The 45,086-nt window shown below is 42.2% G+C and carries 42 protein-coding genes and 1 pseudogene; 19 read left to right on the top strand and 24 right to left on the bottom strand.

All coding sequences use genetic code 11. The features are described from left to right. Nucleotides 1-111, top strand: a 111-nt coding sequence (locus O9324_RS09195; protein ID WP_288139362.1) for a transposase, incomplete at its 5' end; no start/stop codon positions are given. 21 nt (nt 112-132) lie between these two features. Further along, a pseudogene (locus tag O9324_RS09190) lies at nt 133-1,707 on the top strand (CHAT domain-containing protein); the annotation flags it as partial. A 12-nt stretch (nt 1,708-1,719) separates the two neighbouring features. On the opposite strand, the gene O9324_RS09185 reads toward O9324_RS09190, so the two are convergent. The 6 genes from O9324_RS09185 to bchL all read right to left on the bottom strand — a co-directional run bounded on the left by O9324_RS09185 (nt 1,720) and on the right by bchL (nt 6,609). Beyond that, entirely contained in the window at nt 1,720-2,010 is a 291-nt protein-coding gene (locus O9324_RS09185) for an addiction module antidote protein (protein ID WP_287627299.1), read from the bottom strand. A gap of 12 nt (nt 2,011-2,022) precedes the next feature. Next, a complete protein-coding gene (locus tag O9324_RS09180; protein WP_288140014.1) occupies nt 2,023-2,433 on the bottom strand; it encodes a hypothetical protein in 411 nt (136 codons plus the stop codon). 397 nt (nt 2,434-2,830) lie between these two features. Then, nucleotides 2,831-3,634 carry a nucleoside phosphorylase gene (locus O9324_RS09175; RefSeq protein ID WP_288140013.1) on the bottom strand — a complete coding sequence of 268 codons (804 nt, stop codon included), beginning with the start codon at nt 3,632-3,634 and terminating at the stop codon, nt 2,831-2,833. Nucleotides 3,635-3,711: 77 nt separating this feature from the next. After that, nucleotides 3,712-5,112, bottom strand: coding sequence for a ferredoxin:protochlorophyllide reductase (ATP-dependent) subunit N (locus tag O9324_RS09170; RefSeq protein WP_002790983.1), 1,401 nt, complete (start codon nt 5,110-5,112; stop codon nt 3,712-3,714). Between the two features lie 15 nt (nt 5,113-5,127). Beyond that, entirely contained in the window at nt 5,128-5,511 is a 384-nt protein-coding gene (locus O9324_RS09165; protein WP_002766369.1) for a DUF5331 domain-containing protein, read from the bottom strand. A 228-nt stretch (nt 5,512-5,739) separates the two neighbouring features. Further along, on the bottom strand, nt 5,740-6,609 hold the full coding sequence (gene bchL, locus O9324_RS09160) for a ferredoxin:protochlorophyllide reductase (ATP-dependent) iron-sulfur ATP-binding protein (RefSeq protein WP_002735653.1): 870 nt from the start codon (nt 6,607-6,609) through the stop codon (nt 5,740-5,742). Between the two features lie 460 nt (nt 6,610-7,069). On the opposite strand from bchL, the gene O9324_RS09155 reads away from it, so the two are divergent. After that, a complete protein-coding gene (locus tag O9324_RS09155) occupies nt 7,070-7,915 on the top strand; it encodes a hypothetical protein (RefSeq protein WP_288140012.1) in 846 nt (281 codons plus the stop codon). Nucleotides 7,916-7,919: 4 nt separating this feature from the next. Beyond that, the gene (locus O9324_RS09150; protein WP_287627305.1) at nt 7,920-8,105 is read left to right on the top strand and encodes a hypothetical protein; all 186 of its coding nucleotides are present in this window, start codon (nt 7,920-7,922) and stop codon (nt 8,103-8,105) included. A gap of 175 nt (nt 8,106-8,280) precedes the next feature. On the opposite strand, the gene O9324_RS09145 is transcribed toward O9324_RS09150, so the two are convergent. Both O9324_RS09145 and O9324_RS09140 read right to left on the bottom strand, forming a co-directional pair. Beyond that, a complete protein-coding gene (locus O9324_RS09145) occupies nt 8,281-9,489 on the bottom strand; it encodes a 4-hydroxy-3-methylbut-2-enyl diphosphate reductase (protein WP_288140011.1) in 1,209 nt (402 codons plus the stop codon). A 94-nt stretch (nt 9,490-9,583) separates the two neighbouring features. Then, a complete protein-coding gene (locus O9324_RS09140; protein WP_288140010.1) occupies nt 9,584-10,057 on the bottom strand; it encodes a CRR6 family NdhI maturation factor in 474 nt (157 codons plus the stop codon). A 277-nt stretch (nt 10,058-10,334) separates the two neighbouring features. On the opposite strand from O9324_RS09140, the gene O9324_RS09135 reads away from it, so the two are divergent. Both O9324_RS09135 and O9324_RS09130 read left to right on the top strand, forming a co-directional pair. After that, nucleotides 10,335-11,204 (top strand): bile acid:sodium symporter family protein, encoded by an 870-nt coding sequence (locus tag O9324_RS09135; protein WP_288140009.1) that lies wholly within the window; start codon nt 10,335-10,337, stop codon nt 11,202-11,204. 44 nt (nt 11,205-11,248) lie between these two features. Next, complete coding sequence (locus O9324_RS09130; RefSeq protein WP_287627310.1) at nt 11,249-11,845, top strand: hypothetical protein; 597 nt, start codon at nt 11,249-11,251, stop codon at nt 11,843-11,845. A gap of 23 nt (nt 11,846-11,868) precedes the next feature. Here the strand turns inward: O9324_RS09130 and recA are convergent, their stop codons facing one another. From recA to O9324_RS09115, 3 genes are all read right to left on the bottom strand, one after another. Next, on the bottom strand, nt 11,869-12,936 hold the full coding sequence (recA, locus tag O9324_RS09125; protein WP_287627312.1) for a recombinase RecA: 1,068 nt from the start codon (nt 12,934-12,936) through the stop codon (nt 11,869-11,871). Between the two features lie 127 nt (nt 12,937-13,063). Next, nucleotides 13,064-14,017 carry an aldo/keto reductase gene (locus O9324_RS09120; protein ID WP_288140008.1) on the bottom strand — a complete coding sequence of 318 codons (954 nt, stop codon included), beginning with the start codon at nt 14,015-14,017 and terminating at the stop codon, nt 13,064-13,066. 642 nt (nt 14,018-14,659) lie between these two features. Beyond that, the gene (locus O9324_RS09115; protein ID WP_185237500.1) at nt 14,660-14,833 is read right to left on the bottom strand and encodes a hypothetical protein; all 174 of its coding nucleotides are present in this window, start codon (nt 14,831-14,833) and stop codon (nt 14,660-14,662) included. Nucleotides 14,834-14,996: 163 nt separating this feature from the next. Between O9324_RS09115 and O9324_RS09110 the strand changes: the two genes are divergently transcribed. Continuing rightward, the gene (locus tag O9324_RS09110) at nt 14,997-16,295 is read left to right on the top strand and encodes a pentapeptide repeat-containing protein (RefSeq protein ID WP_288140007.1); all 1,299 of its coding nucleotides are present in this window, start codon (nt 14,997-14,999) and stop codon (nt 16,293-16,295) included. 621 nt (nt 16,296-16,916) lie between these two features. On the opposite strand, the gene O9324_RS09105 is transcribed toward O9324_RS09110, so the two are convergent. Both O9324_RS09105 and O9324_RS09100 read right to left on the bottom strand, forming a co-directional pair. Beyond that, nucleotides 16,917-17,252, bottom strand: a complete 336-nt coding sequence (locus tag O9324_RS09105; protein ID WP_106909250.1) for a XisI protein — start codon at nt 17,250-17,252, stop codon at nt 16,917-16,919. Beyond that, nucleotides 17,240-17,656 (bottom strand): XisH family protein, encoded by a 417-nt coding sequence (locus O9324_RS09100; protein WP_002766354.1) that lies wholly within the window; start codon nt 17,654-17,656, stop codon nt 17,240-17,242. The genes O9324_RS09105 and O9324_RS09100 overlap by 13 nt, the downstream gene beginning before the upstream one ends. A gap of 338 nt (nt 17,657-17,994) precedes the next feature. On the opposite strand from O9324_RS09100, the gene O9324_RS09095 reads away from it, so the two are divergent. Both O9324_RS09095 and O9324_RS09090 read left to right on the top strand, forming a co-directional pair. After that, the gene (locus tag O9324_RS09095; protein WP_002748299.1) at nt 17,995-18,720 is read left to right on the top strand and encodes a 2-phosphosulfolactate phosphatase family protein; all 726 of its coding nucleotides are present in this window, start codon (nt 17,995-17,997) and stop codon (nt 18,718-18,720) included. A 359-nt stretch (nt 18,721-19,079) separates the two neighbouring features. After that, nucleotides 19,080-20,327 (top strand): bifunctional folylpolyglutamate synthase/dihydrofolate synthase, encoded by a 1,248-nt coding sequence (locus O9324_RS09090; RefSeq protein WP_288140006.1) that lies wholly within the window; start codon nt 19,080-19,082, stop codon nt 20,325-20,327. Here O9324_RS09090 and O9324_RS09085 read toward each other — a convergent pair. The 6 genes from O9324_RS09085 to O9324_RS09060 all read right to left on the bottom strand — a co-directional run bounded on the left by O9324_RS09085 (nt 20,301) and on the right by O9324_RS09060 (nt 30,647). Then, a complete protein-coding gene (locus tag O9324_RS09085) occupies nt 20,301-21,890 on the bottom strand; it encodes a DUF3352 domain-containing protein (protein WP_288140005.1) in 1,590 nt (529 codons plus the stop codon). The genes O9324_RS09090 and O9324_RS09085 overlap by 27 nt on opposite strands. Before the next feature lie 754 nt (nt 21,891-22,644). Continuing rightward, nucleotides 22,645-24,330 (bottom strand): alkaline phosphatase PhoX, encoded by a 1,686-nt coding sequence (locus O9324_RS09080; protein ID WP_288140004.1) that lies wholly within the window; start codon nt 24,328-24,330, stop codon nt 22,645-22,647. A 235-nt stretch (nt 24,331-24,565) separates the two neighbouring features. Then, the gene (locus O9324_RS09075; protein WP_288140003.1) at nt 24,566-25,774 is read right to left on the bottom strand and encodes a quinone-dependent dihydroorotate dehydrogenase; all 1,209 of its coding nucleotides are present in this window, start codon (nt 25,772-25,774) and stop codon (nt 24,566-24,568) included. Nucleotides 25,775-25,981: 207 nt separating this feature from the next. After that, nucleotides 25,982-26,857, bottom strand: coding sequence for a J domain-containing protein (locus O9324_RS09070; protein ID WP_002766349.1), 876 nt, complete (start codon nt 26,855-26,857; stop codon nt 25,982-25,984). A 303-nt stretch (nt 26,858-27,160) separates the two neighbouring features. Further along, a complete protein-coding gene (gene dnaK / locus O9324_RS09065) occupies nt 27,161-29,323 on the bottom strand; it encodes a molecular chaperone DnaK (RefSeq protein WP_288140002.1) in 2,163 nt (720 codons plus the stop codon). A gap of 412 nt (nt 29,324-29,735) precedes the next feature. After that, nucleotides 29,736-30,647, bottom strand: a complete 912-nt coding sequence (locus O9324_RS09060) for an RluA family pseudouridine synthase (protein ID WP_288140001.1) — start codon at nt 30,645-30,647, stop codon at nt 29,736-29,738. Here O9324_RS09060 and O9324_RS09055 point away from each other — a divergent pair. The 3 genes from O9324_RS09055 to nblR all read left to right on the top strand — a co-directional run bounded on the left by O9324_RS09055 (nt 30,647) and on the right by nblR (nt 32,765). Next, nucleotides 30,647-30,769: a hypothetical protein gene (locus tag O9324_RS09055; RefSeq protein WP_288140000.1), complete on the top strand. Its 123-nt coding sequence runs from the start codon at nt 30,647-30,649 to the stop codon at nt 30,767-30,769. The genes O9324_RS09060 and O9324_RS09055 overlap by 1 nt on opposite strands. A gap of 754 nt (nt 30,770-31,523) precedes the next feature. After that, nucleotides 31,524-32,021 (top strand): hypothetical protein, encoded by a 498-nt coding sequence (locus O9324_RS09050; protein ID WP_288139999.1) that lies wholly within the window; start codon nt 31,524-31,526, stop codon nt 32,019-32,021. Nucleotides 32,022-32,075: 54 nt separating this feature from the next. Next, nucleotides 32,076-32,765: a response regulator transcription factor NblR gene (gene nblR / locus O9324_RS09045; RefSeq protein WP_288139998.1), complete on the top strand. Its 690-nt coding sequence runs from the start codon at nt 32,076-32,078 to the stop codon at nt 32,763-32,765. Between the two features lie 176 nt (nt 32,766-32,941). Here nblR and O9324_RS09040 read toward each other — a convergent pair whose 3' ends face one another. Then, nucleotides 32,942-33,739: a glutathione S-transferase gene (locus O9324_RS09040; protein ID WP_002766343.1), complete on the bottom strand. Its 798-nt coding sequence runs from the start codon at nt 33,737-33,739 to the stop codon at nt 32,942-32,944. Between the two features lie 337 nt (nt 33,740-34,076). Here O9324_RS09040 and O9324_RS09035 point away from each other — a divergent pair, with 337 nt between their 5' ends. From O9324_RS09035 to O9324_RS09025, 3 genes are all read left to right on the top strand, one after another. Next, the gene (locus O9324_RS09035) at nt 34,077-35,285 is read left to right on the top strand and encodes a hypothetical protein (protein ID WP_288139997.1); all 1,209 of its coding nucleotides are present in this window, start codon (nt 34,077-34,079) and stop codon (nt 35,283-35,285) included. Between the two features lie 33 nt (nt 35,286-35,318). Then, on the top strand, nt 35,319-36,311 hold the full coding sequence (locus tag O9324_RS09030; RefSeq protein ID WP_002766339.1) for a pentapeptide repeat-containing protein: 993 nt from the start codon (nt 35,319-35,321) through the stop codon (nt 36,309-36,311). 66 nt (nt 36,312-36,377) lie between these two features. Further along, complete coding sequence (locus O9324_RS09025) at nt 36,378-36,845, top strand: retroviral-like aspartic protease family protein (RefSeq protein WP_288139996.1); 468 nt, start codon at nt 36,378-36,380, stop codon at nt 36,843-36,845. Here O9324_RS09025 and O9324_RS09020 read toward each other — a convergent pair. Next, nucleotides 36,840-38,501, bottom strand: coding sequence for a M14 family metallopeptidase (locus O9324_RS09020; RefSeq protein WP_288139995.1), 1,662 nt, complete (start codon nt 38,499-38,501; stop codon nt 36,840-36,842). The genes O9324_RS09025 and O9324_RS09020 overlap by 6 nt on opposite strands. A 70-nt stretch (nt 38,502-38,571) precedes the next feature. On the opposite strand from O9324_RS09020, the gene O9324_RS09015 reads away from it, so the two are divergent. Beyond that, nucleotides 38,572-38,784, top strand: a complete 213-nt coding sequence (locus tag O9324_RS09015) for a hypothetical protein (RefSeq protein WP_002758960.1) — start codon at nt 38,572-38,574, stop codon at nt 38,782-38,784. On the opposite strand, the gene O9324_RS09010 is transcribed toward O9324_RS09015, so the two are convergent. Beyond that, a complete protein-coding gene (locus tag O9324_RS09010) occupies nt 38,781-39,527 on the bottom strand; it encodes a circadian clock KaiB family protein (RefSeq protein WP_002786357.1) in 747 nt (248 codons plus the stop codon). The two genes, O9324_RS09015 and O9324_RS09010, sit on opposite strands and share 4 nt — an antisense overlap. Before the next feature lie 90 nt (nt 39,528-39,617). Then, nucleotides 39,618-40,937 carry a type IV pilus twitching motility protein PilT gene (locus tag O9324_RS09005; protein WP_002766328.1) on the bottom strand — a complete coding sequence of 440 codons (1,320 nt, stop codon included), beginning with the start codon at nt 40,935-40,937 and terminating at the stop codon, nt 39,618-39,620. 365 nt (nt 40,938-41,302) lie between these two features. Between O9324_RS09005 and O9324_RS09000 the strand changes: the two genes are divergently transcribed. Continuing rightward, entirely contained in the window at nt 41,303-42,064 is a 762-nt protein-coding gene (locus O9324_RS09000) for a hypothetical protein (RefSeq protein ID WP_288139994.1), read from the top strand. Then, entirely contained in the window at nt 42,061-42,297 is a 237-nt protein-coding gene (locus O9324_RS08995; protein ID WP_288139993.1) for a type II toxin-antitoxin system VapC family toxin, read from the top strand. The genes O9324_RS09000 and O9324_RS08995 overlap by 4 nt, the downstream gene beginning before the upstream one ends. A gap of 67 nt (nt 42,298-42,364) precedes the next feature. Here the strand turns inward: O9324_RS08995 and O9324_RS08990 are convergent, their stop codons facing one another. Next, complete coding sequence (locus O9324_RS08990; protein WP_288139992.1) at nt 42,365-43,423, bottom strand: potassium channel family protein; 1,059 nt, start codon at nt 43,421-43,423, stop codon at nt 42,365-42,367. A gap of 126 nt (nt 43,424-43,549) precedes the next feature. On the opposite strand from O9324_RS08990, the gene O9324_RS08985 reads away from it, so the two are divergent. Further along, a complete protein-coding gene (locus tag O9324_RS08985) occupies nt 43,550-44,833 on the top strand; it encodes an aspartate aminotransferase family protein (protein ID WP_002766319.1) in 1,284 nt (427 codons plus the stop codon). Nucleotides 44,834-45,086: the final 253 nt, after the last annotated feature.

Below are 45,086 nucleotides of genomic sequence, written 5' to 3'. Positions count from 1 at the left end.
GTGGAAGGAATTAACAATAAACTGAAGGTGATTAAAAGGAGAGGCTATGGATTTAGAAACTTTAAAAACTTTAGTATTAGATGTTTATTAAATTGGCATTTTGCTAGTTGATTTTACATGGTAAGTTCGGAAGAACCAGATATCTATCCTAAAGGTAATATCCCCCAAACAATTATTACCGAATTAGATCGCCTCCGTCGTGCCATTATTGGAGAAGAACAACGGTTAGCCATCCAAGAACAAACCCGCAATCGGGGAGAAATTTTAACCCTAGATGAACAAAGACAACCCATCTTAAATGACTATACTCACCTCAATCATTTAAAACAAGAATTAAATCAACTCATTGACCGTGAAATCACCACCATAGATCCCACTTTTAGCTTAACTCAAAAGGTTGAAAGTATTCCTCTAAGTGAGATTCAATCCTTAATTGATCAAGATACTGCTATTTTAGAATGGTATATTGCAGGGGATAGTATTATGGCGTTTATTGTTACTAATGAGGGTTTGATCCCCCCTAACCCCCCTTCAAAAGGTTTGATCCCCCCTAACCCCCCTTTAAAAGGGGGGAATAGTGAGGTGAAAGGGGTTAAAGTTTGGCAATCTTCAGCAGAAGATCGAGGAAAATTGATTGATTTTATTAAAGATTATCGTGACGCTTATGAAAATAATAAAACCGCGTGGATCAATAATCTTAATGACTATTTAAATAAACTATCAGAAATTCTCCAGATTGATGAACTTTTAGAACTGATTCCTAAATCCTGCTCTCGTCTAATCCTAATTCCTCATTGGTTTTTACATATTATTCCCCTTCATTGTTTACCCCTAAAAGATGGACAATTTCTCTATCAACGCTTTTCTAATGGTGTAGGATACGTTCCCAGTTGCCAACTTTTAAAACTGGTAAAATTATCCCAGCGAGAAAACTTTACTCGTCTTTTTGCTATTAAAAATCCCACCAGAAAAGACCTAAAACCACTCTTAGGAGCAAATCTAGAAATCGAGAGAATTAGTCAAGGATTTGCTACTGAAAAAACCATTATTATTGGGGAATTAGAAGCATCAGAACAAACCCTAGAAAACCGTCGTCAAGAATTACAAGCATCTCATTGTCTTCACTTTTCTTGTCATGGGAAATTTGATAATAAATCTCCTAGAGACTCCGCTTTAATGTTAGCAGATCCAGAAGGTAACTTAGGAAAATCAGCTAACCTAACTTTAGCAGAAGTATTTGAAAAATTTGACTTAAGAGAATGCCGTTTAGTCACCTTTTCTGCTTGTGAAAGTGGTATAATCGAAAGTAAAACCGATAATATTAGTGATGAATATGTGGGTTTACCGAGTGGTTTTCTATTTGCAGGTAGTTCTAGTGTAGTTAGTACCCTTTGGACAGTCGATCCCCTAGCAACTACGTTATTTATGACTAAATTTTATCACGATCTTAAACGAATTTCTATCCGAGATGAAGGAAGTATCGCTATTGTTTTAAATCATACTCAAACCTGGTTAAGAACATTGAACAGTAAAAAATTAGCCAGAATTAAAGATAGTCAAAAATTCCAGCAATTACTCGATCGAGTTTTTGAGAGTAAACGGGATAGAAGAAAATTCCAAGACTTATTAGAAGCTGCGGTTAAACGTGAACCCTATCCCTTTGCTAATCCCTATTATTGGACTGCATTTATCGCAACAGGGATTTAAGAGTCAGAAGAATTAGGTAATGGGTACAATCTGGAGACGTAATCCAAGTACCTGTAAAATCCTAATAACTGTAGTAAACTCTGGCTTACCTTCGCCTAACAAATCTTTACAGAGATTTTGACTTTCTAACCCTGTTTCACTAGCAATATTTTTCATTCCTTGAGAACGAGCAATATCACCTAATGCTGCTATTACTAGACTCGGATCACCATCTTCAAGAACCGCTTCAAGATAGGCGGCTATATCTTCTTTTGTTTCCAGATGATCGGTTGCATCCCAAGGATAGGTTTGGATAGTAGCCATAAATACTTCAGTTTAAGAATCAGTAGAATTTTGACAAAATTTATCCATTCCTTCTTCCTGAATATAAACAGTAACTATAGCCGATAAAAGTCCTGCTACTCCCGGCGGACACATAAAACATCCTGCGATAACATCTGTTAAAGGGGGAATAAGTACAGGTAAATATTTTTCTCGCAAAGTTTCATACTTCGGTTGACAAATAGTATCACGACACTTATTGACAACAATAACAAACCAACGAAAATCAGCATTATCTTCTACCCCTTCAATACCATTACGAGTAGCAATGGATTCAGCAGCATCCGCCAAATCTCCCTCCCATTCCTCAATAACATCAAGTGCAATTAAAGCGTTCTCATTGTCCGCAAATTCAATGCGGTACTGAGCAATTTGTTCTGATGTTAACTGCGTTGTGTCTGACATAATACCATCCTTAAAGCTAAAACTAATTTTTTTCTATTATCTCACCTTATTAGCTCGTAATCCCACCAAATGCCGTGAGGACAATCCCTAGCTTTAGCTTGTCCGCGACTTTATAATCGTCTCGTCGCTAACGGTTTTGACTTTAGCGATGGCAAATTAATCCCGTCAAGATTAGCTTAGAAGACTAGGAAGAAGCGAATTTTTGGGCGTGATAATTTACTTTTGTCAAAAATCATTACATATTCGCAACAAAGTACACTTTTTTGAGCAAATTAATGTACCCTACTTAGACAAGGCGATAAATTATTTTGTCCCAAGAATTACGCGCTAAACGTATCTCCTGTTATCCCCAAAGTCAGGAAAAAGAGGAAGTCTTAATGAAGATGATTTCTGAACATTAATCAATTGAGGATAGGGAGAGGTTGCTAACAGTCAATATTGCCACCTGAATCGCTTTTTCGATGGCCTGTTGTTTGCTTTCTAAACTAATCCCTTCCTCTTTGCTTCTTTGGGCAATCACAGCACAAATACAAGCGGCAGTAAATCCATAAACCCCCGCCATTTTCAATAAAGTTCCCGCTTCCATTTCATAATTGAGAATATTTAAACGTCGATATTCTTCCGTAATTCCCTCTAAATGACGCTGAAGATAAGGATTAGCAGAAGACACAATTCTTTCCTGTCCTTCATAAAAACTATCCACAGAAGCGGTAATACCTAAATGATAATTTACTCCCAAAAATTGAGCCGATTTGACTAGAGCAACTGTCAAAAAAGGATCCGCCACTGCGGGATATTCCGGAGGAGCAATATCATTAGCTGCACCTTGCCTACATAAAGCCGCTTGCGAGATAATAATATCACCGATTTTTATTCTATTTTGAATTGCGCCACAAGTACCGATACGAATAATAGTTTTAATTCCCATCTGTATTAATTCATTAACTACAATACTCAAAGATGGCGCACCCATGCCACTGGTAGCCAGAAGAATTGGGGTAGAATTATCTAGGTAGCCAAGATAACTATTTAATCCGCGATAATCCGATAGTAAACGTGCATTTTGTAAATAAGTTTCAGCAATATAGCGCGAGCGTTCTGGTTCCCCCGATAATAGGGTGATAGTCGGTTTTACTGTGCCTAAATCCTCACTGCTAAAGTTGAGATGATAGGGTTTTTGGTGAGATAAGTTATTGGACATTGAAGTTAACTAAATACTGAAAAAAGGTAAGGAAAATCAATTCCTTACCTGATGATTGTAGCCTTTTGAAAACAAATTTACACTTTTGCTGACTCTTTAACTAACTTATCCCAACCCAATTCCTTGAGGTTATTGTTGCGACGCAGGGGACGAGTAGCTAACTCTAAAATATCTCGCGCATTGGTAAAACCGTGGATTTGAGCAAATGTAAATTCTACCGACCATTTAGTGTTAATTCCCCGCGCTTCTAAGGGATTTGCATGGGCCATTCCCGTAATCACTAAATCGGGTTTTAACTCGTAAATGCGCTGAATCTGATTATAGTTATCAGGTTTTTCGATAATTTTCGGGATGGGGACACCCATATCATTACAGGTTTTTTCTAGTAATGCTAATTCGGCCGCTTGGTAGCGTTTATCCATGTAGGGAATACCGATTTCATCGCAAGTCATCCCACAGCGAATTAGGAAACGTGCCAGAGAAATTTCTAGTAAATTATCCCCCATAAAGAAGACCGATTTACCGCGCACAAGTTGCAGATAATCCTCTAAACTTTCCCAAATTTTTGCCTCTCTTTCTTCTAATCCCTGGGGTTGTACTCCCAAAACCGAACAGATTTTTTCTATCCAAGCGCGGGTTCCATCTGGACCGATGGGAAAGGGTGCGCCAATTAATTTACACTTACGACGACGCATTAAAGTGGTGGCAGTTCTTGATAGAAAAGGATTGACACCAGCGACATAATAACCTTCTTCAATTACCGGTAATTCAGTAAAACGTTTGGCCGGCAACCAACCATCAATTTTAACTCCTTGTTTTTTTAATTCTAGGGTTAAATTGGTCACAATTGGGTCGGGAACAGAACCAAATAAAACCAAAGGATGATGGTCTTTATATTCCGATTCTTCCTGTTTAATTTCTTCTTTTTTACGTCCAAAAGTTAAGAGTTTCTGGATAGCATTCCGTTCTTCTTTTTCATCTTCATGCTTAACTTTTTCGGGACATTTATGCACCATAGAAGCGAGGACAGTATCTTCTCCTTGGGTAAAGGCATAATCTAAACCATTAGCGCGCGCTGTCACGATAGGAATACCGATTTCTGACTCTAGTTTCGGTGCTAATCCTTCCAAGTCCATTTTGATAATTTCGGTGGTACAAGTACCGATAAAAACGATAACGCTAGGGTTTCTATCTCGTTTAATTTGTAAGCAGAGGCGTTTTAATTCTTCGTAGTCTTTTAGTTGAGCGGAAATATCCCCTTCTTCTAATTCAGCCATGGCATAACGCGGTTCGGCAAAAATCATCACCCCCATAGCATTTTGCAGGAAGTAACCACAGGTTTTTGTGCCGATAACAAGGAAGAAACTATCTTCGATTTTTTGGTATAACCAAGCAACACAGCTAATCGGACAAAAGGTGTGATAGTTGCCGGTTTCACAATCAAATTGTAAAGCGCTCGGTTCTTGAGTGGCAGTCATGTTTTTTTGTTCTCCTTAATTGCGGAATTGGTTTAGGTATTCAGTATGTGGATTGGTTTCAGGCAGTAAAGGAATGGCTTCAGCTTCTTGGATTTTTGCTCTTTCTTCTTCTCGTTTTTCGAGTTCTATCTCAGGGTCAAAATTTAAACCTAAAGCATCGACAAGTTTATTACTATCGTTGCTGAGAACACAAAAAGGACTCATCCACATAAATAATTGTGTTTCTAAAGCAGTAGCTACTCCCAGAATTAGATGAGAAGAAGGACGTTTTCCCCTATCAGGAGTGTTTATCCAAGAATTAGTAGCAGTCGTAAAAACCTTAATCCAAGCTTGATTAATTTGGTAGTAATCCAACCATTTATCTTTAAGTGCTGCTTTTAATTCCTCAAAGTTACTCATTTTGTCCCCCTGACTGAATAATGATGTTTTCTCTATTGGAATTCCCAATGAGAGGAAAAAATGATCATTATCGAGTCCTCGATAAAATTCGTGGGTAGGGTGGGTTAGGCGACGATGAGTTAGGCTATTAACTAATAAGTTAATTATTCGCCGTAACCCACTCAGAAAAAGAGTTTATTGGTGGTTATTGGTGGGTTACGCTGTCCCTAACCCACCCGACAAAATAATCTAAACCATCATTAGATCTAATTCCGCTTCGGCGTTAACTTTGGGTTTATCAGCATTAAGATAGAAATCCGATAATAAAGTGAATAACTCCCGGTCGGCAGATTCTTTGGGAATAACTCCTTCTGGTTTAGCTAAAATCTGATCGGCAATATTGAGATAATAGTCACAAACGTAACTTAACATCGGATCCTTGTCGGCCATTTCAAAGAGAGTTTGACCTTTAACTCTGGAGACGCGAATATCTTCAATTAAGGGTAAAACTTCTAACACTGGCATGGGAACATGATCTACATATTTATTAATTAAATCGCGTTTTGAGGTGCGATTACCAATTAATCCGGCTAGTCGCAGGGGATGGGTGCGCGCTTTTTCCCGGACGGAAGCGGCAATGCGATTGGCGGCAAAAAGAGCATCAAAGCCGTTATCTGTGACAATTATGCAGTAATCGGCGTAATTTAAGGGTGCGGCAAATCCTCCACAGACCACATCCCCCAAAACATCAAACAAAATCACGTCAAATTCATCAAAAGCGTTCAATTCTTTTAATAATTTCACCGTTTCCCCGACGACGTAACCGCCACAACCGGCGCCGGCAGGGGGGCCACCCGCTTCCACGCATTTGACACCACCGTAACCTTCATAGATAACGTCTTCGGGCCAGATGTCTTCGTAGTGAAAATCTTTTTCTTGTAGGGTATCGATGATTGTGGGAATAAGAAAGCCTGTCAGGGTGAAAGTGCTATCATGCTTGGGGTCACAGCCTATTTGTAGGACTTTTTTGCCTCTTTTGGCTAAAGCAGCCGAAATATTACAGCTTGTTGTCGATTTACCGATGCCACCTTTTCCGTAGACTGCGAGTGTTAAAGGCATGGAAGTTCTCCTAAATGTACGCTTGAATGGTGAGTTTGTTTATCAGTGCTTCGATCGCAATTATTGACCATCTCCCCACTCCTTGGCAAGAGGCTCAATTTTTATCTGCTATAGCTAGAGTGAGAATAAAAGCGTAAAAACTAGATAAATAATTTTTTACAGCCTATAAAGTCTCTGAAATCGACAAAAACTTATAAAAACAGTTTTATTTATATATTTACTTTAAATAAAAACAATAAACAAAAAACCGCCAAAGCTTTACAAAAACTCGATAAACAGGGTTTTACCGTGCCAAACCGGGACAAAAAAGGCCAAGATAGAGCCAGTCTAGAGACCGATGTCAGATTTTCGTGAATAATCATTACAATTTTCCCGGTCAGCAGATTAAATAAATCGATCCTGAGAAGGATGCTGAAAAAATCTGTAGTACAATTAGAACAAAGTACCTGTAGGGTTTCCCATGCGAGTTAAGCAAAAAACGCTGACTACACTCTTATTAGAGAATAAAGCTCCTAAATATCGTCCTTTTCTGGGTTTTTTTCTGGCTGGGTTTCCTTTGCTGTTTTTAGCATATTTGGTTTTTTTCCAGCGCGCTTATCTCGACTGCATTCGGTTAGGCACAAAAAGGATAGATTGTCAATATGTCCAAGAGTATAATTTTCCTGTTTCTAGTCGGGAAAATTTTTCTTTAACTCACATTAAAGCTACGGCTGTCTATCAGGAAGTTTTTATCAGTGTTGAGCAGAAAAAAACTGTTAATAACACGGTTTTATTGGTCGGAAGAAATAACCATCTCTACATCGAGAATTTTCGGGATGTGCAGTCAGCTAGTGATTTTAAAACTCAATTTGATAGTTTTGTGAATAGATATCAAAATCAGGAAATTATTGCCAAAAGTCCCTTAGATACCTTGTCAGCACTGCTAGAACAGCATCATAATTATCGCTATTATCTTTGGGGTATGTTATGCTTATTCTCTGGTCTATTGTTACTTTATGATGCCAGCTATTGGGAGAGTTATGTCTTTAATCAGGGTACCGCTACCCTAACCCATAAGCGACAACATTTAACTTTTAGAAGTGAAAGTGATTATCTTCTAGAGAGAATTGTTGAGGCAAAGGTAGAAGATTACAAAGGCTTTTTGGGGTCTAATTACCAGCGAATTATTTTAATCCTATCGAACGGGGAAAAAATTATTCTCAATCTCCGTTTACTGGAATCTATAAGTAACGGAAAAAGGGAAGAAAAAATCCTGGCAATGATTGCCGAAAAGTTAAACTTAACTCAAGAGGAACTATTAATCTAAGTAAATGCGCTCAAATTTTAGTTATTTAAAGTCTCTTTTTTTCGGTTTCCTATTGGTGACTGTGTTAGTTTATATATTGCGCGGCATGGGAATATTATCCTTTTTACCCGGAGGATTAATTTTGTTATTAATTCTGTCCTCCGTGGTGACGGGAATCCTCTACGGAATCGATAAAACCCGCCGTTTTTAGGAAAATATTGACTCTTCCTTCCAGACAGAAACGAGAAGAGTCGAACGGTTCTAACGTCAATGTCAAGATTGCGGTCGTTAGTTTCTGAGCAATCCCACTGATAAAAATATCAGCTGCATCTCCTGTTTGTGATATGAGATGCAGCCATTGCCAAAGGCTAACACACCTAGGCTAATTAACCGGGGACTAAAGAAGATTTGAGCGCAAAAATTTTCTCGATTACCTCTTCTACCACCTTATCGGGAGTGGAAGCACCAGAAGTCACTCCGACGATAATTTTTCCCTCATTTAACCAGTTATCGGTGATGATTAAATCGCCACCTAAAGGTTTATGTTCGATGCGATTACCGGGGAGAATGCGCTCGGCACTATCGATATGATAGGAGGGAATGGCACGCTCGATCGCTATTTCCTGTAGGTGAGTGGTATTAGAGGAATTATAACCCCCAATTACCACCATTAAAGAAAGCGGTTCTTTCACCAGTTCAAACATGGCATCTTGACGCTCTTGAGTGGCATCACAGATGGTATTAAAACTCATGAAATGATCTTTAAAATCGATCGGTCCGTACTTTCTCAACATAGTATGCTCAAAGAGTTTGCCAATTGCCTCCGTTTCACTTTTCAGCATCGTGGTTTGATTGGCAATACCGATATAATCTAGATTGCGATCGGGATCGAAACCCTGGGAATGAGCATTTTTAAACTTCTCTAAGAACTCATTTTTATCGCCACCGTGGAGAATATAATTAGCGACATAATTAGCCTGATCCAAATTTAAAACGATTAGATAAGTGCCAGCAAAAGAGCTAGTGGCGATCGTTTCTTCGTGATTATATTTCCCGTGAATAATCGAAGTGTGGTCGCTTTTTTTGTGTTTTTCCACGGAATTCCACACCTTAGAAACCCAGGGACAAGTGGTATCCACAATCATGCAACCCTTATCGTTAAGTATTTGCATTTCCGAGACACTGGCCCCAAAAGCAGGTAAAATCACCACATCCCCCGATTCCACCACAGTAAAGTCTTTTTGGCCATTTTCCACCGGAATAAAACCCACGGCCATGGAGCGCAGACGCTGATTAACCGAGGGATTGTGAATAATTTCGTTAGTAATCCAGATACGTTCCTGGGGAAAATGTTGACGAGTTTCGTAGGCCATAGCAACAGCGCGTTCTACCCCCCAACAAAAACCAAAAGCTTGAGCGAGATAGATCGTCACGTCACCCCGTTCTAAACGATAATTATTTTCACGAATTTCTTGGATCAGGTCGCTTTGATACTCATTGGTCATCGCATCCATTACTTCCTCTTTGTGACCGAATCCCTTGCGGTTATAGTTATCCGATTGCTGTAGGGTGCGTTTAAAGGATTTTGTATCCATGATTCTCTGATAGGGGTATTGGTGGCGCTAAATTGGGCGAGACAGTAGCTTGCCATATATTAAAAATACCTTATCTAGTCAGCGCAGGAAGCTTTTAGAGACGAGAGAGAAATTCCTCGTCGATATCGTAACCAAACTGTTGAGCAAAAAATTTTAAGCGAGATAAAGCGGGAATTTGCTGACTTTTCAGCCAATCAGACAAAATAAAGAGTTTTTGCATCACAAAAATCTCTAAAGCTTCGGGGTTATATTGAATTCCTTCCCCGCGATGGAATTGATGCGGGACCAACATAGCCGCATAGCGGGCGATTTCTCCCTGTTTTGGGTCAAGAATAAAGATTAACCAGGGATAAACCGCATCCAAACGCAAAAACCAGAGCCTGACTTCCGGTATCTCCGATAATTCCCGCATATCACCCTCCGCACGAGGATAATCTATCTCTAATTGTAGAGCTTGTTCCAGTTTGGCGATCGCTGATCGGGACTGATAATCTTGAATAATAGTCTCTAAAGATGAGAGATCGAGATTTTGGATTTGATTGGGGTTAAGAGAGATTTTGACAGTCATAGGGGCAAATAAAAGATTATATCGGGCAAAATTACGGTTTTTTATCCCTAGATCACAATGATCTATCTCAGAAAATACTCTCAGTCGGGACAAAAAAACTGGGTATGACTATTCTCTCACTCCAGAGCGAGAGAGGGAAACCGGACAAAAATCCTCATGATTGGATTTCTCCGACAATTTAACCTCCCCTGCACACAGGGGTTTTTTAGTCAGCAAAATCGGGAAATCAGGGACAAGAATTATGGGAAAATAAGCGTATCTTCTCCGTTTTTATCCCATGCAGGCCAACTTTTTTACTAATATCCTCTTACCCGTTGCCCTAGGCGTTTTAATGTTAGGTATGGGATTGGGATTAATTGCCGCCGATTTTCAGCGTATCACCCGTTATCCCAAGGCAGTCCTGATCGGTTTAGTCAATCAAATTATTATTCTACCGATCGTCGGTTTTATTATTGTTTCTCTTTTGCCTCTCCGGCCAGAAATTGCCGTCGGTTTAATGATTGTCGCCATTTGCCCCGGCGGTCCTTCCTCCAATGTTTTAACCTATTTAGCTAAGGGAGATGTAGCCCTTTCTGTTACTTTAACCGCTTTTAGTAGCATCATCACCATTTTCACAATACCTTTTTTAGCTAGTTTCACTCTCCAGCATTTTATGGGGGAAAGTGCCGCCATCTCCCTACCCATTGGTTCCACTATGGCGCAGATATTTTTGATTATAGTTTTACCCCTGGTTATCGGTATGACTATCCGCCATTACTTCCCTTTACTGGCCAAAAGTATGGAACCGATAACTAATCGTTTGGCCGTAATTTTTCTAGCAGTTATTATCTTCTTATTAATCCTGAGAGAATGGCAACGTTTACCTTTATTTATCGCTCAAACTGGCCTAGCAGTGATTATTTTAAACACGATTGCTTCCCTAATTGGCTTTTTCAGTGGTCGTTTATTTCAATTAACTATTCCCCAAAGAATTTGTATCGCCATCGAAGTGGGTATTCAAAGCGGCACTTTAGCTATTGCTATCACTGCCGGTTTATTAAAGAATCCCGATCTGGCTATTCCCGCAGTTGTCTATAGTTTATGGATGTATGTCAGCGCTTTTATCGCTGTTTATTATGGTCGCCAAAAAGCCGCTTTGGCAAAATAGCTAAATCGGGTGATAGGATATAGCTAAAAAACTGATAACTGATTATGTTAATTGGTAAATATTTAACCCTAGAAGAATTATCTACCTGTTCCCAAACCTATCAAAAGTACGCAGCACAAATCGACCCCTATCCAAAAAATCCTGCAACGATAACCGCTTGGCAAAATCTCGCTCACTTTATTATCGATCCAATTATTGATAATTTTGGTCGAGAAAAATTCCAATTAACCTACGGATTTTGTTCCAATGATCTGAGAAAATTTCTCCAAAAAAAAGACCCGATCACCGGCTTAAAAAACGGTAGAATCGATCCCAGTCGTGATCAACATTGCGGCCACGAAATTAATCAAAAAGGTCAATATTATTGTCAGCGATTGGGGGCAGCCTGTGATTTTCTGATTATCGATTTAACGAGCGATCGCCTGATAGATTGGATTTTAACCGCAAAATTACCCTTTGATTCTCTCTATTTTTACGGAATTAATCGCCCGATTCATATCAGCTACGGCCCCCAACATAAACGAGATCTATGGACTTTTACCCCTAAAGGAACACCGACTAAAAAAGGTTTACAATCATGGTTAGAAGCGGCAAAATCTATCGATTCTGAAACAAAAAAATCCCCCGAAACTGGGGGATAACCAAGACTTAAAACCGTCTTCTTTTAGATTTCTGGTTCCTGATCGTCGTCATCGTCCTCATCGGCCGGTTCCGTGGGGAAAGGAACCGAACCCATGTCTAATTTATCCCGCAATAACTTCTCAATTTCTGCCGCTACTTCTGGCTTTTCTTCGAGATATTTAACGGCATTATCGCGACCCTGGGCAATATTTTCGCCATTATAGCTATACCATGCCCCTTTGCGAGTAACCACGTTAGTTTGTTCGGCAATATCCAGCATACAACCCACTTGGGAAATGCCTTTACCGAAGATAATATCAAATTCAGCAATCCGGAAAGGAGGCGCGACTTTATTTTTAGCCACCTTAACTTTAGCCCGAATTCCGTATTCTCCTTCCGTGCCTTTTTTCAGAGTTTGAATGCGACGGATATCTAAACGCACCGAGGCATAAAATTTTAAGGCCGTTCCTCCAGTGGTCACTTCAGGATTGCCGTAGGTGACACCGATTTTTTGCCGCAGTTGGTTGAGGAAAATCACCACACAACCGGATTTACCAATATTACCGGCAATTTTTCGCAGGGCTTTACTCATCAAACGGGCCTGCAAACCCACCTGATTATCCCCCATTTCCCCCTCAATTTCCGCCCGCGGCACTAAAGCAGCCACCGAGTCGATGACAACGATATCCACGGCCGAAGAACGCACTAACTGGTCAACTATTTCTAAGGCTGCCTCCCCCGTATCCGGTTGTGCTACCAGTAAATTATTGATATCTACCCCTAAATCTTCCGAATAGGTGGGATCTAAAGCGTGTTCCGCATCGACAAAGGCCGCCACTCCCCCAGCTTTTTGCACTTCTGCGATCGCATGGAGGGCTAAGGTGGTTTTGCCGGAACTTTCCGGCCCGTAAATTTCGACGATACGGCCCTTCGGTAAACCGCCACCCAAAGCCATATCTAGGGTTAAAGCACCACTAGGCACGGTTTCCACCCGCATCCGGGTGGCGTCTCCCAAACGCATAATCGAACCTTTGCCAAAGTTGCGCTCGATTTGAGTTAAGACTAAACCTAAGGCTTTATCTCGATCGGGATTACTTGTCATTGTCGCCATTAATTTTCTCCCCAGTTTTCTTAAGTAGTACAGCAGTATCTAAAGATTGTAGCTTGTTTTAATCTTGATCACCAAAAAGTTAGAGACTTTTTCCAGAATGGTGATCGAAAATCAAAACTTTTGATTTTTACAGCCAAGGTCGGCTCATCTGTTCTAATTGCGTCACCTCTTGCGCTTCTAAACTCCATCCTAGGGCCCCGGCATTTTCGATCGCCTGGGCCGCAGTTTTGGCCCCCGGAATGGGAATCACATCCCCTTGGGCGATTAACCAATTGAGGGCGACTTGTGCGGGGGTTTTTTGGTATTTTGCGCCCAATTCTTGCAGTACTCTTAAAATTGGGGCTATTTTCTCCAAACCTTCTTTTTTGAACCGCGAGTCAACTTTTCTGGCTCCATCGGGCAAATTCTGGCTTTCTGGGCTATATTTACCCGTCAGTAGTCCTTGAGCGAGGGGGCTGTAGGCGAGGATGGTGACACCTAATTCCTTGGCCGTGGCTAAAATTGCCTTAGTTTCTATTTTGCGATACAAAAGCGAATACTGCACCTGATTGACCGCTAAGGGAACCTCTTTTTTCGCCAAAATCTGGCTTGCTTGACGCATTTGCTCGGCGGAATAATTACTTACACCCACGGAACCAATCCGGCCGCGTTTTACTTCTTCCCCTAGGGCATTGATTAGGGTTTCTTGGCTAATTAGGAAGGTGAAGGGCCAATGTACTTGATAAAGAGCCATTTTATCGGTTTTTAGACGGTTTAAGCTCTCGGTAATGGCATTATGCACCGCATTCGCCCCAAATCGCCACGGTACGGGGGCAAACTTGCTGGCAATATCGATGGGAATATCGGTCTCTTGCGTAAATTTTCCTAAGAGTCGTTCCGATTCCCCCAGTCCATAGACTTCGGCAGTGTCAAAAAAGGTGATTCCTGCCTCTACTGCCGCTTTAAAGGCCGCTTCTACCTGACTAGCTCCGTATTCCTTGCCATAGTTCCAGAATAGTTTATCTCCCCATGCCCAAGTCCCAATTCCTAAGGCACTGACGGAAATTCCTGTTTGTCCGAGATTAGCGGTTTGTCTAGTCATGTTCTCTACACGGAATAACAGCGTTTCCCATTAAAGATGAAGTGTAACCTATATTTGGTCTGACTCACCACTAACCCCCTTTTTTGATTCCGGAAAATTCGCACCCATAATTAAGGGACTTGCGCTTTGATAATGTACCTTTTGGGCGAACGCAGTTCGCCCCTACATTGTGGACAAAACCCGTTACTGTAGGGGCGCAATGCTTGCGCCCTCCGATCGATCAGGTTTGCTGATCACCCTAAGTAGGGGGGGAGCCTTCGAGATGTTAGGGACTTGCGCTTTGATAATGTGCCATCTGGCTGGTCTGGTTTTTCTACGGAGCGATTTTCTGGCTGGGATATTATTTCTACGCCAGTCCCTAATGGGAAAGGACTTGACTTTGCCGGCGACTTGCGCTATGCTTTTCTTATAATGGGAATCCGTGCAAAATTTTTTTAGACCCACAGATTTCCATTATGAATAAAATCTTTTAAAAATATTATCGCAAAATCTCCCGATAAAAGCAAGCAAAATTTTGCCGATAATTGTTAAGTTTTGTTAACAAAGAAATACAGAGATCAGCAAGGTAAAAAAATCGAAGTCTCTTGCTGATCCTGTTTGTCGCCTAAGCTATGATTAGGTTAGGCGAATTTGGCGCTTTGACTAATTGTTAGTGCTAACTTCCGTGGTTTCAACAATTGCCGTCGGTTGGCAGGGAGTAGGTTGAAATTTCTCTGGAAAAGAGAAGCCTAGAAATGATGCGATCGCAAATATGGTGCTGATAATTTTGGCAAGACTAACAAGATATTCTCTGTACTTTAACCAATATTTATACATAATCATCAATCCTTTTACTTAGGAGGTGAACTATCTCTAGAGTAAAAAAAATCTGATTATTTGTCGTTACTCAAAAGTCCTAAAAATGGTACTTTTTTTAGGTACTCTCAAGTAACCTGACAAGGTACTGAAAAGTAATCTTAAGTCCTGTTGCCCTTAAACAATGATGATAAATGAACTAAAAATGACTGAAACTAAAACCATTTCATGGACTGAATTAGAAATGCTGGTTAATTATCTGAAAAAAAAGCATACAAAAAAGCGATTAACGGACGTGGAGACAAAAATATTAAAAGGTATTTTTGAGAATAAAACATATCGTGATCTAGCAAAAGAAATTAAAATTAGGACAGAAGAACAGTCAATCAAGAATGCGGCTTCTAGTTTATTTAAAATATTGTCAGAGCAAACAGGTGAAAAGATTGGAAAGACTAATCTGATTACTGCTTTGACAAGGTATAGAGATAATTCTCAGATATTTGATCATAACAATAAACCGCAACCTCAGCAATCAAATAAAGTTCTTGAATTAGTTATGGAGGTAGGGATAGACGACCTGACACCAGAGAAAATTGATAAAATTATCAGCTTTCTTCAAGAAACTGCCAGAGACAACACGATCAAGCCTATTATGAAACTTAAAGGCAGTATTCGGCTATTTTTAGAAGGTTCAGAAGAGGGCTTAAAGCACCTAGCAGATTTACATCAATCGGGGGAATTGCAAGCCCTTCTCAATGAACTTAAATCAGACGATATACCCGAAATTATCGTCAAAAAAGCAGAGTTCACTACAGATGCAAAAGTTATTGAAAAAGCCGAATTAATTAAGGCAATTCGAGAGGGAACAATCGATAAGAAAACTCTATATAAAGTTGATTTGAGTGGGGCTATTCTGAGTGGGGCTATTCTAAGTGGGGCTGACCTGAGTGGGGCTAACCTGAGAAGGGCTAACCTGAGTTGGGCTTTCCTGAGTTGGGCTGACCTGATTGAGGCTGACCTGAGTTGGGCTTTCTTGAGAAGGGCTGACCTGATTGATGCTGACCTGAGTGGGGCTAAACTGAGCGGGGCTATCCTGAGTGGGGCTAACCTGAGTAAGGCTAACCTGAGTTGGGCTAAACTGAGTAAGGCTAAACTGAGCGGGGCTAACCTGAGAAGGGCTAACCTGAGTAAGGCTAACCTGAGTTGGGCTTTCATGAGTGGGGCTAACCTGATTGGTGCTATCCTGAGTAAGGCTAACCTGAGAGGGGCTATTCTGTGGGGGGCTAACCTGAGTGGGGCTAACCTGAGTGGGGCTAACCTGAGTGGGGCTAGACTGAGTAAGGCTGACCTGAGTGGGGCGAAAGTTGAAAACGCTATCTTTATCGATGCAACGGGGATCACCCCCGAACAAAAACAGGATTTGATTCGACGAGGGGCAATTTTTGGGGATAATTCTAACGATCGCAGTAAAGCATTAGTTTAAAACAGCCTTTGATCTCCACCTTCAGCAGAGATTTAGGTAGGGTTGGCTGAATAAATGTGAAATATAGACGAGATAAGGGGTTTGGCGGCCTGTTTAGCCAAGCAGCTGCAAGATTTTCAAGCTGGTGGCTCAAAAACCTTGTATCTAAACCAGCGATCGCCCTTACTTTTTCAGCCAACCCATAATTAATGGGAAAGGACTTGACTTTGCCGGCGACTTGCGCTATGCTTTTCTTATAATGGAAATCCGTGCAAAATTTTTTTGGACTCACAGATTCCCATTATGAATAAAATCCTTTAAAAATATTATCTCAAAATCTGCCGATAAAAGCAAGCAAAATTTTGCCGATAATTGTTAAGTTTTGTTAACAGAGAAATACAGAGATCAGCAAGGTAAAAAAAAATCGAAGTCTCTTGCTGATCTTGATTGTCGCCTAAGCTATGATTAGGTTAGGTGAATTGGCTCTTCTGGTTTTTGTGTGGAAGGAAGAAGAATAGGGATAATTTGGGTGCATCTCAATTTTGTCGAAATATCTATAGGATATTTTGGGCGCACGCGGTGCGCCCCTACCATTGGCGCAATAATATTATTGTAGGGGCGAATTGCATTCGCCCTCTTTGATTAACCCACCGCAAACCCTGTATATTCTCTGACTAGGGGTTCATGAAAGGCTAAAACAATATCTTCTTTAGGAACACCTAAATTAACTAATTCATTGGCAATTCCCACCTCAGTGCCATCATGTTGTATCCAGATTTTACCCTTTTTAATATCGAGATGCAAAACACAACCATGATATCTTCGTCTATTTTTCCAGCCAACATACATCAATTGATAGTGATCGCCAACAGTATCAAAAATCAATTGTTGTTCAATCGGCTCTTTAGATGAACCTATCTGAGAATATTCAGTGATGACTTGCTTGACATAGTGACGATATTGTTCTAATTTTTCCATGCGACAATTACCTCCCCAATCGGATCATAAATAATCAGGTAAATTTGAAATCGTTTAACGACAGTTTGAATAAATCGCAATTCAAAAAAACTATAATAAATATCTAAGGGAACAGCTAAATATAACTGTCTTTTAGGTTCTTTTTCTTCTAAAGCAACACGATAATTAAAGAATTGTCCAATGGCAGTATGAAATTCTGAAATGCTGGATTTACCGATAAAACTTTTAATTTCAACGGCTATCTTTTCATTGTCTTTTTCTGCGGCTATCAGTTGCTCTGCTCCTAAATCGACATACATTTCTACATCACCCACTTCAATCCTTAAAGGGTCATCCGTAATGATCCAACCCTCTTTTTCTAATCCTTTTCTCACTGCACCATGAAAACGATCTTTAGCAGACATGAATCTTGAAGTTAGCAGGCATAATAATTATTAATTATAACATTTCGTCATGACGATCGATCCGGGGTGAGAACATCTCAAACCCTAGTGATAAGCTAAGACGTATTTAAACCGCTTATTCTGAGATTAGCCCCCCAACTCCCCACCCCCCCTGCCCCCCCCGACATCGGGGGGGTATTGCCTCTTGCCTGATCTCAACAAGCAATTTGAATTACGAACAGCTTAACTAGCTGACATCCATCGTGATAAAATCGGCCTTGTCTTTCTTCTGCCAGCACGACGCCGAGCGGCGGTATGTTGAGCTTATTTCCCCTTTTACTTTTTACTTGGTATAACTCGTGCAGGTTTTCATTTATCATACTCCCGAACTTACCCCCGTCCATACTCTACCCGATTGCGCCGTCGTTATCGATGTTTTAAGAGCGACAACCACGATCGCCACTGCCCTCAATGCCGGTGCAGAAGCAGTGCAAACCTTTAGCGATCTGAAAACCCTGATGCAGGTGAGCGATACTTGGCAACCAGAAAAACGTCTCCGGGCAGGAGAAAGAGGCGGTGCGAAAGTGGAAGGCTGCGATCTGGGCAATTCTCCCCTCGATTGTACCCCTGATTTAATGAAAGGTCGTCGTCTGTTTATCAGCACCACTAACGGCACCCGCGCTCTGCAAAGGGTGGAAGAATCCCCGATCGTGATCACTGCGGCTATGATCAATCGGCAAGCTGCGGTTAATTACTTATTGGATAGGCAGCCCGACACCGTCTGGATTGTTGGCTCTGGTTGGGAAGGGGGTTATTCTTTGGAAGATACGGCCTGTGCTGGAGCGATCGCCAATGCGCTACAAGAACAATCGGGGCAAATGGCGATCGGTAATGATGAGGTGATCGCCTCGATCGCTCTTTATCGTCAATGGCAAAATGATCTTTTAGGAATGTTCCACAGTTGTAGTCATGGTCAGCGCCTCTTGCGTCTCCACTGTCAAGAAGATTTAAAATACTGCGCTAATATTGACTCTCTTGATGTTTTACCGATCCAAAAAGAACCGAGCATTTTAGTCAAACTTTAGACATTTCCCCCCAGAGAAAGGGTCATCCGTGCGGGTAGGATTGATGCTCCTGAGTAACGCACAGAAAACGGGTTTCTCGGAGAAACCCGTTTTCTACTCATGCAAAAGGCAAAACGGAGAATAAATAATCAGTTTTTAATAACTGGATTTAGTATTATTTATAGTTTGCTGATCATAGAGTTCTTGCATAATTAATTGTTGATAGTTCAAAAATGAGAAAAATAGGCATAAAATTGCATAAAATCTCTAAATAGAGCATTTAATAATGTTCATTCTTAATTCTCCTGACTCCTGACTCCTGACTCCTGACTACTGACTCCTCACCTAAGGTCAGATTTTTGATTTTTGCAAGAGGTCTCATGACTATCGATTCTTTACTGCAATCTTTTCAGCGTTTTGGGGTTAATCTCGGTTTAGAAAGAATAAAAAATCTGCTGGAGATTTTAGGCAATCCCCAAGATCAAATTCCGATTATTCATGTCACGGGAACTAATGGCAAAGGTTCAGTTTGCGCCTATCTATCCTCCATTCTCAGCACTGCTGGTTACAAAGTCGGACGTTATATTTCTCCCCATTTAATTGATTGGACAGAAAGAATCTCTATTAATGGCGAAAATATTGAAACTGCGACTTTAGAAAACCTGCTTAAAGATATAGAATCGCTTATCGATCCCCAGCAGGAAAGTCCTACTCAATTTGAGGTAATTACTGCCGCTGCTTGGCTGTATTTTGCCCGGGAAAAGGTGGATATTGCCGTGATGGAAGTGGGTTTAGGAGGAAGATTAGATGCGACTAATGTTTGCGCTCAACCTTTAGTTACTGTCATCACTTCTATTAGTCGGGAACATTGGCAAAATTTAGGGCCGACGGTTGCCGATATTGCCGGCGAAAAAGCGGGGATATTAAAAGCGAATTGTCCCGCAGTTATCGGACAATTACCGGAATCAGCGCAGGGGGTAGTTAGGGAGAGAATCAAGCTGTTAAATTGTCCGACGGTATGGGTAGAAGCTGCCGAAAAAATTGCCGATAATCGGGCTAAATATCAAGGATTAGAATATCCTTTATCCTTAGCGGGAGATTTTCAATTAACTAATTCGGCTATAGCGATCGCTGTTGTTAATATTTTACGTCAGCAAGGTTGGCAAATTAGCGATGAAGTCGTGCAAGAAGGAATGGCAAAAACTCGCTGGTTAGGACGTTTACAAACCGTTAATTGGTGTCAGCGAGAAATTTTAATAGATGGCGCTCATAATCCTGCTGCTGCTATTGGTTTAAGGCAGTATGTAGATAGTTTAAAGGCTCCAAAAATTATCTGGGTGATGGGAATTTTATCGACTAAAGATCATCGAGAAATATTCCAAGCTTTATTAAGAAAAGGCGATAGTTTATATTTAGTTCCCGTCCCCGATCATAGCAGTGCTAATCCTGAAACCTTAGCGGAATTAGCGGCTTCAATTTGTCCAGAATTATCTCACCTAGAGACTTGTTCCGATGTATTTTTAGGACTAAAAAAAGCCATCCAAGAATCTGCCGATAGTCAGATAATTCTCTGTGGATCGCTTTATTTAGTCGGTTACTTTTTAGGGAGTTTGTTTCAGGGAAAATAAAACATCAATTTTACTGGTGGTTTTATCAGGCATAGTGGCAGTAATTCCGATCCCGCGTACCGATTCTAAAAAGACCTTTGCTTCCGGGGTTAATTCCGTGGCAGGAAGATTATTAATTCCCCCTGCTTTAGCGATAATTTGCTCCACATCGATGAAGAAATAACCGAGATTATTTTTAGGCAAATTTGCGATCGATGCTTGGAAAATCTCACTTTTGCTAATCGGTTGATTCGATTGGGGTTGATAGGGAATTCCGACGGTCATTTTTAGGGTATCATTATTAGGCCAAGTATAGGTTAAAATCGCTTGTTCTTCCGCTTTCCATTCAGTCACATCTTGACCAGAAATTTGACTGTTTTTTATGGTGATAAAGGGAAAAGTTTTTACCAATTTATTTAACCTATCGAGGGTAGTTTTTGCCGCTTTCTGATCGCCGGTTTGCCAGATCATCATTCCCCCAAAACCTAACCCTCCCACCCCTTGCTGGTTGGGGATAATTCCGAAAGCAAATTCTCGATCCATCCAGTTAAAAACTTCTTTATCCGCATCAAGGGTTGCCATCTGAAAATTCTCACGGATATGACGCAGAAAAGCTTGTAATTCTGGGTTAGTTTGGGACTGTTTTTCTGCTTCTTCCCATCCCTGTTTAAGATTATTCCCACTCCAGAGTGCGATGGTATCTCCGGGTAAATAATTTAAAACTTGATTTCTGCTGGGGGAAGGTAGGTTAGAAATAGTTTCAGGAGCAAGTTTAGCCACCATTTGTAACTGTAATCCCGTATCGGTGACACCCACTCCTGCGACAATATCCTGAATTTTTGCTAATTCTTGCCGACTTTGGGGAGATAAATTAGCATCTGCTCCCAATATTTTGGCATAATCATCGATATAAATTGTTGCTAGGGTATTGGGTAGATTGAGGGATTGGGAAAGCAGTTTTATCACTTCCAGTTTACTGCTAAAAGATGGCTGTCCTTGGTAGGTATTGATCGCCGCTTCTAACACCTTTTTATCGTAGGATATCAACAAAAAATCGCCAGTAACGGCAGTATAAATGGTGGTGTTATCCTGCCAATCTATAGCAGTAATTGTAATACCTTTGTAGTCACTGGTGCTAGTTTTGCGATTAACTTTTTGTCCTAGTTTTTTCTGGAATTCTGACGCTTTAATTTTATCTTTGATCCCGATAACCGTTAATAATTCCGATTGTCCGGGGGTAGTTGCGGGAAGGAAAGCAAAGCTAATACTACCGATCCAAGGTTCGATATCCCGTTGATAATCAATCTTATCGGTGAAGATATTTTTTTGTAATTCTTCTAGTCCTTGACTAACCGCAGTTCGCGATTCTGGTGTACCATATTTAGCTAACACTGACCAAGCTTTTGCATCCGTGGAGACAAAACTACTAGCGAAAGCAGTTTCTGGGATAACTTTTGCCGATTCTAAGGGGGTGAATCTTTGCCAAGGTAGTTGTCCTCGTAGATAAAGATAGATACCTCCTGCGGTTACTGCTGTTAGTCCTAAGACGACTAAACAACCGGGTAAAAATGATTTTTTTGACATAGAATTGTGGTTTGGTTAAAAAGTTCAATACTTGGCGATCGATTTGTCTCTGGTTGTAGTTTCTAAAGAATTGGTTAATCTTTAGTAAGCTTTAACTATTATTATAGCTTCTGGAGGTACTAAGCTGTTGACTATCTAAATTACTCGTTAAGACTGCACGGGAGCGGGGGGAAGTAGTTGGAGCTTTTGTACTAAAATATCTAATACGCAGTTTAAATGCAGTACAGCTTAGAATGATCAAATATTGTTGATATGAATACCATAAAAGGCTGATTTTATCATTAAAATGGACATGATTATGGAAAATTTTCTGATTACTAAGTATGCAGAAATACAGACAAGAAAAATCCCTATTATTAGAAAATAGTTTAGATTAAAAAGTATTGTTTCTGAATTCTTGTATTTATTTTAAATATATTTATTTTAAAAAATATTACAACTACTGCTGTTAACTCTGATGCTTAAAAAGCTATCAGAATCATAATAATTTCGTTGAAAAGTACAGCTTTTTGAAAAAATAAGGTTATTATGAACCTATATTATACTAAATCTGGTTATTAAAGACTGATTATTCATTCCCCTTTTTGCATGAGTGCATGAGTAGAAAACGGGTTTCTCCGAGAAACCCGTTTTCTGTGCGTTATTCAACGGATTTAGTATTAGACCTTTTTGACCCAATATCCAAGAGAACCAAAAATGACAAAAAATAGGGGCTGAATTTTTTCACCCCCCTACAATACAAGAAATTATCGTTTTAGCGTTGTTTACGTTTTAATGCCAAGGCAGATAAACCAAAGAAACCTAAACCAAAAAGGAGAGTCGGTTCCGGGGTTTGGACAGTTAATAAACCTAATTGACCACCTTCGACAAGATTATTGGGACCGCCGATGCTGCCATTTCGCACACTGTGGGCCTGCACGTCGAGAATTAGAATTTTTTCTCCCGGTCGAGCGCCCGGAAAGAATTCAGTAATATCTAAAATCCCCGAAGTTTCCCAGTTACCTAAATCACTGGGGCTGCTGTCGGTTTGACCACCTGGTAAACTAGCACTACGATCGATCTGACCTACTCGTGTCGCTCGTCCAGTGGTGGCATCAAGTCGCCAAATCGAGGCTTCTTCTTCAGAGGTTTGACCGAAATCAGAGAAAGAACGGTCCTCTTGGATATAGATAGTACCGTCATCAGACCAATCGAGGTTATCGGGACTTCTCACCCCAAAATCTGGACCGCTAAATTGACCGCCACCCGCATCATTACCATCGTAGAGAATGCGAGCGCTGACGCTAGAAGCAGCGGTGTCGAGATTGCCGTTTTGATCGAAAACCAGATTATTATCGAAGATATAAACGGTTCCCCAGCTATCGGCCCCATTGAATAAAGAACTGCGTCCGGTGGAAGCAAGAACAATTTGGGAACCATCACTGGGATTAGTCGAGACATCTTCCGGACGGGAGAAGGAAAAAGCTCCTAAAGCGTCCGCTTGGGCCCGAAGATTGCTATCGGTGGCAAAACCATTAAGAAAACCAACCCCACTTCCCTCGTTCACCACTTCTACCCAACGTCCACTGCTGGTGTTGCCAGTACCAGCAAAGTCCCGGGGATCGACACCTTCATCACCTACCCAAACATACAGTTTGCCCTGTTTGAGACCATTGCGATCGAGAAAACTACCATCTCCGACTCCGTTTTTCTCCCCAATGTAGAGATAGAGAGGCGCGGACTCGGTATCATCACCCCCGATCATCGCAATGCGATCACTTCTACCTGTATCAATTTCTGTCCAATTTTCCCAACCACCGCGACCCATTTCTGGGGCAGCCCAGAGACCGAAATTGGTAGGATCGAGAACCCATTGAGTCCCATTGCTGGTTTCTTCTCCAGCAAAGTAGATATTATCTTCAAAACCGATCCCTTGACCGAAGGAATAACGACCGAAAGCGGCACCAGAACAAAAACGATCTAAACCTCCAATGGTGGGAGCGAGTTCAAATTGACTGGTACTGGTGATTAGATTGTAAGAGCGATCGTAGATTTTATCGAAGGCTAATCCAGAACCGATAATTTGACGACTACTGGTGTCGATGTCAAAGTAACTGATTCTTGCTCCTCTCACGGAAAGCTGGTTAGCAGTACCCGGATTCAGGGTATAAGAGGCTCCTTGGTTATTTCTAACTTCGTGGTTGACCAAGGCACGAATCGTCCCATTTCCTAGATTGATAACGCCAATTCCATCAAGAATACCGATGGGAGTGTAATTGTTGATGGTTTCACCCACTGTAAATAGGGGCGTATATTCATAACCATTCAATCCTGTCACCTGCGGTCCGCCTGTATTAGTATGAGCTTGCGCTAAAACCGTCGGTACGTTTATTAGGGAAATTCCCACTGTTAGCAGTGTTGCCGCTAGAACATTTTTGGGGTTAGAATGTGAAGCAATCATTAATTTTTTAGTCCTCTAATCTCAAGGAAACAAAACGTTCTCTCTTGAGATTAAAAGGCTTTTATTAAGGGATTGATAACCTGAGAATAAAAACTCTTTAAGAACTGATGCTTTGTCATAATTATTAATGTTTGTGTAAACAATTGTAAAAAAGCTGGATGCTCACGACCTAGATTCTTTCTATTAACAATTGTTATTTAATCATCGAGCCTAATAAACAATGTCTTTCTTTTGCTTATTCTGACTCCTTAATACTGTCCCGTGACTCTTTCCCTAAGGGAATATTTTTGATTTTTGGCAGACTTCCATTATTAATTCCCACCGCTTGATTAATATTAGTCAACCCATTGGCCTCTAATTTTTCTGTTAATCCTTGTAAAATATTTGATACTAGCCAGGGTCCTCGGTATAACCAACCGGTATAAATCTGTAATAAACTCGCACCGGCGGTAATTTTTTCCCAAGCATCATCGAGGGAAAAAATACCTCCCACTCCAATTATTGGTAAATTGCCTTGGGTTTGCTGATAGATAAAACGGATCACTTCCGTGGAACGTTCCCGCAAAGGTTGCCCACTAATTCCCCCTGCTTCTTCAGTGATTGGTTTACCAGTTTCAGGCAGAATTGTGGTTTTTAATCCCGTGCGTTTAGTGGTGGTATTAGTAGCGACAATTCCAGCTAACTGATAGGAGAAAGCTAACTCAATAATTGTTCTTATATCTTCCCATTCTAAATCAGGAGAAATTTTCACTAATAGGGGTTTTCTGCCTTGATTTTCTGTTTGTAAAATGTCGAGAATTTTATCGAGTTGTTCCCCACTTTGCAGGGAACGCAAACCGGGAGTATTGGGAGAACTAACATTAACGACAAAATAATCAGCATGGGGGAATAAATAGCGAAAACTGCCTAAATAGTCCTCTGGAGCCTTTTCTAGGGGCGTATTTTTCGATTTACAGAGGTTAATACCGATGGGAATCTGTCGGGGTTGTCGTTGCCAAGATTGCTGGAGAGTTGCCGCTAGAACCAGCGCTCCGAGGTTATTTGCCCCCATACGGTTTAATCCAGCCAAATCTTTCGGTAAACGAAATAATCTCGGTTTTGGGTTGCCCGGTTGCCCTTCTAGGGTGACAGCACCCACCTCGGCAAAACCAAAGCCGAAATTATGCCAAAGTCCTGCCCCTAAACCGTCTTTATCGAATCCTGCCGCTAATCCGACGGGATTGGGGAAATTTAACCCCCAGAGGCTTTGCGATAGGCTAGAATCGCTAAAAATGAGGGATTCTGATAATTGGGAGATTAACCATTGTCCCCAAAATTCCCCCCGCGAGCGATCGATTTTTTGCAGAGTATTTAATAATTGTTTTTGTGTTCCCTCTAAATTGCCCCGAATAGCCTTGAAAGCTAGAGGATAAAATGGTTTAATTGTATCAATTATATTTGTCATAAAAAGACAGGAATTAAGGGTATTTTTCAGTTATCAGTTATCAGTTATCAGTGGGGAGACCACTTCGTGTGCGACGTTCGGCGATGCTCAGTCGAGCCATTGCGGGGGAGCAGGGAGAAAAAGCTGTCTTCTGAATACTAACCACTGAATACTGATAACCGAATTCTGATCAATAAAAAATAGACCGTAACCCACCTAGCATAATCTTTATAAACCTTGACGAGGATTAAAAGTTTCGATCGCCCGTATTTTTTGATAAAGTTCCAATTCTTCTGGGCTAGGATTGGGAGGATTAACTAAGATAATTTCCACTAATTGATCGCCCCTTTCTCCTTGGGAAGTGGGATAACCTTTACTAGCTAAACGTAATCTTTGACCGCTTTTAACTCCCTTAGGAATCATCATTTTAACTAACCCGTCAATTGTGGGAATTTCCACAAAACCGCCCACAATTGCCTCGCTAGGAGTAATCGGTACTTGACAGACAATATCGGAACCTTGAATCTTAAAAAAGGGATGCCTAGCGATAGTTATTTTTAAATATAAATCACCCCCTTCAATACCCTGACCTTTGAGACGAATTTTCTGCCCATCGATCATGGCTGCCGGCATATCTACCTCTATTGATCTACCATCTTCCAGACGAATTCTTTGTCTGCCACCTTGATAGGCTTTCTCTAAAGGTAAAGTTAATTTTGCCTCCACATCTCGACGAGTTAAACGGGGAGAGGAGGCAATTTTAGCGCGCTTAGTATTAAGGTTATTAAAATCTCTAAACTTCCATAAATCCTGTTCTGTACGGGGGATTTTTCCATTACCGTTACTATTGGCTTTTTCCCCCGGACGTATCCCGCGGCGCTTAATCCCCGTCAAGGAACGATTATACTCAACCCGTTTTTCTTCATCGGAGAGAACATCATAAGCTTCATTAATATCTTTAAACTTTTCTTCGGCCGATTTATCCCCCGGATTAACATCAGGATGATATTGGCGCGCTAGTCGTCTAAAAGCCTTTTTGATCTCGTCACTGGTAGCCGTGCGAGATACTCCTAAAACATCATAATAATTAACTAATTGTGGCATATATTCAGTTATCAGTTATCAGTTATCAGTTATCAGTTATCGGTTATCAGTTATCAGTCATCAGTTAAGTAGGGAGGCACAATTATTTGTAGGATGGGTTAGCGGTAGCTTAACATAATCGGGCGTTGGGTTTCATGCTTCAACCCAACCTACGTTCATCTTATATTTAATTCCACCCACCCACTTATCAGTTATCAGTTATCAGTTATTAGTTATCAGATTTGAGTTTTAAGTGAGCAGTATTAAATAGTAGTTTCCCACTGTCTTTTCACTGATTACTGATCACTGTTTACTGCTCACTGATTAAAACCAATCATCATCCTCATCATCCCAGTTATTTTGGGGGGGAATATTGCGGGAACGATTGCCGCCGCTGCGGTTACTTTTACTATTGTTATAACTTTTTTCCTCCGAAGGGGGGGGACTTTGCCAATCGCTATCGCGGCCATTATAGTAATTGTCCTGATTGCGGGGGCGATAACTATCTTGATTAGCCGAATAATTGGGTCGATAATCACTTTGATAACCCGGTGTAGTGGGACGATAATCCTGACGATAACGATCGCGACGCGGTTCAGATGGAAGCTCATCTTCCTTATCCCCGGTAAAAGTCTTGCGAATAGCGCTAAAAAAGCCCTCGTCTTCCTCGTCGTATTGTAGCCGTACCTCGCGATTTAATTCATAGATAACATCCTGTAGGTCTGCTTGGGCGCGATCAATGCGACGGTCATCATTTTTCTCCAAAGCGTCGATAATTTCCGTACTCAAAGACTCAATTTGACGACGATAGGAACGGGTAAACTCATTACCAAAATCGAGAGTAACATCTTTTAAGCGTCGTTGGGCTTGATCCACCAGAGAGCGGGCGCGATTGCGTTTATCGACCTTTTCGCGACGGGTACGATCTGCTTCGGCAAATCGGGCAGCATCGCCAATCATGCGGTTAATTTCCCCTTCGCTGAGGGTAGAAGCGCCTTGAATGGTGACACTTTGCTCCCGTCCAGTCATTTTATCCCTAGCGGTGACTTGTAGAATGCCGTTAGCATCGATATCGAGGGACACCTGCACTTGGGGAATGCCCCGGGGTGCGGGGGGGATACCGGTTAATTTAAAACGTCCCAGGGATTTATTATCGCTGGCCATTTCCCTTTCCCCCTGCAAAACATGAATTTCCACCACAGTTTGATTATTTTCGGAAGTGGAAAAAAGGTCAGATCTGCGAACGGGAATAGTGGTATTGCGGGGGATTAACTTTTTCATCACACCGCCGATGGTTTCTAAACCCAACGATAAAGGGGTCACATCGAGGAGCAGCACGTCTTTGACCTCGCCGCCCAAAATTCCCGCTTGAATAGCCGCCCCGACCGCTACAACCTCATCAGGGTTAACATTTTGATTGGGTTCCCTATCGATAAAACTCCGCACTAAATCCTTCACCACCGGCATCCGCGTGCCACCGCCCACCAGTACCACTTCGTCTAGTTGGACGGGGGACAAACCGGCATCAGAAAGGGCCCGTTTGAGAGGACGACGGAGACGACTGATTAAATCGCCGCATAATTCCTCAAATTGGGACCGACTCAGGCGAGTTTCGATGTGTTTGGGTCCGTCTTCCGTGGCGATGATAAAGGGTAGATTAATATCGGTGACGCTGACCCCAGATAGTTCAATTTTGGCTTTTTCTGCCGCTTCTGTGAGTCTTTGTAAGGCTTGCCGGTCTTGGCGCAGCTCCACGCCTTCCTGTTCCAAAAATTGATTGGCTAACCAATCGACGATTCTTTTATCGAAATCATTACCGCCTAATTGGGTGTCGCCACTGGTGGCCTTCACCTCAAAAACGCCGTCACCCACTTCCAGGATAGAAACATCAAAAGTACCGCCTCCCAGGTCAAAAACGAGGATTTTCTTGCTTTCCTGTTCATCGAGACCGTAGGCTAGGGCAGCGGCGGTGGGTTCGTTGAGAATCCGCAGCACTTCTAACCCGGCAATTCGGCCCGCATCCCGGGTGGCTTGACGTTGGGAGTCATTAAAATAGGCGGGGACGGTGATGACGGCCCCGGTCACTTCTTCCCCTAGATAACGACTGGCTTCTTCGGCTAATCGGCGTAAAACTAGGGCGGAAATTTCTTCGGGGGCGAATTCTTTTTGCAGACGGGGGCATTTAATTTTGATACTGCCCATCTCATCCCGGCGGATGGTGTAGGGGACGCGCTTCGATTCGGGGTTTAATTCCGAGTAGCGACGACCTATGTAGCGTTTGACTCCATAGTAGGTGTTTTGGGGATTGAGTACCCCTTGTCGCCGGGCCATTTGACCGACCACTAACTCCCCATCTTTATTAAAACCGACCACAGAAGGGGTGGTTCTCATGCCCTCCGAGTTGGCGATGACCACTGGCTTTCCGCCTTCCATCACGGCGACGACGGAGTTAGTTGTCCCTAGATCAATGCCTACTACTCTACCCATGCTTGTTTTTGTCTCCCCCTAGATTTCGATAACTTCGGGACTTTTACCTTCGATCGATAGTTTAAATCGCTTAATGCTTGTTGACAATATTGTATCGAATTGTCTTAGGTTCTCGCTCTCGCTTCGGGGCAATTGAGGGTGTGATTACCGAAGTGGTCTTTTAGTGACTCTGGCGATCGAGCTTGGGGGGTTTTAAATAGGGTCTGCTGAAAAAGTTTTTCCTGGGGGCAGGGTGTCGGGTGTGGGGTGTGGGGTGTCGGGTGTGACCCCCCCAACCCCCCCGACATCGGGGGTGTGGGGTGTCGGGTGTCGGGTGTGGGGAGTGGGGTGTGGGGTGTCGGGTGTCGGGTGTCGGGTGTGGGGAGTGGGGTGTCGGGTGTCGGGTGTCGGGTGTCGGGTGTGGGGAGTTTTCTCAGTGAACTGATAACTGATTACTGATAACTGATTCCGGCGGCGCTGGACAACAAATAGAGATTCTTTCCCCTGTACTGGGATGATTGAAAAGTATTTGATTGGCATGGAGATAATAACCACAATCTCCCGGGACTGCATCCGGTCGCGGTAATCCTCCCACGCCATACAAGGGATCACCGATTAAGGGATAGCCAAAAAAGGCCAGATGAATGCGAATTTGATGGGGTCTGCCCGTAAAAATTTCTACTTCTAATAGGGTACTATCGGGATGTTTTTTTAAGACTCGACCATCACTGCGGGCCGATAACCCATCTGCGAGCGCACCGTAAACGTAGCCTAAGATGGGATGGGCGATTTTCCCGATCGCTTGATTAATAGTAAAATTATCTGGTATGTCGCCCCGACCCACTAAAGCTCGATATATTTTGGTAATTTTCCCCTCTCGCATCTGTTGACTTAATTTAGCTCTAGCGGGCTTTGATTTCGCCATTAAGACTAGGCCCGACGTGCCGCGACCAAGACGATGGATTGGATAGGGAGTGACCTCGGGATAATGCTGATGTACCAGATGGATAAGAGTATGTTCGAGAAATCCACCCCCCGCTAACACGGGTAATCCCGAAGGTTTCGCCACCACTAACACCTCGGCATCCTCGTAGAGTCGCTCAAAAAAGAGCGGTACATCCGGTTCTGTCCAAGGCGGGCGCTGATAGGTCAATTGCTGCCCGATTTCTAAGACTGTATCGGGGCCAGCGGGACTACCGTTGACTAGAATTGCTGCTGATAAAATGCGATCGAGCCATTCTTCTGGGCTAGAATGGGGATATTTCCCCGCATAGTAAGCTAATAAGCTTAATCCTGCCTGATTTTTGCTAATTTTATCTCGATAAATCCAACCTTGATTGGCCATTGGGGAAGTGGGGAAGTGGGGAAGTGGGGAAGTGGGGAAGTGGGGAAGTGGGGAAGTGGGGAAGTGGGGAAGTGGGGAAGTGGGGAGAAGCTTTTTTCAGTGTTGCCAAAGGCACGGCGTAGCCGTCCAGTAAACAGTAAACAGTAATCAGTGAACTGATAACTCACATCTGATAACTGATAACTGATAACTGATAACTGATAACTGATAACTGATAAGTACCTAGGCAAAATTATTTACACATGACGATCATTGCCCCGTAAGGGTTTTAGCTCGATCGGGCAGGTAATTAATTTTGCATGACTACTTAACTGATAACTGATAACTGATAACTGATCAGTGATCACTGATCACTGACTCCTGACTCAATGTTCGACAAAGATAAGCAAAAATTATTCATTGACTCCAAAAACTTGAGAATATTTAAATTAACATTCCGCAATATTTACAAATTCTTAAGAATTAATTGAGAAAGATTTTTATTTAACAACGATGTTATCATGGTTACAGCGATTTTACTGAATTTCATAATGGGTTATCTTGTGCTTTTTTGGGCAGCAAAGGTTGAAACCCTTGCCACACCTAGAAGGTGATCCTAATTAAGACGGGTAAATGAGTCAATTTCACCCACAACGATGATCTTTTTTTTGTGTAGTTTTATTGCAAAAAAAAAGTTTTTTTGACAAAAAGCAGAAAGTATGTAGGAGTAGTTATGGCAGAGTGGGAAGTGGGGAAGTGGATGTGGGATGTGGGGTGTGGGGAGACGGAGTAGGGGAGCAGGGAGAAAAAACTGATGACTGATGACTGATGACTGATGACTGATGACTGATAACTGATAACTGATAACTGACCCCTCATAGATTTTTACTTAATTTTATGTCTTTGGTAATTTGTACGGGTTTTCATGATTCTAGATTGACCGAGGATTTTTTAGGACATCTGGGGAGCAAATCGGTCAAATTAAGTCCCTATATTATTATTTCGCCTTTTTCTTGCTTAAATGAAGCTTTTTCACCGGGAGAAGCTCTAACCTTGATTGGGTTTAGTGCGGGGGTGGTAAATGCGATCGCTTTAGCTCATTATTGGCAAGCTCAAGGGGCGACAATTCGAGCTTTAATAGCTCTAGACGGGTGGGGAGTGCCATTAATCGGTAATTTTCCCATTTATCGCCTGAGTCACGATTATTTTACCCATTGGAGTTCCTGTTTACTGGGTAGTGGTGGAGAAAATTTTTATGCGGATCCGCCTGTGGACCATCTTAGCCTTTGGTCGTCCCCCGATCGAGTGACCGGTTGGTCTGTCAATGGTAATTTTGTCCAACGCACCACAGCATTAACTTTTTTATCTCAAATCGGTCGGGCGAGAATCAATTAACTATAATTAGCTAGTCCCCCCCTATCTTTCCTATTTCTTTACCGCTGCCGACTCATGAGTACATCCGTCCCGAGTTCTTCGATTCTCTTGGTGGGAATTGAGGAGAATATGGCTAAACTAGCTAGTGCAGACTTGAAAGAAGCAGGTTATCCCCCTCTAATCGTGCCTAGCCTTGATCTGGCTTTCCCAGAAGTGGAAAGTTGGCAGCCAGCGATGATTATACTCGATCGCTTCCTGGCGGCGGAGGCTGGTGTGAATTTTTGTCGTCGTTTACGTTCCCAGGGAAGTCGCGTTTATATTATTTTGTTAGTATCTCAAGAAACCCTAGAAGAACGTCTCGCCTGTTTGGAAGCGGGAGCCGACGATTATTTTCTCAAACCCTATAATTCGCCATCTTTTCTCAAATTAATCCGTTTTTACCTGCAACCTCTGGAAATTATCCACGAACAATTGCGTTTCGGTGACTTAGTATTAGATTTAGCCAGTCGTCGTCTCTCCTATAAAAACAAAAATATTGAGTTGACGATGAAGGAATTTGAACTGCTGCGCTACCTCATGACTCACCCCAAAGAAGTATTATCGAGGGATAAAATTCTCGAAAATGTCTGGGGAGACGAATTTCAAGGAGAATCAAACGTTATTGAGGTATATATTCGCTATTTACGCCTGAAGATGGAGGCTGGTGGTCAAAAACGCCTCATTCATACCGTGCGCGGTGTCGGCTACGTTTTACGGGAATCTTAACAGTAATCAGTAATCAGTGATCAGTAATCAGTAGATTGCTTTTATTTATTCTCCCTGCTCCCCAGTCCCTAATTCCTAATTCCCGCTCCCTGCTCCCCAGTCCCTAATTCCTAATTCATATCACTGATTACTGTTTACTGATCACTGAAAAGCCCCACCACCCTAGTCAAGGGCTGCTATTCAATCTGGATGGAGTTGGGGGAATCGATAGGAGGGGTGGAACTTCCCGGAGTGATAGTTTGACGGTATTGACTATAAAGACGGTCGCGCCAGGCAAAAAAGCCCTCGTAGGCGCTATTATCGGCTAACCCTGGGATTCCCTTGCCTTGCAATTCCCTGGGTAAGTTGAGATAGGAACCCTGGGGAAACTGAAGCAGTACACTTAATCCCGCCACGGCTAAATCGGCTAAACTGGGCTGATCCCCGACTAAATAGGGACGATTGGCTAAAATGAGGTTCAAAGCCTCTAAATCCTGTTGTAGCCCTTTTTTCGCCGTATTGATAGCATCTTTTCCCAGACCTACACCCGCCCCCAAAATATCAATTAATTCCCCTGGCATAGAACCCAGCAACAAGCGCATAAAATCGGGAGTTTCCCGGGGTAAAAAGGCGGTACGAAAGTTTTGATTTTGGGCAAAAGCGCCGAGAAAAGCGGTTCTTCCTTTTAATCCCAGGGATTCATCGGCCCATTCTTCGATTAATAAACATTGACCCCGTTGGAGGGGATCTGTGGGGATAATGGGTTTTTCAGGATACTTGCGATCGAGATAAAAAGCAATCTCGGTCGAGTCGGCGATATAAGTATCACCATCCTTGAGGACCGGGACCTGGCGCTGTCCGGAAAGACGGAATAATTCCAATTGTCCCACCCCTGGCACCACGTCCCTTTTTTTATAGGCAAGACCTTTATAGTCGAGGATGAGACGGACTTTCTCACAATAGGCAGATAATTCAAATTGGTAGAGTTCTAGCATAGGATGATATGGCCTCTCGATAAATCAGTTTCTCCCTGATTACTCTAACCCTATCGGGCATCAATCGCCTAAACCTAAAGACTTTACTCCGATTTTACTCAAACATTTGTACTAAAAACGAGCAAGGCGAAAAAATAATCGTTTGCTAATTTTAGGGACCAGATCCAGCAAACCCAACTGAATAGCTCCACGCTTTTAGGCTAGAATATCTTCGAGTGCCAGAAGAGCCGGAATAACTTATATATTCTGGCAAGCTGACTTGCGAGAGGCCAATAGCATACCGCTATAGTAGAGGAGGCGTGCGAGAGCTGGCTCCTTTCTCGGATCAGAGGTTACTATGCAATTATCCATCGAAGTTTTTAATGACGTAGTTCGCTATCTCGACAGCCACGAAGAAAAATTACGGATCAAAAAATTAATCTTTTGTATCTGTAAAAAATCTTGGGAAAATGATCCTAATATTTTGAACAGTGTGGCTATGGAAGACTTGGTGAAGGAGTTAGTGGAACTTAAAACAAGTAAAGAACAATTAAGTTTTTCTGTTTATAAGTTAGTTAAAACCCTCAATCGTCCTAAAGTTTATCTGGGAGTAGCAACGGTTATTATCGAGCAAATCAGTCAATTATATAGTAATATTGCTGCCGCCTACGACAATCAATTATTACCAGTGGAACCGGAAGTTAACCCTAGCTTCACCAACGTTAATAATGATGTCAACAACGAGGAAGATAATTTATTAAGACAGGTGGTTAGTAGCCTAGAAAATCATCGAGAGACGGCGAGAATTCAAAAATTAATGTTTGCCGCTTGTAAAAATCGTTGGGAAAACGATCAAGCGGTGATTAATAATTATGGCTTAAAAAATATTGTTTTAGAACTTCAGCGAAACAAGTCCAATTTCCTAAGCTTGCGACAAACTCTCAAGCAAGTTGCCAAAAATATTAATAAAAAAGCTCTCTACCTAGCCCTAGCCGATATTATTCTTACCGAGCTAGAGCCTCTCTACGATACTCATAACGATGACGAAGAAGAGGATAATGAGTCAAAAAGTCAAATCTTGAACACTCAAATAGTTCATCTAAAGAATGATTCTGATTCTGCGGCTAAAACCACATCTTTCTCCCCCTCTAGAAGTGAACCTGTGGATTTTTCCTCTTCGAGCATCAATCTAAATGAACCGCAATTAGTCATGGAATTGCCCTTTGCCGAGCCAGCTTCCTCAAATAACAACCCCAGTAATTCCCCACAAATTCCCGCCTACGACCCCTTTGAAATTCGTTTAGAAATTTTCCAGTATGCTAATCCTTTACGAGCCAAAATATTGATTTTCTCGCTCCTATTTCATCCTTGGGATCGGAGCGGTCAAGATTGGTCAACTCTGCGAAGTTATACCCTAGAAGATTTACTACAACAACTCATCGAAAGTGGGAAATCTCTCAAGGATATCGAAATTCAACTATACAATATTGCTCAAACCCAAATGGATACGGATGCTAACGTTCAAACCGCCAGTATTCTGGTGCAAACTTTACAAAAAATTCTTTAATTTTTTACCCAAATTTATCTGGACATTCTACCTATGAAACCCAACGAATTAATTGAACGTTATGCCGCAGGAGAAACTCAATTTAGTGGCTTAAAATTACCCGGAGTTAATTTAGTTGGTGCTGACTTAATTGGCATTGTTTTAAATGAAGCAGATCTGCACGGAGCCAATCTTCTCTTTACCTATCTTAACCGGGCTAATCTCGCTCAAGCTAATCTTGTGACAGCTAATTTAAGCGGTGCTAGTCTCAACCAAGCTGACTTAAATGGGGCAGATTTACGCAGTGCCAATTTACACGGAGCGCTGCTACAAGGTGCTAATCTTCGTGATACCGATATAACCCTAGCGACGTTACTTGATGCTAACTTAATCGGGGCGGATTTACGGGGGGCTGATTTAAGTGGTGCTAACCTCACTGGTGCTTGTTTGCGGGGAACAAATATGCGTCAGGAAAAGAAAAATCATAACACTAATTTACAAAGTGCTAATCTCTATCGCGCCGACCTGCAAGGGGCTAATATGAAAGGGGTTGATCTGGTGCGTGCAAATCTAGTAGGAGCCAATTTAAAGGAGGCTAATTTGTGCAATGTTGACCTCAGAAAAGCGGATTTAACTAATGCTAATCTCCAAGATGCTTTACTTACTGATGCTAATTTAATCGGGGCGCATTTAGTGGGGGCAAATCTAGCGGGAGCCAATTTAGTGCGTTCAAAAATGACCGATACGGAAGCAATGCAGGCAAATTTCCATAGTGCAATTATGACTCAAATAAAATTTGATCGAGCTAATCTTAGTCAAGCTAATTTTCAAGCAGCAAGAATGAATCATGCTGACTTAAGAAGGGCTAATCTTTCAGGAGTTAATTTCAGCGAAGCTGACTTAATCGATGCTTTCTTTGCTAGAGCAAATCTCACCGGTGCCGATTTAAGTAATGCTAATCTAACTCGTGCCGAGTTAATGAGTGCTAATCTGATGGGAGTTAACTTCCGCGGTGCAATTATGCCCGATGGCCGGATTAATAATTAAAATTAATAAAGATTGTTGTTAGCAGTTATTCTGGTATAATTTAGGGGTAGAATTGAGGGTAGTATTATGGTTGAGCCAGCAATTATTACAGAAGATATGGGCAAAATTTACACCAGCATTACAGTGATCAATCGCGCCGATCAAATTTTAGCGGCGGCGGCTGTAATTTCTCCGGAACAAATTCGCTCTCTTACCCTAGAAAATGTCTTGGTGGATACGGGAGCAACTACTCTTTGTCTGGTGCCGGAAGTAATCTCCCGCTTGGGTTTACAGCTTTTAAAAGAAGTAGATGTGGCTACGGCTAAAGGGATAGGAAAAGCGAGAATTTTTCGCGATGCTACCTTGATTATTGCGGGACGGGAAGGGACTTTTGAATGTTTGGAATTACCTGGAGGTCAAAACAATTTATTAGGAGTAATTCCTTTAGAAGCTTTGGGATTAGAACCAGATCTTCGCAGCCAAAAACTACGAGTTTTACCCACGGAATCTAACGAGACTTATTTCACAATTTTATCGAACAAAATAGCTCTATAAAATTACTTTTTGTCTGACTGTTCCGGCTCTTTCAGCTATAGCGATAACCTCGATTTCTTGACCAGAAACTCCCTTAATCACCCATTCCACCGTACAGCGATAATCTAAACCATGAGCGAGGCTACTATATACTTTATTTGATCGCCCTTCTAAGTGACCGATTTCCTGCTCTAATTTTCCCACTATTAAACTCACCTCATCGGCTAAATTTAACTTGACTTGAATGGGACGAACGATCTTTCTTTCCAGTGCCTTTTTACTGGTATAAGTGGGTAAAAATCCCTGATTTTCTAACTGTAAAACCAGATGATAAATACCATTTCCCTCCGACTTCAGATCAAGACGAGAGATAGCTAAAAGAGGTGACATTAAAGCATGGGCAATAGTAAACTGACATTGTTTCTCACATAAATCTGGTAAATACTTTTCTGGGGCATTTTGCCAGACATTTTTAAAGTCCCAACCGCCAATTTCCACATCTCCCAATTGGGGGTGATCAAAACTTTGCCAATTAATAAAACCCTTTCCCGCCAAATTCTCATCATTCCAACGCTGTAACTTCAATTCATCTTCCAAAGGATGCCAGCGAAACCATTGAATATAATCATCTTTTTTCACTCCCGCTTGGGTGGGTGCATCCCATAACTCCACCGTAAAACCATACCAACCAAAATGATCGTAACCGTAATCATCCATGGCACCGTTAGTCACTTCTTTGGGATGATAACGAAAATCGTGATAGACAGAAACGCATTCATAACCAGTCATTACTTTTCCCTTGTCAGCAATATATTTATACATTTCTAAGTCTTCCACGGGGAAATATTCATCGGGATGGGTGCTATAGGGACGCAACATGACTGCTGAATAGGTATGATAGGTAACGAAGCCATTAATATTGGTGTTATTTGCCCAAAATTCGGCTTCTGCACGGGTTTCTGGCTCGGAAAAGGGAAAATCTCCGGCCCCCTGTTGTTCCCCTTCAGGAACCCAATAAACGGGGTAATTGCGGTTAAAATCCAGGCCCTCTAGGGTGGGGGCAGTGGTAAAATTATAGCCATCGTAATCGCGGATTAAACCTTCGGTGAGCAAAGTGTAAAAAGTTCCCTCAAATTCCTCCGGTTCGCGACGCGCCATAATGCGAGGATCTTGTTCAGAAATTTTCCAAGCGCCACAGGTATCTTTTTGGCGCATTTGTAGGATTAAACCATCGCCGTTAATATCTTCAGGATATAGCCCCGGTTTCTCATCCGTGTGGGGATAGGGGCGAATACTCGATCGTAACAGATAGGGAGTAGTGAGATATTTTTCCGCTCCATCCACGGCTAATCGCGGCAAAATATAGACAGTGTAATGGTCAAGAAGTCTGGTAATTTGGGAATTATGACCGTATTGGCGCAAAAGATGGGAGATAGTGTAGAGAGCGACGGCAGAGCCTGTTACTTCCCCCGCATGGGTGTTAGCATCGATCCAATAGGCAGGTTTTTCTAAATAATGGCCTGTGGCTTGATTTGTGAGGGTAGTTAACCAGATATCTCGATTTTCGTAGCTTTTACCGATCGAGGTGAGGCTAATTAAATTAGGATAGGATGAGGCTAGGTTTTTGAGGAAAGAAACTAATTCGGCGTAGGGGTAATAGTGGCTAAAATCAAACATAATCTTCTGCAAGTAAAAAAAGGAGTCTCGGCTTAATTTGACAAAATATAGGACAATAACGGTAAAAACTATGGATAGTCAGGACATTGCTCGCTATATTGAAGAAACTAACGGTATTTCTAAGCCTTGGCTGTTGGTGCAATTGCGTCTCAAAAAACTGCAAGAACGTCGCGCCAGTCTTTCCCAACAGGAATATATTCAAGAATTGGATGATATTCAGCAAGACTTAATGAAATTGGGCGAATGGTGGCGAGGGATTGAGTCAGAAGTCTTTAACCCCTAAGCGGTGGCGATAATCTGTAATACTCGCGGTAAATCCTCAAATTCGCCGATGATGCGTTTCACCGGTTGCGGCCAAACCCGGACTAAAGTGGGAATAGCAGAGACATGATTAGATTCCGCTTGTTCTGGATGCTTAGAGATATCGATCACTTTCAGGGTATAGGGATGGTGTAATTCTCGCTCTAGAAGCTGATGGATCGATTCTAGGGTGTGTTTAGTATTGGCATTATTACCGGAGACAAATAACCGCAAAACATAACCCTTGGGACTAGGATTAGTATAGTCAGAGTCAGCAGTAATCCCTGAAGTGGTTGGCGGGCGCTCCTGATAACGGAGAATCAGATCGTGGGATTGCCAAAGTTGGGGAAACTGCTGACGATAGGTTTCTAAGATAGTGGGATTAGAGGATTGTTCCTGCCAAGGTACGGTAAACCAAGCTCGATCATCCGTGGCGAAAATAGCATTTAATAAAGGCTGATAGCGACGGACCAGGGGATAGACTTCGGCTCTAGTATGAATACGGTGACTGTAGGGATCTCGCCAGCGATCGATGGTAGCAGTAAAACTAGGAACTAAAAAATGGGGGGGTTCTGGCAACCCTAAAGCGGACTGGAGAGCAGCACAGAGATTCAGATGCCAATGAGTTTGTTTATCAGGATCGATACAGTAAATCAGGTCGCCCCCGGGGGTAAACAGGGCGATGCCTTTAAAAATATCGGGCAACACAATCGCGGAAGTGGTCACTTGAGGGGTTCCCCTAGGGAATCAATAGGAGCTTCTATTTTTCTAGACTACTCAACTCTTGACCCCTCAAGGATTTCCTTCAGGGTTTTTCTAGATTCTACCCCGCAGCATCATCGCCATTTCATTGGGAACCGGGGACATTTCCAGGGCGACCTCATCGCTAATCCGTCCCTCTTGATAGAGGTTAAACAGAGATTGATTAGTGGTAATCATGCCATGGTATTCGCCATCTTTCATTAATTCGAGAATTTCGTCATTTTTGCCGCTGCAAATGTAATCTTTGACGGTTTCTGTGTTGACGAGAATATCGTGAAAAGCAGTCCGTTTACTGTCGGTGGTACGACATAAACCCTGGGAAATAATACAAACCAGGGATTCTGCGATCGCCACTTGCATCGATTCCCGTTCCTCGGCGGTATAAAGAGTTAAAATCCGCTCCAGAGTTTTAACGGCACTGTTGGTGTGCAGGGTTCCCATGACTAAGTGACCGGTTTGGGCAGCTTTCAGGGCCGTATTAACGGTGGATTTGTCCCGCATCTCCCCCACCAGAATAATATCCGGGTCTTCCCGCAAAGAGGCTTTTAGGGCATTATCGAACTCATGGGTGTGTATTCCCACTTCCCGTTGTTTGATCAAACTGCGACGACTTTGATGGACAAATTCGATCGGGTCTTCGATGGTGATAATATGTTTGGGGTGTTCTTTATTGATGTAATCGATCATGGCTGCGAGGGTGGTGGATTTCCCTGAACCCGTCGGACCGGTGATTAAAATCAATCCCTTATGCACATCGCACACATTCCGGAACACAGCCGGTAAGCCCAATTGTTCCATAGTGAGGATTTTCAGGGGAATTAGACGCAAAACCATCCCAGGACCGCGCAGACTTTCAAAGATATTAATCCGCACCCTAGCGAATTCGTACTGAGTTGCACCGTCAAATTCTAGGTCTTTTTTAAAGCGAAGGATTTCTTCTTCTCCTAGGATTTCCCGTAACCAACTATAAAAAGTGTTGATGTCAATTTCAGGATAGTTGAGAATAATCATTTCACCACGATCCCGCATCCGGGGTTTTTCTCCAACTCCTAGGTGAACGTCCGAATAACCCCGATCAAAGGCCATCCGGATCAAATGTTCTAAGGTGGGTTGATTGGGAGCGCGACCCGGCCGGGGTGGGGTTTGGGGAGAAGCAGCCTGACTGGGAGCGCGATTTTGGGGAGGACGTGGGGCGGCAATTTGACCATTTTGCGGCATATTCTGCACGGTTTTGGTCGGTGTCGCCACCTGTTGGGTCATTTCTTCATTTATCCCCATGCTGATTTCCGTGATTAACTCTGAGGGAGGTATCGGGATGGAGGGAACCGGCAGCGGCTGCAGTGGTCGCGAGGAAGAATTGGGATTTTGACTCATGAGCAATAGGGGTTTTTCTTTTACTATTCCCCGATTGTACTAACATCTCATCCCCAATTTCTCAATTCCTCAATTGCTGACAGATGTTAGATTGAGGAGTACGGAGTCAGTAGTCTCCGAGTCAGGAGACAGGAGACAGGAGACAGGAGACAGGAGACAGGAGATTATTTTTATTTATTCTTCCCACTTCCCCACTTCCCCACTTCCCCACTTCCCCACTTCCCCACTTCATAATTTATAATTCCCCCTCTCCTATACCTTTTAAACAGGATTTAGACCCCAAAATTGTTACAATGGACGTTTAAGGCTGATGATTTTGGCTACTCATTTCTTTTTGATCGTCAGTCTTAGGGGAGGTAAATACGATGAATAGTCTGCCAAGTTCAGTCGAACGGGAAAATTTAGGACAATTTTTGTTAGAAAATCTGCAAGATATTACAGATAAACTTGATCAAATTGTTACCGATTCTGATCGAATCATACTGGATAATTTACTACAAGAAACTGAGATTTTGCTCGATCGAGTTATGGATAACTCTAAAACTTATCAAGCAAGAGCCGATATATTTTATCAAATTGATAAATTATGGTTTCAGGTATGGAAACAGTATAGAGATGAGGATTCAGAAATAAATTTGATTGAGATTATCAATGAATTTACCGATAGAGTAATTGCCTATAATCAATTATTTATCGGCCTTGCTCAGATCAATGAGGGAAAGACTGGTGAAGAAAAAGCCGATTTAATCAGAGTGGTGGAAGGTTCACGCCTTCTCTCAGAAACGATAGATGTGTTTATTGATATGTTTGCCGATTCAGAACTAGAGCAAATTTACCAGGGAGCTAAAAATGCTCTATCGGTTTCTAATCGTACTATAACCGAATATTTCCAAGATACTGACAAATCTTTAGTCACCCAATTGAGAGCTTATAGTAGTTTAATAATTTTAAGAATTCAAGAGCGATTTAATCCTAAGAATGTATCCTCAGAAACTACCTCTCATTCCCTAACAGATGATTTAAGCGATCTTGATCCTTGGACAAGAGACTTAGTGGGGGTTGTTGATTTAGGAACAGAAGACCCAAAAGAATCATATATTGATTATTTAGTGGAGAAGTATCGGTGAAACGAGTCCTATTCGATAGTGATGTATTGCTAGATGTTTTGGGTAAGCGTGAACCACATTTTCCAGCATCTGTACAAGCATTCAATACAGTTAAGACAGGTAAAACTCAAGGATATATTTCTGGTCATGCCATCACTAATATTTATTATATTTTGTCTAGAGAAAATGGCAGAGAAGTCTCAAGAAAATTGGTTATAAGTCTTCTAGAGAACGTAGGTTGGGTTGAAGAATGAAACCCAACACCCGCATGAGTTACGCTACCGCTAACCCATCCTACAAACTTTTTGGCGCAAACCCTAACTAATGCTTCGGTAAACGTAAACCATCCGATCGCATAGGGATTAAAATCTGAGTTAAACTGCGTAATTGTTCGGCCGTTCCCATACAAATTAACAAATCTCCGGCCATTAATTCCGTATCGCCAGTCGGTCCCCCGATTAGCGTACCATCAGCGCGACGTATAGCCAAAACTAAGGCCCCCGATCGAGATCTTAAATGTGCTTGACTAAGACTTAAACCGACACAGGGACAAGTCCTCGGATCGATTAAAAATTCTTCCATATAAAACGATCGATCGGTTCCGGTTAAAATCCCATCCACAAAATCCATCACCTGGGGTCGTAAGGCCGCGGCCGCTAATCTTCTACCACCGGTAATATAGGGAGATACCACCGCATCGGCCCCGGCCCGTTGTAATTTTTGTACTGCTTCCTCGGTACTGGCCCTAGCAATGGCGCGAATTTTCGGATTAAGAGTTTTAGCAGACAAAACTGTATATAAATTCTCCGCATCGGAAGTTAAAGCGGCCACAATACAAATAGCGCGTTCAATTCCTGCGATTTGTAAAGATTTATCTAAGGTGGCATCTCCTTGAACAACAATATAATTTAATTCTTTGGCCCGATTTACCTGTAGGGGGTCTGTATCAATAACTACAAAAGGAATATTTTCTGCGTAAAATTCGATCGCTACCTGTCTGCCTGTGCGACCCAAACCACAGATGATATAGTGTTCTGATAGTCGATCGATCACGCGTTTCTCCTGTCTCTGTTTGAGTCCCTCTTGAAAATAGCCTTGAATTAAAGCTTCGGTCAAGCGATTAACAATATAACCGATCGTGATTACTCCCATCACGATCAAAACCATTGTAAACAGTCGTCCCCGTTCACCTAGGGGATTAATTTCGCCAAAACCGACGGTAGCGAGGGTACTAATCGTCATATAGGCCGAATCTAGCAAACTCCAACCCTCGATCAGATGATACCAAAACGTACCCAGCAAAAACACCACGATCAGGGCAAAAATTCCCCCGATTAATTCCTGACGCAGACGACGATATTTATCTTCACTGATGGACAAGCAAAATTCACCCCTAAGACTGTCTAGTAAATTACAATGAAATCAGTTTTTAATCTAAATAACCCGTCCTTCTCAGACGGATTTGATTATAATTTCCCCTATGTCTAATCGCGCAGGAGTTCCCCAGTGAGTCCAGAAACCCTTTTAGAACCAACCCTAGTTGATCCCACTCCCAATTTAAACCCGAATCAACCCTTCGATCCAGATAGTTTTAACAGCTATGTGATGAATACTTATGGTCGTTTTCCCATTGCGATCGCCAAAGGGTTAGGCTGTCGTCTCTGGGATACTTCCGGCAAACAATACCTTGATTTTGTCGCAGGAATTGCCACCTGTACCCTCGGTCACGCGCACCCTGCTTTAATTGAAGTGGTTAGCCAGCAAATCCAAAAACTCCATCATGTCTCGAATTTATACTATATTCCCGAACAAGGAGAACTAGCTAAATGGATTGTCGATCATTCCTGCGCTGATAAGGTCTTTTTCTGTAATTCTGGTGCGGAAGCGAACGAAGCGGCGATTAAATTAGTACGGAAATATGCCCATACGGTGCTAGATTTCCTCGAACAGCCGGTTATTTTAACCGCTCACGCTAGTTTTCACGGTCGGACTTTAGCTACCATCACCGCAACCGGTCAACCGAAGTACCAAAAAGACTTTGAACCCCTGATGCCGGGGTTTGCCTATATTCCCTATAATGATATCGAAGCGGTGGAAAATGCGATCGCTGATCTCGATGAGGGTAATCGTCGGGTGGCTGCGATTATGTTGGAACCGCTGCAGGGTGAAGGGGGAGTTCGTCCGGGAGATATCGAATATTTCCAACGTTTACGGCAAATTTGCGACGAAAATAACATTTTGCTTGTCTTTGATGAAGTACAGGTGGGAGTCGGAAGAACTGGTAAACTCTGGGGTTATGAGAATTTAGGAGTGGAACCGGATATTTTCACATCTGCTAAGGGTTTAGCGGGGGGTATTCCCATCGGTGCGATGATGTGCAGAAAATTCTGTGATGTGTTTGAACCGGGTAGTCATGCGAGTACCTTTGGAGGTAATCCTTTCGCTTGTGCCTCAGCTTTAACAGTATTACAAACCATTGAACGGGATCACATTCTCGACAATGTTCAGCAGCGAGGGGAACAATTACGCAGCCGTTTACGGGTGATTGCTTCTCAATATCCCCATCTATTTGTCGATGTGCGCGGTTGGGGTTTAATTAACGGTCTGGAAATTAATTCAGAAAGTGAGTTGGTTTCATCTACTATTGTTAATGCAGCTTTGACAGAGGGTTTATTAATTGCTCCCGCAGGTCCGAAAGTCCTCCGTTTTGTACCTCCTTTAATTGTCTCGGAAACAGAAGTAGATGAGGCTATGGATAAGCTGGAAGTTGCTATCGCTAAAGTGGTTTAATTTCAGTTATCAGTTATCAGTTATCAGTTATCAGTTATCAGATGTAAGTTTTAAGTTGACAGTTTCCAGAACGTAGGTTGGGTTGAAGCATGAAACCCAACGCCCGCTCATGTTACGCTACCGCTAACCCATCCTACAAATAATTGTGCCTACCTACTTATGAGTCAATTATTTTTGAGCTTTACTGTTGTTTGGGGCAAATAAAATGATCACTTCTGAACCTATTTATTCCCTCCCTAAAACCCCTCCTTTA

Source organism: Microcystis sp. LE19-84.1B, assembly GCF_027531875.1.
In the GTDB taxonomy this organism is placed as follows: Bacteria; Cyanobacteriota; Cyanobacteriia; order Cyanobacteriales; family Microcystaceae; genus Microcystis; species Microcystis panniformis.
This window is presented reverse-complemented; position numbering and strand designations above follow the sequence as displayed.

Excerpts from the sequence above, each read along its gene's own strand:
- O9324_RS09185 (WP_287627299.1), bottom strand. The coding sequence starts at position 2,010 with ATGGCTACTATCCAAACCTATCCTTGGGATGCAACCGATCATCTGGAA.
- O9324_RS09180 (WP_288140014.1), bottom strand. The coding sequence starts at position 2,433 with ATGTCAGACACAACGCAGTTAACATCAGAACAAATTGCTCAGTACCGC.
- O9324_RS09175 (WP_288140013.1), bottom strand. The coding sequence starts at position 3,634 with ATGTCCAATAACTTATCTCACCAAAAACCCTATCATCTCAACTTTAGC.
- O9324_RS09170 (WP_002790983.1), bottom strand. The coding sequence starts at position 5,112 with ATGACTGCCACTCAAGAACCGAGCGCTTTACAATTTGATTGTGAAACC.
- O9324_RS09165 (WP_002766369.1), bottom strand. The coding sequence starts at position 5,511 with ATGAGTAACTTTGAGGAATTAAAAGCAGCACTTAAAGATAAATGGTTG.
- bchL (WP_002735653.1), bottom strand. The coding sequence starts at position 6,609 with ATGCCTTTAACACTCGCAGTCTACGGAAAAGGTGGCATCGGTAAATCG.
- O9324_RS09155 (WP_288140012.1), top strand. The coding sequence starts at position 7,070 with ATGCGAGTTAAGCAAAAAACGCTGACTACACTCTTATTAGAGAATAAA.
- O9324_RS09150 (WP_287627305.1), top strand. The coding sequence starts at position 7,920 with ATGCGCTCAAATTTTAGTTATTTAAAGTCTCTTTTTTTCGGTTTCCTA.
- O9324_RS09145 (WP_288140011.1), bottom strand. The coding sequence starts at position 9,489 with ATGGATACAAAATCCTTTAAACGCACCCTACAGCAATCGGATAACTAT.
- O9324_RS09140 (WP_288140010.1), bottom strand. The coding sequence starts at position 10,057 with ATGACTGTCAAAATCTCTCTTAACCCCAATCAAATCCAAAATCTCGAT.
- O9324_RS09135 (WP_288140009.1), top strand. The coding sequence starts at position 10,335 with ATGCAGGCCAACTTTTTTACTAATATCCTCTTACCCGTTGCCCTAGGC.
- O9324_RS09130 (WP_287627310.1), top strand. The coding sequence starts at position 11,249 with ATGTTAATTGGTAAATATTTAACCCTAGAAGAATTATCTACCTGTTCC.
- recA (WP_287627312.1), bottom strand. The coding sequence starts at position 12,936 with ATGGCGACAATGACAAGTAATCCCGATCGAGATAAAGCCTTAGGTTTA.
- O9324_RS09120 (WP_288140008.1), bottom strand. The coding sequence starts at position 14,017 with ATGACTAGACAAACCGCTAATCTCGGACAAACAGGAATTTCCGTCAGT.
- O9324_RS09115 (WP_185237500.1), bottom strand. The coding sequence starts at position 14,833 with ATGTATAAATATTGGTTAAAGTACAGAGAATATCTTGTTAGTCTTGCC.
- O9324_RS09110 (WP_288140007.1), top strand. The coding sequence starts at position 14,997 with ATGATGATAAATGAACTAAAAATGACTGAAACTAAAACCATTTCATGG.
- O9324_RS09105 (WP_106909250.1), bottom strand. The coding sequence starts at position 17,252 with ATGGAAAAATTAGAACAATATCGTCACTATGTCAAGCAAGTCATCACT.
- O9324_RS09100 (WP_002766354.1), bottom strand. The coding sequence starts at position 17,656 with ATGTCTGCTAAAGATCGTTTTCATGGTGCAGTGAGAAAAGGATTAGAA.
- O9324_RS09090 (WP_288140006.1), top strand. The coding sequence starts at position 19,080 with ATGACTATCGATTCTTTACTGCAATCTTTTCAGCGTTTTGGGGTTAAT.
- O9324_RS09085 (WP_288140005.1), bottom strand. The coding sequence starts at position 21,890 with ATGTCAAAAAAATCATTTTTACCCGGTTGTTTAGTCGTCTTAGGACTA.
- O9324_RS09080 (WP_288140004.1), bottom strand. The coding sequence starts at position 24,330 with ATGATTGCTTCACATTCTAACCCCAAAAATGTTCTAGCGGCAACACTG.
- O9324_RS09075 (WP_288140003.1), bottom strand. The coding sequence starts at position 25,774 with ATGACAAATATAATTGATACAATTAAACCATTTTATCCTCTAGCTTTC.
- O9324_RS09070 (WP_002766349.1), bottom strand. The coding sequence starts at position 26,857 with ATGCCACAATTAGTTAATTATTATGATGTTTTAGGAGTATCTCGCACG.
- dnaK (WP_288140002.1), bottom strand. The coding sequence starts at position 29,323 with ATGGGTAGAGTAGTAGGCATTGATCTAGGGACAACTAACTCCGTCGTC.
- O9324_RS09060 (WP_288140001.1), bottom strand. The coding sequence starts at position 30,647 with ATGGCCAATCAAGGTTGGATTTATCGAGATAAAATTAGCAAAAATCAG.
- O9324_RS09050 (WP_288139999.1), top strand. The coding sequence starts at position 31,524 with ATGTCTTTGGTAATTTGTACGGGTTTTCATGATTCTAGATTGACCGAG.
- nblR (WP_288139998.1), top strand. The coding sequence starts at position 32,076 with ATGAGTACATCCGTCCCGAGTTCTTCGATTCTCTTGGTGGGAATTGAG.
- O9324_RS09040 (WP_002766343.1), bottom strand. The coding sequence starts at position 33,739 with ATGCTAGAACTCTACCAATTTGAATTATCTGCCTATTGTGAGAAAGTC.
- O9324_RS09035 (WP_288139997.1), top strand. The coding sequence starts at position 34,077 with ATGCAATTATCCATCGAAGTTTTTAATGACGTAGTTCGCTATCTCGAC.
- O9324_RS09030 (WP_002766339.1), top strand. The coding sequence starts at position 35,319 with ATGAAACCCAACGAATTAATTGAACGTTATGCCGCAGGAGAAACTCAA.
- O9324_RS09025 (WP_288139996.1), top strand. The coding sequence starts at position 36,378 with ATGGTTGAGCCAGCAATTATTACAGAAGATATGGGCAAAATTTACACC.
- O9324_RS09020 (WP_288139995.1), bottom strand. The coding sequence starts at position 38,501 with ATGTTTGATTTTAGCCACTATTACCCCTACGCCGAATTAGTTTCTTTC.
- O9324_RS09015 (WP_002758960.1), top strand. The coding sequence starts at position 38,572 with ATGGATAGTCAGGACATTGCTCGCTATATTGAAGAAACTAACGGTATT.
- O9324_RS09005 (WP_002766328.1), bottom strand. The coding sequence starts at position 40,937 with ATGAGTCAAAATCCCAATTCTTCCTCGCGACCACTGCAGCCGCTGCCG.
- O9324_RS09000 (WP_288139994.1), top strand. The coding sequence starts at position 41,303 with ATGAATAGTCTGCCAAGTTCAGTCGAACGGGAAAATTTAGGACAATTT.